This window comes from Spongiibacter sp., from assembly GCF_041602295.1.
Classification (GTDB): domain Bacteria; phylum Pseudomonadota; class Gammaproteobacteria; order Pseudomonadales; family Spongiibacteraceae; genus Spongiibacter.
This window is the reverse complement of the sequence record NZ_JBFIGO010000001.1, coordinates 1-55,687: the sequence shown is the minus strand read 5'-3', so window position 1 is coordinate 55,687 and position 55,687 is coordinate 1. Positions and strand designations below refer to the sequence as shown.

55 protein-coding genes, 1 tRNA gene, 1 other RNA gene and 1 pseudogene (1 of these 58 cut by a window edge) are annotated in these 55,687 nt (G+C 57.5%); 41 read left to right on the top strand and 17 right to left on the bottom strand.

Annotation, left to right across the window (positions count from 1 at the left end):
- The 3 genes in view from ABYM29_RS00290 to ABYM29_RS00280 are tightly spaced (at most 52 nt apart) and all read right to left on the bottom strand, a layout consistent with a single transcriptional unit that may run on beyond the window.
- Nucleotides 1–99 carry the beginning of a TadE/TadG family type IV pilus assembly protein gene (locus ABYM29_RS00290; RefSeq protein WP_372860751.1) on the bottom strand. 363 nt of this gene lie to the left of the window's left edge, so 99 of the gene's 462 nt are visible here — the first part of the coding sequence; it begins with the start codon at nt 97–99; the stop codon falls past the left edge of the window.
- Nucleotides 100–137: 38 nt separating this feature from the next.
- Nucleotides 138–596: a prepilin peptidase gene (locus ABYM29_RS00285; protein ID WP_372860661.1), complete on the bottom strand. Its 459-nt coding sequence runs from the start codon at nt 594–596 to the stop codon at nt 138–140.
- 52 nt (nt 597–648) lie between these two features.
- On the bottom strand, nt 649–837 hold the full coding sequence (locus ABYM29_RS00280) for a Flp family type IVb pilin (RefSeq protein ID WP_372860659.1): 189 nt from the start codon (nt 835–837) through the stop codon (nt 649–651).
- Nucleotides 838–1,003: 166 nt separating this feature from the next.
- Between ABYM29_RS00280 and ABYM29_RS00275 the strand changes: the two genes are divergently transcribed.
- Nucleotides 1,004–1,447, top strand: a complete 444-nt coding sequence (locus ABYM29_RS00275; RefSeq protein WP_372860657.1) for a regulatory protein RecX — start codon at nt 1,004–1,006, stop codon at nt 1,445–1,447.
- Nucleotides 1,448–1,474: 27 nt separating this feature from the next.
- The gene (locus tag ABYM29_RS00270; RefSeq protein WP_372860655.1) at nt 1,475–1,867 is read left to right on the top strand and encodes a Spy/CpxP family protein refolding chaperone; all 393 of its coding nucleotides are present in this window, start codon (nt 1,475–1,477) and stop codon (nt 1,865–1,867) included.
- Nucleotides 1,868–1,938: 71 nt separating this feature from the next.
- Here ABYM29_RS00270 and ABYM29_RS00265 read toward each other — a convergent pair whose 3' ends face one another.
- Both ABYM29_RS00265 and ABYM29_RS00260 read right to left on the bottom strand, forming a co-directional pair.
- A complete protein-coding gene (locus tag ABYM29_RS00265) occupies nt 1,939–4,875 on the bottom strand; it encodes an insulinase family protein (RefSeq protein ID WP_372860652.1) in 2,937 nt (978 codons plus the stop codon).
- Nucleotides 4,876–4,920: 45 nt separating this feature from the next.
- The gene (locus ABYM29_RS00260) at nt 4,921–5,763 is read right to left on the bottom strand and encodes a glutaminyl-peptide cyclotransferase (RefSeq protein WP_372860649.1); all 843 of its coding nucleotides are present in this window, start codon (nt 5,761–5,763) and stop codon (nt 4,921–4,923) included.
- Nucleotides 5,764–5,869: 106 nt separating this feature from the next.
- Here ABYM29_RS00260 and ABYM29_RS00255 point away from each other — a divergent pair, with 106 nt between their 5' ends.
- Nucleotides 5,870–6,394 (top strand): nuclear transport factor 2 family protein, encoded by a 525-nt coding sequence (locus ABYM29_RS00255; protein ID WP_372860647.1) that lies wholly within the window; start codon nt 5,870–5,872, stop codon nt 6,392–6,394.
- On the opposite strand, the gene ABYM29_RS00250 is transcribed toward ABYM29_RS00255, so the two are convergent.
- Complete coding sequence (locus ABYM29_RS00250) at nt 6,391–6,891, bottom strand: nuclear transport factor 2 family protein (protein ID WP_372860644.1); 501 nt, start codon at nt 6,889–6,891, stop codon at nt 6,391–6,393. The genes ABYM29_RS00255 and ABYM29_RS00250 overlap by 4 nt on opposite strands.
- Before the next feature lie 78 nt (nt 6,892–6,969).
- Nucleotides 6,970–9,009: a bifunctional tRNA (5-methylaminomethyl-2-thiouridine)(34)-methyltransferase MnmD/FAD-dependent 5-carboxymethylaminomethyl-2-thiouridine(34) oxidoreductase MnmC gene (gene mnmC, locus ABYM29_RS00245; RefSeq protein ID WP_372860641.1), complete on the bottom strand. Its 2,040-nt coding sequence runs from the start codon at nt 9,007–9,009 to the stop codon at nt 6,970–6,972.
- Nucleotides 9,010–9,077: 68 nt separating this feature from the next.
- Here mnmC and ABYM29_RS00240 point away from each other — a divergent pair, with 68 nt between their 5' ends.
- From ABYM29_RS00240 to ABYM29_RS00180, 13 genes are all read left to right on the top strand, one after another.
- Complete coding sequence (locus ABYM29_RS00240; protein ID WP_372860638.1) at nt 9,078–10,673, top strand: peptide ABC transporter substrate-binding protein; 1,596 nt, start codon at nt 9,078–9,080, stop codon at nt 10,671–10,673.
- Nucleotides 10,674–10,676: 3 nt separating this feature from the next.
- Nucleotides 10,677–11,621 (top strand): ABC transporter permease, encoded by a 945-nt coding sequence (locus ABYM29_RS00235; protein WP_372860635.1) that lies wholly within the window; start codon nt 10,677–10,679, stop codon nt 11,619–11,621.
- Complete coding sequence (locus tag ABYM29_RS00230; RefSeq protein ID WP_372860633.1) at nt 11,621–12,922, top strand: ABC transporter permease; 1,302 nt, start codon at nt 11,621–11,623, stop codon at nt 12,920–12,922. The genes ABYM29_RS00235 and ABYM29_RS00230 overlap by 1 nt, the downstream gene beginning before the upstream one ends.
- On the top strand, nt 12,919–13,893 hold the full coding sequence (locus ABYM29_RS00225; protein ID WP_372860630.1) for an ABC transporter ATP-binding protein: 975 nt from the start codon (nt 12,919–12,921) through the stop codon (nt 13,891–13,893). The genes ABYM29_RS00230 and ABYM29_RS00225 overlap by 4 nt, the downstream gene beginning before the upstream one ends.
- Entirely contained in the window at nt 13,845–14,867 is a 1,023-nt protein-coding gene (locus tag ABYM29_RS00220) for an ABC transporter ATP-binding protein (protein WP_372860628.1), read from the top strand. Before ABYM29_RS00225 ends, ABYM29_RS00220 begins: the two co-directional genes overlap by 49 nt.
- A 68-nt stretch (nt 14,868–14,935) precedes the next feature.
- Nucleotides 14,936–15,394: a hypothetical protein gene (locus tag ABYM29_RS00215; protein ID WP_372860627.1), complete on the top strand. Its 459-nt coding sequence runs from the start codon at nt 14,936–14,938 to the stop codon at nt 15,392–15,394.
- A gap of 127 nt (nt 15,395–15,521) precedes the next feature.
- Nucleotides 15,522–17,222: an AMP-binding protein gene (locus ABYM29_RS00210; protein WP_372860625.1), complete on the top strand. Its 1,701-nt coding sequence runs from the start codon at nt 15,522–15,524 to the stop codon at nt 17,220–17,222.
- Between the two features lie 57 nt (nt 17,223–17,279).
- On the top strand, nt 17,280–21,176 hold the full coding sequence (gene hrpA / locus ABYM29_RS00205; RefSeq protein WP_372860622.1) for an ATP-dependent RNA helicase HrpA: 3,897 nt from the start codon (nt 17,280–17,282) through the stop codon (nt 21,174–21,176).
- A gap of 44 nt (nt 21,177–21,220) precedes the next feature.
- Nucleotides 21,221–22,099, top strand: coding sequence for a DUF692 domain-containing protein (locus tag ABYM29_RS00200; protein WP_372860620.1), 879 nt, complete (start codon nt 21,221–21,223; stop codon nt 22,097–22,099).
- A complete protein-coding gene (locus ABYM29_RS00195) occupies nt 22,096–22,866 on the top strand; it encodes a DUF2063 domain-containing protein (protein ID WP_372860618.1) in 771 nt (256 codons plus the stop codon). Before ABYM29_RS00200 ends, ABYM29_RS00195 begins: the two co-directional genes overlap by 4 nt.
- 53 nt (nt 22,867–22,919) lie before the next feature.
- Nucleotides 22,920–23,636: a VacJ family lipoprotein gene (locus ABYM29_RS00190; RefSeq protein ID WP_372860616.1), complete on the top strand. Its 717-nt coding sequence runs from the start codon at nt 22,920–22,922 to the stop codon at nt 23,634–23,636.
- A 77-nt stretch (nt 23,637–23,713) separates the two neighbouring features.
- Nucleotides 23,714–24,895, top strand: a complete 1,182-nt coding sequence (locus ABYM29_RS00185; RefSeq protein ID WP_372860613.1) for a PP2C family protein-serine/threonine phosphatase — start codon at nt 23,714–23,716, stop codon at nt 24,893–24,895.
- Nucleotides 24,896–24,899: 4 nt separating this feature from the next.
- Nucleotides 24,900–25,388 carry an STAS domain-containing protein gene (locus ABYM29_RS00180; protein WP_372860611.1) on the top strand — a complete coding sequence of 163 codons (489 nt, stop codon included), beginning with the start codon at nt 24,900–24,902 and terminating at the stop codon, nt 25,386–25,388.
- Here ABYM29_RS00180 and ABYM29_RS00175 read toward each other — a convergent pair.
- From ABYM29_RS00175 to dusA, 3 genes are read right to left on the bottom strand one after another with little or no spacing between them, the layout of a single operon-like run.
- Nucleotides 25,382–25,840, bottom strand: a complete 459-nt coding sequence (locus ABYM29_RS00175) for a TerB family tellurite resistance protein (protein ID WP_372860608.1) — start codon at nt 25,838–25,840, stop codon at nt 25,382–25,384. The genes ABYM29_RS00180 and ABYM29_RS00175 overlap by 7 nt on opposite strands.
- Nucleotides 25,833–26,789: a transaldolase gene (tal, locus tag ABYM29_RS00170; protein WP_372860606.1), complete on the bottom strand. Its 957-nt coding sequence runs from the start codon at nt 26,787–26,789 to the stop codon at nt 25,833–25,835. The genes ABYM29_RS00175 and tal overlap by 8 nt, the downstream gene beginning before the upstream one ends.
- A gap of 13 nt (nt 26,790–26,802) precedes the next feature.
- A complete protein-coding gene (dusA, locus tag ABYM29_RS00165; protein WP_372860603.1) occupies nt 26,803–27,849 on the bottom strand; it encodes a tRNA dihydrouridine(20/20a) synthase DusA in 1,047 nt (348 codons plus the stop codon).
- A 125-nt stretch (nt 27,850–27,974) separates the two neighbouring features.
- Between dusA and gltX the strand changes: the two genes are divergently transcribed.
- The 14 genes from gltX to ABYM29_RS00095 all read left to right on the top strand — a co-directional run bounded on the left by gltX (nt 27,975) and on the right by ABYM29_RS00095 (nt 38,677).
- Entirely contained in the window at nt 27,975–29,459 is a 1,485-nt protein-coding gene (gene gltX / locus ABYM29_RS00160) for a glutamate--tRNA ligase (RefSeq protein WP_372860601.1), read from the top strand.
- A 129-nt stretch (nt 29,460–29,588) separates the two neighbouring features.
- A tRNA-Ala gene (locus ABYM29_RS00155) sits at nt 29,589–29,664 on the top strand.
- A 116-nt stretch (nt 29,665–29,780) separates the two neighbouring features.
- Nucleotides 29,781–30,059 (top strand): polyhydroxyalkanoic acid system family protein, encoded by a 279-nt coding sequence (locus tag ABYM29_RS00150; protein WP_372860598.1) that lies wholly within the window; start codon nt 29,781–29,783, stop codon nt 30,057–30,059.
- Nucleotides 30,060–30,166: 107 nt separating this feature from the next.
- Entirely contained in the window at nt 30,167–31,561 is a 1,395-nt protein-coding gene (locus tag ABYM29_RS00145; protein WP_372860596.1) for a DegQ family serine endoprotease, read from the top strand.
- A gap of 66 nt (nt 31,562–31,627) precedes the next feature.
- Complete coding sequence (locus ABYM29_RS00140) at nt 31,628–32,182, top strand: DUF4136 domain-containing protein (RefSeq protein ID WP_372860594.1); 555 nt, start codon at nt 31,628–31,630, stop codon at nt 32,180–32,182.
- 88 nt (nt 32,183–32,270) lie between these two features.
- Nucleotides 32,271–32,367, top strand: an RNA gene (ffs, locus tag ABYM29_RS00135) — signal recognition particle sRNA small type.
- A gap of 115 nt (nt 32,368–32,482) precedes the next feature.
- The gene (dnaX, locus tag ABYM29_RS00130) at nt 32,483–34,429 is read left to right on the top strand and encodes a DNA polymerase III subunit gamma/tau (RefSeq protein WP_372860591.1); all 1,947 of its coding nucleotides are present in this window, start codon (nt 32,483–32,485) and stop codon (nt 34,427–34,429) included.
- Nucleotides 34,426–34,749 carry a YbaB/EbfC family nucleoid-associated protein gene (locus ABYM29_RS00125; RefSeq protein ID WP_372860589.1) on the top strand — a complete coding sequence of 108 codons (324 nt, stop codon included), beginning with the start codon at nt 34,426–34,428 and terminating at the stop codon, nt 34,747–34,749. The genes dnaX and ABYM29_RS00125 overlap by 4 nt, the downstream gene beginning before the upstream one ends.
- Entirely contained in the window at nt 34,749–35,351 is a 603-nt protein-coding gene (recR, locus tag ABYM29_RS00120) for a recombination mediator RecR (RefSeq protein WP_372860586.1), read from the top strand. The genes ABYM29_RS00125 and recR overlap by 1 nt, the downstream gene beginning before the upstream one ends.
- Nucleotides 35,344–36,453, top strand: coding sequence for a ribonuclease D (gene rnd / locus ABYM29_RS00115; protein ID WP_372860583.1), 1,110 nt, complete (start codon nt 35,344–35,346; stop codon nt 36,451–36,453). Before recR ends, rnd begins: the two co-directional genes overlap by 8 nt.
- The gene (locus ABYM29_RS00110) at nt 36,450–36,719 is read left to right on the top strand and encodes a YcgL domain-containing protein (protein ID WP_372860581.1); all 270 of its coding nucleotides are present in this window, start codon (nt 36,450–36,452) and stop codon (nt 36,717–36,719) included. The genes rnd and ABYM29_RS00110 overlap by 4 nt, the downstream gene beginning before the upstream one ends.
- Nucleotides 36,716–37,168: a YcgN family cysteine cluster protein gene (locus tag ABYM29_RS00105; RefSeq protein WP_372860579.1), complete on the top strand. Its 453-nt coding sequence runs from the start codon at nt 36,716–36,718 to the stop codon at nt 37,166–37,168. The genes ABYM29_RS00110 and ABYM29_RS00105 overlap by 4 nt, the downstream gene beginning before the upstream one ends.
- Before the next feature lie 8 nt (nt 37,169–37,176).
- Nucleotides 37,177–37,578 carry a hypothetical protein gene (locus ABYM29_RS00100; RefSeq protein ID WP_372860576.1) on the top strand — a complete coding sequence of 134 codons (402 nt, stop codon included), beginning with the start codon at nt 37,177–37,179 and terminating at the stop codon, nt 37,576–37,578.
- A 217-nt stretch (nt 37,579–37,795) separates the two neighbouring features.
- Nucleotides 37,796–38,677, top strand: coding sequence for a serine/threonine-protein kinase (locus ABYM29_RS00095; protein WP_372860574.1), 882 nt, complete (start codon nt 37,796–37,798; stop codon nt 38,675–38,677).
- Here ABYM29_RS00095 and cysK read toward each other — a convergent pair.
- Nucleotides 38,674–39,636 carry a cysteine synthase A gene (gene cysK / locus ABYM29_RS00090; RefSeq protein ID WP_372860572.1) on the bottom strand — a complete coding sequence of 321 codons (963 nt, stop codon included), beginning with the start codon at nt 39,634–39,636 and terminating at the stop codon, nt 38,674–38,676. The two genes, ABYM29_RS00095 and cysK, sit on opposite strands and share 4 nt — an antisense overlap.
- Nucleotides 39,637–39,837: 201 nt before the next feature.
- On the opposite strand from cysK, the gene ABYM29_RS00085 reads away from it, so the two are divergent.
- Both ABYM29_RS00085 and ABYM29_RS00080 read left to right on the top strand, forming a co-directional pair.
- The gene (locus ABYM29_RS00085) at nt 39,838–40,683 is read left to right on the top strand and encodes an AAA family ATPase (RefSeq protein WP_372860570.1); all 846 of its coding nucleotides are present in this window, start codon (nt 39,838–39,840) and stop codon (nt 40,681–40,683) included.
- Nucleotides 40,684–40,686: 3 nt separating this feature from the next.
- Complete coding sequence (locus tag ABYM29_RS00080; protein WP_372860567.1) at nt 40,687–41,862, top strand: VWA domain-containing protein; 1,176 nt, start codon at nt 40,687–40,689, stop codon at nt 41,860–41,862.
- Nucleotides 41,863–41,886: 24 nt separating this feature from the next.
- Here ABYM29_RS00080 and ABYM29_RS00075 read toward each other — a convergent pair whose 3' ends face one another.
- Together ABYM29_RS00075 and ABYM29_RS00070 are read right to left on the bottom strand one after the other, a co-directional pair.
- A complete protein-coding gene (locus tag ABYM29_RS00075; RefSeq protein ID WP_372860565.1) occupies nt 41,887–42,672 on the bottom strand; it encodes a TrmH family RNA methyltransferase in 786 nt (261 codons plus the stop codon).
- Nucleotides 42,673–42,693: 21 nt separating this feature from the next.
- Nucleotides 42,694–43,596, bottom strand: coding sequence for an IclR family transcriptional regulator (locus tag ABYM29_RS00070; RefSeq protein ID WP_372860562.1), 903 nt, complete (start codon nt 43,594–43,596; stop codon nt 42,694–42,696).
- 373 nt (nt 43,597–43,969) lie between these two features.
- Between ABYM29_RS00070 and ABYM29_RS00065 the strand changes: the two genes are divergently transcribed.
- From ABYM29_RS00065 to ABYM29_RS00055, 3 genes are read left to right on the top strand one after another with little or no spacing between them, the layout of a single operon-like run.
- The gene (locus ABYM29_RS00065) at nt 43,970–45,271 is read left to right on the top strand and encodes an ammonium transporter (RefSeq protein WP_372860560.1); all 1,302 of its coding nucleotides are present in this window, start codon (nt 43,970–43,972) and stop codon (nt 45,269–45,271) included.
- 58 nt (nt 45,272–45,329) lie between these two features.
- Nucleotides 45,330–45,575, top strand: a complete 246-nt coding sequence (locus tag ABYM29_RS00060) for a glutaredoxin family protein (protein WP_372860557.1) — start codon at nt 45,330–45,332, stop codon at nt 45,573–45,575.
- The gene (locus tag ABYM29_RS00055) at nt 45,572–46,369 is read left to right on the top strand and encodes an MOSC domain-containing protein (RefSeq protein ID WP_372860555.1); all 798 of its coding nucleotides are present in this window, start codon (nt 45,572–45,574) and stop codon (nt 46,367–46,369) included. Before ABYM29_RS00060 ends, ABYM29_RS00055 begins: the two co-directional genes overlap by 4 nt.
- A 3-nt stretch (nt 46,370–46,372) precedes the next feature.
- On the opposite strand, the gene ABYM29_RS00050 is transcribed toward ABYM29_RS00055, so the two are convergent.
- Complete coding sequence (locus ABYM29_RS00050) at nt 46,373–48,313, bottom strand: transglycosylase SLT domain-containing protein (RefSeq protein ID WP_372860552.1); 1,941 nt, start codon at nt 48,311–48,313, stop codon at nt 46,373–46,375.
- Between the two features lie 72 nt (nt 48,314–48,385).
- On the opposite strand from ABYM29_RS00050, the gene ABYM29_RS00045 reads away from it, so the two are divergent.
- Nucleotides 48,386–50,293, top strand: a complete 1,908-nt coding sequence (locus tag ABYM29_RS00045) for an ATP-binding cassette domain-containing protein (RefSeq protein WP_372860550.1) — start codon at nt 48,386–48,388, stop codon at nt 50,291–50,293.
- 1 nt (nt 50,294) lies between these two features.
- On the opposite strand, the gene ABYM29_RS00040 is transcribed toward ABYM29_RS00045, so the two are convergent.
- On the bottom strand, nt 50,295–50,726 hold the full coding sequence (locus tag ABYM29_RS00040) for a universal stress protein (protein ID WP_372860548.1): 432 nt from the start codon (nt 50,724–50,726) through the stop codon (nt 50,295–50,297).
- An 88-nt stretch (nt 50,727–50,814) separates the two neighbouring features.
- On the opposite strand from ABYM29_RS00040, the gene ABYM29_RS00035 reads away from it, so the two are divergent.
- From ABYM29_RS00035 to ABYM29_RS00015, 5 genes are all read left to right on the top strand, one after another.
- On the top strand, nt 50,815–51,267 hold the full coding sequence (locus ABYM29_RS00035; protein WP_372860547.1) for a hypothetical protein: 453 nt from the start codon (nt 50,815–50,817) through the stop codon (nt 51,265–51,267).
- A 14-nt stretch (nt 51,268–51,281) separates the two neighbouring features.
- Nucleotides 51,282–51,533 carry a DUF1653 domain-containing protein gene (locus ABYM29_RS00030; protein ID WP_372860545.1) on the top strand — a complete coding sequence of 84 codons (252 nt, stop codon included), beginning with the start codon at nt 51,282–51,284 and terminating at the stop codon, nt 51,531–51,533.
- Nucleotides 51,534–51,636: 103 nt separating this feature from the next.
- Nucleotides 51,637–54,309 carry a type I DNA topoisomerase gene (gene topA, locus ABYM29_RS00025; protein WP_372860543.1) on the top strand — a complete coding sequence of 891 codons (2,673 nt, stop codon included), beginning with the start codon at nt 51,637–51,639 and terminating at the stop codon, nt 54,307–54,309.
- A gap of 11 nt (nt 54,310–54,320) precedes the next feature.
- On the top strand, nt 54,321–54,800 hold the full coding sequence (locus tag ABYM29_RS00020) for a DUF6586 family protein (RefSeq protein ID WP_372860541.1): 480 nt from the start codon (nt 54,321–54,323) through the stop codon (nt 54,798–54,800).
- Between the two features lie 79 nt (nt 54,801–54,879).
- Nucleotides 54,880–55,134, top strand: a complete 255-nt coding sequence (locus ABYM29_RS00015; RefSeq protein ID WP_372860538.1) for a hypothetical protein — start codon at nt 54,880–54,882, stop codon at nt 55,132–55,134.
- A 33-nt stretch (nt 55,135–55,167) separates the two neighbouring features.
- Here ABYM29_RS00015 and ABYM29_RS00010 read toward each other — a convergent pair whose 3' ends face one another.
- Both ABYM29_RS00010 and ABYM29_RS00005 read right to left on the bottom strand, forming a co-directional pair.
- Nucleotides 55,168–55,593: a hypothetical protein gene (locus ABYM29_RS00010; protein WP_372860537.1), complete on the bottom strand. Its 426-nt coding sequence runs from the start codon at nt 55,591–55,593 to the stop codon at nt 55,168–55,170.
- A gap of 4 nt (nt 55,594–55,597) precedes the next feature.
- A pseudogene (locus ABYM29_RS00005) lies at nt 55,598–55,687 on the bottom strand (LexA repressor); the annotation flags it as partial.

Below are 55,687 nucleotides of genomic sequence, written 5' to 3'. Positions count from 1 at the left end.
AAAAGCGGGGAAGATTAACGCAAACTCGATGGCTGTTGAGCCCGTTTGAGTGCGCTTTCCGGATACTGAGGGGCGTATCCCGGCTATTTTTAGTCTCATCACAGTGGTTCTCCTGCTGTGAGCGGCGTCTGTGTGGCTCATACAATCAGGCCAGCGGCGCTGATCATTGCGGTTAATATCATGCCGACAAATATCGCGGTACCAACCGGCAGCCCGCGCTGCAGCGGCGCTGCTGTCAGTAGCCTGCCGGTAACCGGGCGACGACAGCTACTTATCGCTTGAGCGGCTGCGAGGATGGTGAGTAATGTGCCAATGCCAACTGCGAAGACCAGCATAAAATGTACGGGGTTCCAGGCCGGCGATAATGCCAGTAACAGTTTGACATCGCCGCCGCCCATGGCGCCGCGCAAATAGCCGGGTAGGGTAATGCACAGGGCGAGAGCGGCATTGATTAGCCACGTTTGGTAACTGAGGCTATGCTCACTGAAAAACACGCACAGCGCCGCTAGCAGTATCACTAAATTGAGTGAGTTACTGATGCGGCGCAGGTACCAGTCGCTGAGCGCAACCGGTACCATGGCGATCATAAGGAGCATCGAGGTCAAAATACTGCTGCCATAGCTGCCTTATTGGTAAGGCCGACTTTTGTTAAGCTGCAGCGTCAATGGCGGTGTTGATGTCAGTAAATACGCCATCGAGGTCGAGTAACTGAATGGCCAGTATAATGACCGCAACCAAGACCGCAGCCATGACGGCATACTCTATCGCGCTTGCCCCTTTTTCATCCTTGCGGAGTGTGCGGGTTCCGTTTAACAGCATTTGCATTAGCATTAGCATTGGGTATTTCTCCATGGTGGTAAAGTCGGGTTGGCTCGATTTCGTGTCAATGCCCGTTTAGGGAGTACTGTGTTATTTACACAGAAAGAAAAGAATAAGTACTTGCCGTAGTTAGCGTAGCTAATTTCAGTGTTTTGGCTACGTACGAGAGTGCCGGGAGCATGAGGTGTCAGCGAAGGAAATTCGAAAAAAAGCCATGGATTTGTTGGCGCGTCGGGAGCACAGCCGGGTTGAATTGCAACGCAAGTTGGCACGCTGCTTTGACGATGGCGACAGCGAGATCAGTGTGCAATTGCAGCGCTTAGCTGAGGAGGGGCTGCAGTCCGATAGCCGCTTTGCCGAGAGTTACCTGCGTATGCGCGCCAACGCCGGGTTTGGTCCACTGCGTATCGGCCTGGAACTGCGTGAGCGCGGTATCGATGAACAGGGAGTTCAACATGCGCTGGCCGTTGCCGACATTGATTGGTGGCAGCGGCTAGAGAGTGTGTGTGAGAAGAAATTTGGCGGCGGCCCTCCCGCAGATCTGCGAGAGCTGGCTAAGCGTCAGCGCTTTTTACATTATCGCGGTTTTGACGCAGAGCAAATCCGCGAGCTTTGCCGTCTTGGCTAGCCGTTGTACGGTTGAGGACTGTTATCAATGATTCGTTTGTTATTACTCGTCAGCGTTTTTTATTGCGGTGGGCTGGAGCCGGCACGGGCCAGTGATCAGCTCAGTAGCGAGGGTATTGCTGCTTTGGTTGACGAGCTTGAGCTCAGTAGCGCGCAGCGTGAACAGGTTAATAAGCTGCTTGCACGCTATGTTCGCAAAGCTGCTGCGCTGAAACGGGCTGGTGATACGCTGCGCGAAGACATGAGACAGCAGCCGCTAGCGGATATCAGTCGCACAACCATTGCCGCGATGAGTCAGCGCGCGGGTTCGGTGGCGGCCCGCCACACGGGGGTCGTGTTGCAGACGCAGTTGGACTTCTATCGCCTGCTCACGCCGGCGCAGCAGGCAGAGTATAGTCGTTTGCGCGAGGCGGGCCGCTAGCGCGGCGGCTCGCCGAGGGCGAGGGTTGGCGGCGCCTGCCGCCAAGTCCTCCGGCAATACCGCCGTTGCGACTACAGCTGGCGCTGAACAAACTGCTGAGCGTTCAGCCAGTCTTGCAGTTGTTCACCTATGGCACTGTTGCTGAGTACGGCGATACTGGGTTCAACGTCCTTTAGGTATTGCTGAGTGACTCTCAGCAGGTCTTCAGCGCGCACGGCGAGTACGCGGCTGCGGAAGCGCCGGCGGTCGTCAAGGGCCCGGCCGAACAGGCGGTTGTGGAAATCTTGTTTGGCCTCGCCGGCCGGTGAACCGGGTTTGTCGATGCTGCCCACCACCCCGAGAATGGCCTGTTCCAGTGCGTCGTCGCTCACCGGGGTGTTGAGCATCCAGTCAATGGCCTTGCGGAAGTCCTCCAGGGTTTCCTGCAGACGAGGGTCGCGGTAGGAGTAAAAGCGAAAGGCAGCGATATTAGAGTCCTGCGAGGCGCCGCCGCCATAAGCGCCGCCTTGTTCGCGAATGCTGCGATGCAAGATGCCGTTGCGCAGGTATACCGCCAACACGCTGAGTACGGCGGCATCCGGATGGTTGGATGCGACCGTTGGGTAGGCACTGGCGCAGAAGTTGACTTGGGAATTGGCAACCCAAAACTCCCGCCGTGGCTCGCGTATCGCCGGGCTATTTAGCGCCTGTGTGCCGTCGCTCTGGAAGTCTGTCCACACCTCGGCCAGTGCCTGGCGCTGCTCTTCAAGGCCCTGTTGTTCAGCGATAAGTAATAACTGGCGCTTGGCGGTGATTATTTTTTGGTGAATGTCTTGCAAGGTGTTGGCCAGTGCAGCTTTGCCGTCGCCGGTCAGTCCGTCGCTTAGGGCCTTTAGCGCCACAATTCCGTCTAGTCCGGATAGGCGTTGAGTGAGGTGTGCGACCGGGCTCATGCCTGCGCAGGCTGCGGTCATGGCAAGGCCGTGGCCGTTGCCGGTAATCGACGACTCGCGGCGTGCGCGCAGTTGGGCAAGGAGTTCGGCAATGCGATCGTGCTCGTCAAAACGCAGCGCTTCCAGCGTGTCGCGCATTAATTTGGCTTGCGCAACGGCATTGCGCAGTAGCGCCTTGGAAGACAGCACTAAATAGGCTTTTGTCTGCTGCTCGTCGTCGATGTCGCCGCGCATACTGGTGTAGGCCGATATGCCGCCGCATACCGCGGCCTGGTGAGCTTGTACTTGCAGATAGTCCTGGTCGCCGAGGCCTAGCTCGGTGATGGTTTGGGTGTACAGCGGCAGCAGCGATAATTCCTCATCGCTCAATGTCGGCAATTCGATCAGCAGCTGCTGGTAGATCAGGCCGTTGGTGCCGCGCTCGTAAATACAGCAGGGCAGACTACCTAGGGCCTCGTTCCGGTAGGGCAATTCGGGTGTCTCTAGGGCGACATCATCTAGGCCTACGCGGGGCAGAATACTTTCGTCCTCGGTTGCCGTTTGGCGTTCGGCAAGGGCCGCAGCTTGGTCGATGATTTGCTGTTTTTGTGTGCTGTCCAGGTTGGCCTTGATGGCGGCGAGGCGCTGCTGTTCAGCCTGTTCGGCTCGCTGTTGGTATTGTTGGTCGGGACTGAAGACCAGCGTGACGCGGTGGGGGTTGTCCAGCAAATTGGCCAGCAGACCGGGAATATAGTCGGCTTGGGCAATTTTCTCGCGCAGTCGCCTGAGCGCCGGGTCTAAATTCAGGGCGTCGATGGGATTACCGCGGTGCGTGGCTGCGCCCAGGCCGTTGAGAATCAGCTGCAGCCCGTAGGGATAGCCGTCGCCACTGATCTCGCGCTGGTGCAGCTCCAGCTGGTGCAGTACGGATTCGACCTTGTCTGGATCGACACCATCGTCTATTAATTGCTGCAAGGTGCCGAGTATCAGCTGTTCGACGGCTGACATATGTTCCACCTCGCTACCTTCGAGGCCACAAGCCAACACCATTTCGCGCATTGAGTCTTCCAGGCCGCACATTGGCGATGGCGAGCTGCCAAGCTTGCTGGTTTCCAGGGCATGCATCAGTGGACTGGCACTGTTGTCGAGCAGAATTCCGGCCAGCAATTGTGCCTCTAGTAGGCTGTCCAGGTCACTGCTGTTGCCCAGCAGCCAAGACACCACGATGTGGGTTTTGCCACTGGGGTCGTCGCCGGCCGGCAGTGGATAGGCCTCGTGGGCGCGAATCGGTGCGTGGTAGCGTTTTTCATCGGGCACGCTGATGCTATTGTCGAGGGCCTCAAAACGCGACAGTGCCAGCTCCTCAAAGCGCGCTTGATGCTCGGCGGCAGTGATGTCGCCATAGCTCATAAAGATGGCGTTACTGGGGTGGTAGTGGGTGTTGTAAAACGCTTTGAGTTCATCGTAACTCAGGTCGGGAATGGCTTCGGGGTCGCCACCGCTGTTGTGGTGATAGGTGACAGTCGGGAACAGATATTTGCACAGCGTGTGCCACAGTCGGCTGGGCACTGAGCTCATAGCGCCTTTCATTTCATTGAACACCACGCCTTTGAACTGCAGTGCAGAGTCGGGGTTGTCGCGCTCAGTAAATTCCAGGCGATGGCCTTCCTGGGCAAAGTCTAGTGGATGTAGTCGCGCGAAAAACACGGCGTCCAGGTATACCTGCAGCAAGTTGTCGAAATCTTTACGGTTGCTGCTGGCAAAGGGGTAGGCGGTCCAGTCAGAGCTGGTAAAGGCATTCATAAAGCTGTTCAGGGAGCGCCGAATCATCATGAAGAAAGGGTCGCGAACCGGGTATTTTTCGCTGCCGCACAGTGCGGTGTGTTCGAGAATGTGGGCCACGCCCTTGGAGTCATTGGGCACGGTGCGCAGGGCGACAAGGAATACGTTTTCCGGGTTGTCGGCGGCGATATGGTAATGGCTGGCGCCGGTTTTGCGGTGACGGTATTCGCTCAGCGTCACGCCCAGGGCGTCGATGGTTTCGCTGTGCAGTAATTCAAATGCGGGGTGGGCAGCGGTGGTCGCGATTGCGGTCATATCATCCTGTCTTGTTAAGGGTAGTAGGGGAGCAGCCTAGCATTTTTACTGGGCACTTGTGGTGGTCCCGGTCGCTAATGTAGCGGGTAGGGTAATGCGTATGCGATAGATATGGGGCCAGAGTTTGCCCGTTACAAGCCAGCTGTCGTCTCTGGCGTCGTAGGCGATGCCGTTGAGCACGGCTTCTTCATGCAGGCCCGGGGGTTGCAACACGCTGAGATCCAGGGTGCCTAGCACTTGGCCACTGCTGGCCTGTATCACGACGATTTCATTGGTTTTCCAGCGATTGGCCAACACATAGTCACTGTGGCACTCCAGTTCGTTGAGCCGCTGATAATCGCCGCTGCCCCGCAGGGCCTGGCGCTCAACTAGACTAAAGTCGCTGGCGAGGCGCCATTGCAGCTGGTCGCTGCCATCGCTCATGGCAAACATCTTTCTCTGGCGGTGGTAGCACAGTCCCCAGCCCTGCCCTTCAAAGGGGTGACGCCGCAACAAGGTAAAGCGCTCGGGGTCGATTTCCAGTAATTGGCCCGCGCGCCAAGTCAGCACATACAGGCGGCCGTGATGAAAGCTTAAACCTTCGGCAAATAGCTGCTTGTCCAGGGTGACGCCGCGCAGTGTTGGCGACGGGGGGGGGGGCGGTGGCGGAAAGGGGCGGGCGACAAGCTTGGACTGGCCATAGAGGCCGCTACTTTCGTAGAGTTCACCATGGAATAACTCCAGCCCTTGGGTGAACAGGTTACTGGAGTGGGGGTAGCGTGCAAGGATTTCGAAGGGAAGTTGGGGTTCGGCGCCGGCAGAGCGCTGTTCGGCGTATGTGCTGGGAATAAGCAGCGCAGCGATCGTAGTCAGCAGGTACAGATAGCGGTGAAGGAAATATTTACACACGGCTAGTAGGTAGTCTAGGCATTGGTCTGTGGCCTTACTATGCCAGTTCTCGGCGGCTTGCGCACCTTTGGCCGGGCGTTGATCACATATGGGAGATAGTGGGTAGATGCATAACGAGCATAGTTTGGAGTCGTTACTCGCCAAACAGGCGATTCAGGAATTGGTGTTGCGGTACTGTCGGGCGGTGGATCGCAAAGACTACGACGCGCTGCCGGCGCTATATCACAGCGATGCCACGGAGGACCACGGGGCGATGTTTCAGGGCAGCGCAGCTGACTATATTCGCTGGCTGCCCAGTCAGCTCGACAATATGTTGCTAACGGTACATTCGGTGAGCAATCATTTAATTGCGTTGCAGGGCGAGTGCGCGGTGGGTGAAGTTTACTGTCAGGCCTACCACCGTTATCGCGGCCCCCAGGGGGAAGAGGAATTGCTGGTCGGAGGCCGCTATCTCGACCGCTATCGCCGCTGCAACGGTGAATGGCGATTCAGTAATCGGCAGATCGTCACCGACTGGAATGAGCGCCGGCCGAGTCGCAGTGAATTTAGGTCTGCACTATTTGCCGGAACCGCAGTGGGCGCGGCGCTGCCCGACGATGTGTCGGCGCAGCTATTCCGCGGCCTTGACTAACGTTGGGGCATGCAATTGCCAACATAGGTGACGACGCTTTGCCCGCCTGAAAAGTCTGTCATTTCCACCGCGGTGACGTTGAAACAGCTGGCAGTGATACGCCATTGATTGTCGATGCGCTGATATTGGTCACGGTAGTGCCCCCCCATCTGTAAGCGGGTCTTATCGCGGGTGTTAATGCTTTGAAAATGCAGGCCGATATTGCCGCTGGCGAGGTTGGGGCCGTCGATGTGGATCAGCGGATTTTGGGCGTGGTGCAGGTCGACGATATGGGGATGGCAGCCCAGTTCGGTAAAAACCTCTACAAAGGCCTCGCGACTGTCGAATCGACCGATATGACCGAAATCGATATTGATGGGCCCTGCGGCGAAGCAGGCCAACACTTGCTCGGGCTGCTTGGCGTCACAGGCGTTGAGATAGCGGTATTTCAGCGCGGTGATGGCCGCGATGTCTTCCAATTGTTGCAGGCGCTGCGCCAATGCGTCGATGTTGTCCATTCAAGCCTCCAAGGGGCCGCCCCCGGTTGTTGTTATACGCCAGCTCAGTATGTAGGTGACATTTATGATGATGCCCGGTTAGCGGCGGTTGCGCATCAGATCGCGAATTAAAAATCGTGCAGGCGATACACTTTCACAGAGTGTCCGCGGCAGTGGCCGGCTCTCGCCACAGAGATAGGCGGCGAGAAGCTCGGCTGCCAGCGGGGTGGATGTCAGTCCGCGAGAGCCGTGGGCAACGTTGACATAGAGATTGCGTTGATAGCGGCCAGTGCGGTTGATCGACTGGCGGGCGTCTTTGCGCAGTGCGGCGTAATCCTGGTCAAAGGCCCCGATATCGGGCAGCGCGCCGACTATGGGCAGGTAGTCTGGGCTGGCGCAGCGCAGGCCGGCGCGGCCGCCGCTGGGCCAGCTGCCGCTGATCAGAAGCTGGGGGTTAAGTTTTGCCAGGGTGTCGATATTGAACTGATGATCATCGTCGCGCACCTCGGTGTCGGCTTGTTTGAGATTAAAACTGGCGCCAATGCAGAACTGGTCGCGGAGGGCGGGAGCGAAATAACCTTCGTGACAAACGACGCAGCGCGGGGGATGGGTGATGGCGGCGCTGTCGAAATAGCTGAGCTGGCCACGGATTTTGCGCAGTGGCAGGTAGTGGCTTTGACTGAACTGGCCGGCGTCGTGACTGTTGGCAATGACCACCGCCTCGGCCTGGGCAATCACTTCGCCGCCAGCATTGATTACCTGCCATTGCTCGCCGTCATCGCTCAGTTCGATGGCTTCGCAGTGATTGACCACAGTGATGCCCGGGTGATTGCAGCGCTCGCGGCAGACCGCCGGTGGCGATAGCCAGCCGGCGTCGGGGTAGAAAATACCGGGTCGGTCAATGGGGATGCCGCTGAGTGCAGAAGCCTGTTGCGGTGATACAAATTCCAGCCAGTCGTGGTTGCCCAGTTGCGATTGCAAGCGCTCGAGGAGTTGCTTCTCGCGCGGGCTATTGGCCAGCTGCAGTACGCCGCAAAATTCGCCCTCTAATGGGCCTGCCGCTGCGATGCGCCGATAGTGGTGCTGGGCGTAAAGGAAACTGCTGAGGGTAAACAGGTTGAGCGCGCCGGGTTCGGGAGACAGTTTGGTGTACAGCACGCCCTGGGGATTGCCCGAGGCGGCGCTGGCGATTGCCGCCGAGCGTTCTATTACGGTTACCTGTACACCGCGTTCGGCCAGCGCACGGGCTGTACTGCAGCCGGCTAGTCCGCCACCGATAACAATGGCGGTCGCCGGTCTGTGGCGGGCGGCGGGTTGATGCCAGGGTAAATGACTGGGCGTTAGGCCATCGTCGGGCGCCGCAGCAGGCGCCGCGGCGAAATAGCCGGCGAGCATATCGCGCTTGCGGCCAAACCCCTTGACCTTGTTAACCACAAAGCCGCGGTTGCGCAGGCCGCGCTTGACGATACCGGCGGCAGTGAAGGTGGCAAAACTGCTGCCTTGGTGGCTGAGTCGAGCCATGGCGTCAAACAGCGCCGGTTGCCACATTCCGGGATTGCTGGCTGGGGCAAAGCCGTCTAAAAACCAGGCGTCGACAGGCCCGCTGCCCGCCTGCGTGCCGCTATCGGGGCTCACGCTGTCCAGTAATTGCGGCAGGGTGTCGGCGATATCGCCCCACAACAAATCTAGGCAAACTTGTGAATTGTGTAATAGTCTGCGGTGTTGACCCGGTATCAGCGGCGGATAATTGTCCTGTAGAATTGAGGACAGCGGTTCGAGACTGGGCCAGGCGTTCAGTGCCCGGTTCAGGTCGGCCGCCTGCAGCGGATGTTTTTCGCAGGAGATGTAGTGCAGTGTCCAACCGGCTGGAGCACAGTCGCGCCACAGCTGCCAGGTCAATAAAAAATTCAGACCGGTGCCAAAGCCGGTTTCGCACACAGTAAAGCGACCGCTGGTGTCGGGCGGCAGTTTTCGCCAGCGCGCTTCGAGTTGATTGTGGTCGAGAAATACATAGCGGCTTTCCGCTAGGCCGTCATCGCGGGAAAAATACACATCGCCGTAGTCGCTGGCACTGGGTATGCCTTCCTGCCACTGTAGGCGGGCACATTCGATAGAGTAGGGATTGTCGCGGTCGTCCAATGAGAGGCCTGCAAAAAGCTATGGGAAAGGCGGGGCGTATTGTAACAGTGAAAGTCGTGCAATCTGTAATGCTGAGGTGTTGGGTCGCGGTGTTGTTGTGTTTAAACAGCGGCGCAATACAGGCGCAGGCAGTGGATGCGGACGCGCGCCGCGTGAGCCTGGCGCTTGCCACGGAGCCGCCAACCCTGCATTCGGCTCGGGCAACAGACACGATTGCCAGCTTTGTCCTGTCCCATATTATGGAAGGCCTGCTGCGCTATGGTGCCGACGGTGAGTTGTTGGGCGGGGTCGCTGAACGCTGGCAGCTTAGCGAGAATGGTGCGCGGTTTTGGCTGCGTGAAGATGCGCGCTGGAGTGATGGCAAGGCGGTGACCGCCGAGGATTTTGTGTTTGCCTGGCAGTATGCACTGCGGCCGGATACCGCCTCGCAATACGCGTTTATTTTTTTCCCTATCAAGAATGCGAGAGCAATTAACGAAGGCCAGTTGTCACCCTCTGCATTGGGTGTCCGCGCGGTCTCGCCAGGTGAATTGCACGTGGAGTTCGAGCAGCCCTGTCCGTATTTTCTAAGCCTGACCGCATTTATGAGTTATATGCCCTTGCGCAGTGATGCGGTCGCCCAGTGGGGGCGGCGTTACGCGGCCGATGCGGACAAATTGCTGTTCAACGGGCCGTTTGTTCTCGATAAGTGGGTGCATGGTGCCGCGCTGCGGCTGCGTCGCAACCCACAGTACTGGGACAGCGCCGCGCTGCGCATTGAACAGATCGATATGCCGTATATCACTGCCGACCCGGGGGCGCAATTTAATCTCTTTCGTGACGGCCAGATTGCGCTGGCCAGCCTCGATACGGGCTTGCTGGATGAGGCGGTCAAGCGCGGTTACGAGATACGTCACTTCCACAGCGGCTCGTTATTTTTTTTGGAGTTTAATTTCCGCGCCGGGCGCATTAGCGCCAATCGCCATTTCCGCAAGGCTATTCAGTACGTGCTCGACCCCGATGCTCTGGTCAATAAAATCATCGGTTTACCCGGTGTGTTGCCGGCGTATTCGCTGTTTCCGGTAACCGTGCGCGGCCGCCAGCAGTCGTTTCGGCAAGAGTATCCGGTGTCGCGTATTCGTCCCAATTTGGCGGTGGCGAGGCGCCACCTCGAGCGCGCCAGACAGGAGCTGGGGCTGACGGATTTCCCGCCGCTGATGTTGCTGGCCGGCGACAGCCCCAGAGCGCTGCAGGAGGCGGAGTATTATCAGTACTTACTAAAACGCGGTTTGGGGCTGGATCTGCGCATTGATCAGCAGGTGTTTAAACAACGGCTTGAAAAAATGCGGCGCGGGGACTTTGATATTGCGGCGGCGGCTTGGGGGCCTGACTACGATGATATTATGACGTTCGCGGACCTGTTTGCGTCGTGGAACGATAATAATCGCGGCCGCTACCACAACCCAGAGTATGACCGGCTGGTGAGCGAGGCGCAGCACAGCGCAGATCCGCAGCGCCGCTTTGCGGCAATGGCAAGGCTGCAAGACCTGGTGGTGGACGATGTGCCGATACTGCCCACCTATGAAAATGCCATGCTCTACGTACAGCATCCCAAGTTGCGCGGTGTGCGCCGCTCGGTGTTTGGTGGCGATCCCAATTTTCGCGATGCCTGGATAGAGCCCTAAGCAATGTTGAATTTTATTGTTCGCCGGCTGTTGTCGGGAATGCTGACGATTTGGTTTATCGCCACGGCGACGTTCTTTGCCATGCACGCGGTGCCCGGCGATCCACTGACGCAGGACAAGGCGATGTCGCCGGCGGTACGCGCGCAGTTGGAGGCGCGCTATGGTCTCGATCAGCCTTTGGGGCAGCAGTACCTGTTGTTTTTAGGCAATATGCTGCGCGGCGATTTCGGTATTTCTTTTACCCAGGAAAACCGCCGGGTCAACGATATTATCCGCGAGCACTTCCCCGTGTCGGCGCTGCTTGGCTTGACGGCTATCGCCATCGCCCTGGTAGGTGGGGTTGCAGCGGGCAGTGTGGCGGCGCATTACCGCAATCGCTGGCCGGATCGACTATTGATCTTTGCCGTGATTGCCGCCATTTCAGTTCCCGGCTTTGTGATCGCCGGGCTTGCTCAATTGCTAATCGTAAGGCTTAACCAGGCCGCCGGTGCTACGGTGTTGCCGGTGGCCGGTTGGGGCGGTTTGAGCCATATTTGGGTGCCGGCTTTGGTGCTGGGGCTGGGAACTATGGCCTATTTAAGCCGGCTCAGTCGCGCCGCAATGCTGGAGGTGTTGAGTAGTGACTATATTCTCGCGGCGCGGTCGCGGGGGATCAGCGGCGGTCGTCTTTTTTGGCGCCATCAGTTGCGCAACGCGCTGGTGCCAGTGGTGACGGAGCTGGGGCCGTCCATTGCGGCCATCACCACCGGTGGGTTTGTTGTTGAATTGATCTTCGCTATTCCCGGTCTGGGCCGTTATTTTGTACAGGCGGTGCAGCAGTTGGATTACACGGTGATTATGGGAACCACGGTGTTTTACGGCGCCTTCCTGGTGTTGGTGGTGGTCTTGGTTGATATTAGTTATGGGCTGATCGACCCGCGTATCCGTCTGGTTCGGGGGCGTAGCTGATGGCTATTCCGGTTTTTCGTTTTGCGCCCTGGCAGCCGCCAGAAGTCCTTGCGCCGGCGCCGGCGGTCGCGCCGGTCGCCCGCCCGCGCACGGCCTTGCTGCTGGCGGCGGTGACCGCGCTGGCTATGGTGATGTTTGTTGTCCTGGGACCATTGCTGTGGTCTCAGGACCCCAGCCAGCAATGGCTTTCACAAATCTCTCGGGGGCCGACACCGGCGCTGGCTGCGCGTTTGGTTGACGGTGAGCGGGCCGCGCCGCTGCCGGCAATACCGCCGCGGCGACTGCAGGTGCTGGAGAGTAATACTGAACGGGTTCAGTTGCGCTGGCCGGCGCCGGCTGGTGTTAAACGCTATCGCCTGTACCGCGCCGATGCCCGGCAGCCGGGTTTAGGTTTGCCGCTGTGGCAGGGACGCGCGCGCGCTTATGAAGATCACCTGCAACTGCGCCGCAAGGTGTACCGCTATACCCTGGTCGATGCCGATACCAACCTTCAGCTGTTTTCGGTCGAAACCCGTCCCGAGCCGGCGATCTCCTTGTTTGAAGCTCAATTACAGGGCCTGGTCGGTGCGGATGATGGGCGGCTCCCCGAGTTTGTGATGTTGCCGGCTCACCCCATGGGTACTGACGCCCTGGGGCGAGATTTGCTCGCGCGCTTGATGGCTGGCGGCCGCAGTTCGCTGTTTGTCGGCATTGTCGCGCCGCTGCTGTTTATCGGTTTTGGCAGTGTGTTTGGCGGCCTGGCTGGCTATGTCGGCGGCAGTTTCGACCAGTTTGCCATGCGCCTGGCGGATTTCGTGGTGGCGCTGCCGTTCTTGCTGTTTATGATCCTGCTGCGTATTGCCTTTGGTATAGGCCCGGGAGAAAACGGCATTTTACCGCTGATTTTGGCTATGTTATTGCTCAGTTGGCCGAGCAGTGCACGGCTGATTCGCGGCCAGGTATTGGCGCTGCGCAGTCAGGCCTTCATCGATTCAGCGCGTTTGTCGGGGGTCGGCAGCGCGCGCTTGCTGTGGCGGCATATTTTGCCCAATGTGCTGCCGATGCTGCTGGTCGCCTTTAGTTTTGCCATCCCGCAGGCGATTTTTACTGAAGCTTTTTTGTCGTTTATTGGTATGGGGGTGTCGCCGCCGAGCACATCCTGGGGGGCGATGTGCAACGACGGAATCAAAACCCTGTTGTCGCAACCCAGGCAATTATTGTGGCCGGCGGCAATGATTAGTATTGCGGTGCTGTCTTTCAATATTCTCGGTGATGCACTGCGCGATGTCAGTGATAAGCGCAGCGGAGGCTTGGCGCAATGAGTTTGTTGCGGGTAGAACAGTTGGCGCTGCGTATCGGCGACACCGCGGCACTGCGCGAGGTTTCTTTCAGTCTGCAAGACGGTGAGTGCCGGGCGCTGGTGGGGGAGTCGGGCAGTGGTAAGTCGCTGACGGCAATGTGTCTGTTGGGCTTGGCGCCGGCTAATTCGCTGCTGACTGCCGGCGGGCTGGAGCTTGCGGGACAGGCCCTGCCGCCGCAGGGCCACGGTGATTGGCGACACTGGCGAGGGCGCCGGATCGCGATGATTTTTCAAAATCCGATGACGGCCCTCAATCCCACGCAAAGTGTAGGCAGTCAGCTGTGCGAGTCCTTTCAGTTGCACCGCAATATGTCTCGCCATCAGGCGCGTCGCGCGGCGATTGCTCTGCTCGAGCGCCTATCCATTGCCCGCGCAGAGCAGCGAATGGGGCAGTATCCCTTTGAGTTTTCTGGAGGCATGTTGCAGCGGGTGATGATCGCTCTGGCGGTGGCCTGCCGGCCGCAATTATTGATTGCCGACGAGCCGACTACCGCACTCGATGTCACCGTGCAGGCGGAAGTGCTGGCTCTTCTGAGAGAGTTGCAGCGCGAGCAGGGCACGAGCTTGCTGTTTATCAGCCACGATCTCGGTGTGGTGGCGAATATCGCCGATACGGTGTCGGTGATGTACGCCGGTGAGACAGTGGAGTCGGCTACTCGCCAGGCCCTGTTTAGCGCTGCGGCTCACCCTTACACCGAAGCGCTGCGCGCGGCGGTGCCGAAGTTGCACAGCCGCGAGCCGATGCGGGCGATTCCCGGCAGTCCGCCGGATCTGAGTCGACCGTTATCGGGTTGTGCGTTTGCGCCGCGCTGTACGCAGCGCATGGCAATTTGTGAGGAGGCGCCGCCAACGCTGTTGACGCCGGATGGCAGCGCGGTGCGCTGTTGGCGCTGGCATGCGGAGCACCCTTTGCGCTGGCGGTGGCGGCGATGACGGAACTGCTGCGTGTGGAACTGCTCAGCTGTCATTTTGCCCAAGGTGATGAATATCTGGCGGCGGTGGACGGTGTGAGTCTCTCGCTGGCGGCCGGCGAAGTATTGGGCCTGGTGGGCGAGAGCGGTTCGGGCAAGTCGACCTTGGGGCGGTTGATTGCCGGGCTGGAAACACCGTCTAGTGGCGATATCTATTTTGCTGGCCAGCGCTTATCGCGGCGCCGCAGCGGCAGCGCCCTGCGCGCGCAAGGTGGCGATATTCAAATGGTGTTTCAAGACAGTTACGCCAGCCTGAACCCCCGTATGACGATTGCCGCTAGCCTCGCCGAGCCCCTGCAGCAGCGTGGTTGCCGCGGCGCGGCCTTGCGATCGCGGGTTGATGAGTGGTTGGAGCGGGTCGGTTTGGGCCAGCGTTTCGCGGGCCGCTATCCCCATCAACTGTCTGGCGGTCAGCGCCAACGCGTGGGCATCGCCCGGGCTTTTATCACCGAGCCGCAACTGGTGATCTGTGATGAGGCGGTGTCGGCACTGGATGTGTCTGTACAGGCCCAGATTCTGCAGCTGCTGCGCGAGATTCAACGCGACAGTGCGACAGCGATGATCTTCATTACCCACGACTTGGCGGTGTTGGGCAGCTTGGCGGATCGTATCGCCGTGATGTACCTCGGCGAGCTATTGGAATTAGCCCCCTGTTGGCAGCTCCTCGAACAGCCCTTGCACCCCTATACCCGGCAGTTGCTGGCCGCCCATCCCGAGCCGGTACTGGCGCCGTCGCCACTGGCGGTGGTGGCGCGAGACCAGGCGTCTGAACTGCCCACGCCCCTGAGTAGCGACATGGGCTGCCGCTTTGCCGGGCGCTGCCCCTATGCCCAGCCGGAATGTCTATTGCAGCCGCCGTGGCTGCGCCGCGCCACTAGCGGAGCCGCGGTAGCCTGCCACCGCTTGGATTGGCTAGAAGCGGGAGCAAGTGACTGATACTGGTACCCTTGGAGGCCTTGCTTTAGCATGCCTGGCCCGATTAACGATGGATTGGAATATCGATAATGAATGTGAATATTGAGATACCGGCACTGATGTTATTGGCGTCGTCGCTACTGAAGAACTGTATCGTCGATGCTCAACGCAGTGATGCGAAGCGCTTTTTTCGGGCCTTGGCGGACGGTAAAGCGGTACTGCTCAATGATGTGAAAATGGAAGATGGCTCGCTGCTGCGCGTGAGCCTTGATATGAACTATGATGAGTTTCGCGGCCAGCTCAACTTCACCGCATTTCGCAATCAACTATTGATGCTGGTCGACAGTTATGCCCGTTTTCTTAAAACAGGTAATACGCCGCAGCTCATGAGCGACCAAGAGGGCGCTGAGCATGTGATTTTTGTACCGGTGATCAGTCAAACTAAAGGCGAAATCAATGCCTTAGTGCTGGGTATTGACCAGCGACAGCCGGCGAATCTGCGTTTGCGGCTGATGTTTGTGGACCCGGACCAGTTTCGCGACAGCTAGGGCCTGCTTGTTGACAGTGAACACAAATGCCGTTAGCTTGCCCGGCTTAGTGAATTAGCGCCCAGGCCCTGTGTCTTTGGCGCCTACGACGATATGGCCATAACAAAAATACACCGAGGGGGCGACCTTGTCTGATCACCAACAGCATATTGCAGAAGTTATTAACGCCGCGAGATCACGGATTGGTCTATCCAACGACGTTGATTTAACGCAATTTCCAAATTTAGTTGGCATGTTTGACCACTGTGTCAGTGAATACGCCGCAAACCCCGCTGTGAGCTGCCTTGGCCACACGCTGAGTTATGCCGACCTGGACCGTTTGTCGGCACAGTTTGCCAGCTATCTGCAGCAGCACAGCGGCCTGCAGGCGGGTGACCGCATTGCCATTCAAATGCCCAATATTTTGCAGTACCCGGTAGTGCTGTTTGGCGCATTGCGCGCCGGCATGATCGTCGTGAATACCAACCCGCTGTATAGCGAACGAGAACTGAAGCACCAACTCAATGACTCCGGCGCCAAGGCGATTGTGGTACTGGCAAATATTGCCGAGACCGCGGCCGCGGTGGTGGCCGATAGTGGTGTTGAGACGGTTATCGTCACTGAGGTGGGCGACTTGCACCCGCCGCTTAAGCGCACGCTGATCAACGCGGCCTTGAAGTATGTGAAAAAAGCCGTACCGCCGTTTAAATTTAAGAAGTCCATCAGCCTGCGTAAAGCGCTGGCAAAGGGCAGCAGCCAACAGTACCGAAAGGCCGCGCCGGACCAGGAAGCGCTGGCACTGCTGCAATACACCGGTGGAACCACTGGTGTTTCCAAGGGGGCGATGATTAGTCACCGCAATCTGATGGCCAATGTGTTGCAGAGCCGCGAAAACTTTTCCAGCTACGGTTTGGTCAGCGGCGCTGAGACCTTTATCGCCCCGCTGCCGCTGTACCATATCTACTCATTTATGCTGACTTTTGTGGTGATGTTGCAGGGCAACCACTCGGTGCTGATCCCTAATCCGCGTGAGCTGGATAGTGTGATTAAGGAAATGAAGCGTTATCAGTGGACGGGGATGAGTGGCATCAACACCCTGTTTGTGCAGCTTTGTAAACACCCAGAATTTGCCGGCCTGGATTTTTCCAAGCTCAAGGTGACGCTGTCGGGCGGCATGGCGCTGACTGCGGGCGCGGCCAAAACCTGGAAGGAAATGACCGGAACTGAGGTGTTTGAAGGTTATGGTCTAACCGAGACGTCGCCAGTGGTGTCGATAAACCCAGGCGGTGCCAATCAAGTTGGCACGATCGGCCTGCCGCTGCCCGGTACCGAGGTTCGCTTGGTAGATGACGAGGGCAATGATGTGGGCATCGGTGAGCGCGGTGAGCTGTGTATCCGCGGTCCCCAGGTGATGATGGGATATTGGCAGCGCCCTGACGAGACGGAAAAAACCATCAAAGATGGCTGGCTGTACACCGGCGACGTGGCCGTGGTGCAGGAAGACGGCTATCTGAAAATTGTCGATCGCAAGAAAGACATGATTCTGGTGTCGGGGTTTAACGTCTATCCCAATGAGATTGAAGATGTGCTGAGCTCGCACCCGAATATTGCCGAGTGCGCGGCTATCGGCGTGCCCGATGAAAAGTCAGGCGAGGCGGTGAAAATCTTTGTCGCCCCCAAGCAGGGCGAGATTGACGAAAAAGAACTCAAGGACTTTTTGCGTGAGCGCCTCACCGGCTATAAAATGCCGCGCTATATTGAGGTTCGCGATGAGCTGCCTAAGACCAATGTCGGCAAAGTGCTGCGTCGCACGCTTCGCGATGAGGAAATGGCCAAGCGCGCTAGCTAGATCGCGCAACAGCTTAGCAGGGCGCCTATGTGGCGCCCTTTTTATTTTTAGGGTGCTATGTCTGCCACTGACTGGAAAGAATTGAGAGCACTGCTGGGACAGTGTTATATGCCGGAACAGTTCCGCCTTCGCCGTCGCTTACAGCAATTGCAAGGCAGGCAACAGGGCGGTGAGGACGTGGCGGCTGCGGCTGAGCAGCTCAGTCGCGATTTGGCGGCGTCGGTGGCGTTGCTGCAGCGTCGCCGAGCGGCGGTGCCGGCATTGCATTTTCCGGAGCAGTTGCCGGTCAGTCAGCGCCTTGAGGATATTCGCAGGGCGATAGACAGCCATCAAGTGGTGGTCGTGGCCGGTGAAACCGGCTCGGGTAAAACTACGCAGTTGCCCAAGCTGTGCCTGCAAATGGGGCGCGGTATTAACGGCATGATCGCTCACACCCAGCCGCGGCGTCTGGCGGCACGCACGGTCGCCCAGCGCATTGCCGACGAGCTGGCGTCACCGCTGGGCGAGGCCGTGGGCTACCAGGTGCGCTTTCAGGAGCAGACTTCTGCGGGCAGTTATATCAAGCTGATGACCGATGGTATTTTGCTGGCGGCAATCAGTCACGACCGTTTTCTCAGTCACTATGACACCATCATCATCGATGAAGCTCACGAGCACAGCCTGAACATCGACTTTTTGCTCGGTTACCTGAAAACCCTGTTGCCGAAACGGCCCGATTTGAAGCTGATTATTACTTCGGCGACCATCGATGTTGAGCGATTTTCTCGCCATTTCGACAATGCCCCGGTCGTTGAGGTATCGGGGCGTAGCTACCCTGTGGAATACCGCTACCGGCCGCTGGAGGAGTTGAGTGGCGAGCAGGATCTCGGTGAAGCCGTGGCAGCGGTGCTGCGTGAGCTGATGGCCGAGGGCGCGCAACACCGCGGTGACACGCTGGTGTTTCTCAGTGGCGAGCGGGATATCCGCGAGGTTGCCAAGCACCTGCGCGACGCGCAGTTGCCGGGTGCCGAGGTCTTGCCGCTTTACGCCCGGCTGAGTGCTCGCGAGCAGCAACGTATCTTCGACAGTGGCGGGCGGCGGGGCTGGCGGGTCGTGTTGGCGACCAATGTGGCGGAGACGTCGCTGACTGTGCCCGGTATTCGCTATGTGATCGATGCCGGTACTGCCCGCATTAGCCGCTACAGCGTGCGCAGTAAGGTGCAGCGCTTGCCCATTGAGGCCATTTCTCAGGCCAGTGCCAATCAGCGCGCGGGCCGTTGTGGCCGGGTGGCAGAGGGCATCGCTTACCGGCTCTACAGTCGCGAGGACTACGAGCGCCGGCCCGCATTTACTGAACCGGAAATTCAACGCACCAACCTCGCGGCGGTCATTTTGCAAATGCTGCAGTTGGGGCTGGGCGATATTCGCAAGTTTCCCTTTGTCGACGCTCCTGACAGCCGGCTGATTCGCGATGGCTTCTCGCTGTTGAGCGAGCTGGGAGCTGTCGATGGCGAGCGCATGACCGAGCTGGGTAGGTCGCTGGCGCGCTTCCCAGTAGACCCGCGTATTGCTCGGCTGATTATGGCTGCTGCCGAACAGCACTGCTTGCGCGAGATGTTGGTTATCGCCAGTGCGCTCAGCATCCAGGATCCTCGCGAACGGCCTGCCGATAAACAACAGGCGGCGGATGAGCAGCACCGACGTTTCTGGCAGGAGGGCTCGGATTTTTTGGCCTACGTGGCGCTGTGGGAGTATGCCGAAGAGCAGCGCCAGGCGCTGAGCGCTAGTCAGTGGCGGCGGCTGTGCAAAAAAGAATTTTTGAGTTGGACGCGCATGCGCGAGTGGCGCGAGGTACATCATCAGCTGCTGTTGATGTGTCGCCAGTTACAGTTGCGCTTAAACGATGAGCCGGCAGACTATCAGCGGCTGCATCGCGCCTTATTGCCGGGCTTCTTGGGCCAGATCGCCAATAAGTCCGAGGAGCGTGAGTACCTGGGCGCGCGTAATCGCAAGCTGCGCATTTTCCCCGGGTCGTCATTGCGCAAGAAAAACCCGAAGTGGATCGTTGCCGCAGAACTGGCTGAAACCAGTCAACTTTTTGCGCGTTGTGTGGCCAAGATTGAGCCGGAATGGGTGTTGGGAGTTAACGACAGTCTGCTCAAGCGCAATTATGCCGAGCCTCATTGGCATGCCAAAAGTGGCCGCGTAATGGCTTATGAGCAGACACTGCTCTACGGCCTGTGCCTGCGTGATCGCCATCGCGTACATTACGGCCCCATCGATCCGCGGGTTTCCCGCCAGATCTTGATTCGCCAGGCCTTGGTTGAAGGGCGCTACCGGGGAAATGCCGGTTTCTTTCAGCACAACCAAGGCTTGCGCCGGGAAATCCTCGACCTGGAGGACAAGGCGCGTCGCCGCGATATCTTGGTGTCGGATGAAGAGATTTATGCCTTTTACGACGAGCGCATCGCCGACGGCATTAGCACTGCCAGGCAGCTGGAGTCATGGCTGAAAAAAACCGGTGCCGATGCGCAGCTCAGAATGAGTCGCGCGCAGATGATGCGCAGTGAGGGCGGGGTCGATGTTGCACAATTTCCGGCGCAGTTGCATGCCGGTGACTTTCAATTGGCGCTGAGCTACCACTTTGAACCGGGCCATGTTGACGATGGCGTCAGTGTCTCGCTACCGCTGGCGATGTTGCACAAGGTGCCAGAGGGGCGCTTTGACTGGCTGGTGCCGGGGCTGTTGCGAGAAAAGTGCATTGCCTTGGTCAAGGCTCTGCCCAAGGCCCAGCGCAAGCAACTGGTGCCCGTGCCGGACTATGTTGACCGCGCCTTGAGCCGTCTCGCTGTCGGTGACGAGCCGTTATTACCGGCGTTGGCGGCGCGCCTCGAGCAGTTGAGTGAGGCAAGGATCGATTTGCCGGCCTGGTCGGCAGCCAGTATCGATGATTATTACCGCATGAATATCATTGTATTGGATGACGAGGGCAAGCGACTGGCCTCGGGGCGAGATATCCAGGCACTGCGCGAGCAGCTGGCCGCTGATGTGCAAAAAAGCATCGCGGAGGAGAGTGAGGCCGGCTTTGAGCGGCGGCGCTATCAAGGCTGGGAGTTTGGTGAATTGCCCAGTGAGCATCGTTTTAAACAGGCGGGGGCAACGTTGACGGCCTATCCCTGCTTAAGAGATGACGGCCAAGAAGTTGAGCTGGGCTTGGCGGAGACCGCAGAGGAGGCGGCCCTGCAGAGTGAGCGGGGGATCTTACGCTTACTGCTGCTGCGTCTACCGGCGCAGTGTAAGACGCTGCGCGCGACGCTGTTTAAAGGTAATGCGCAACAGTTGGAGTTTGCCGCCTGTGGCCAGCAGCGAAAGGCCTGGTTGGAGTCCTGCTTGTTGATGGCTGCGCGGCAGGCGTTTATGGCAGAGGAAGCAGCCCTACCGCGTCATCGCGATGATTTTGACGCGCTTTGGGAAAGTGGCCGCGGGCAGTTTGTCGAGCAAGCGGAGCGCAGTGCGAAATTGTTGAGTGAGATCCTGGCGGCGTATGCACGCATTCGCCGCCAGCTAAAAAAACTCAATAGCCTGAGCTGGATACACAGTATCAATGATATTCAGCGACAGCTTAGTGGCCTGTTCTTTGAGGACTTTATCTACACTGTGTCGCCACCAGCGCTGCACCATTACCCGCGGTACTTGGCGGCCATAGAAGAGCGCCTCGCCAAACTTGATGGTCACTATCAGCGGGATAGGCAGTGCACACTGGTGATCGCGCCACTGCAAGAGCAGTTGGATGATTTGCTGGCGTCGACGCCGCGACTCTGGCGCCAGTCGCCAGCCCTGCGCGAGTACCGCTGGTTGTTGGAGGAACTGCGCGTGTCGTTGTTTGCCCAGCGCTTGGGAACCGCGCAGAGCGTGTCGGAAAAACGGCTGAAGCAATTGTGGAAGGCCTTGAAGAACGATGTAACAATCAGTTGAACGGCGCGTCTTTGCCTGACAAACGGTCGTTAGGGAGTTTTGCTTTGAGTGCAGGGCCATCACTACATACAGCGATAGCGCCGCCGCTAGCGGCACAGGCGGCGGGTTTGGGGCTGCGGCGCGCCTTACTGGGTGAATTTGCCGATTTGCAGCTCGACGATGTTGATTTTCTGGAAGTGGCGCCGGAAAACTGGATTGGTTTGGGCGGCCGCTTCGGTCGTGCCTTTCGCGAGCTGGCCGAGCGCTTCCCCGTCACACTGCACGGCCTCAGTCTCAATATTGGTGGCTTTGCCCCCTTGGATTGGCAGCTGATCGACGCCATTGGCGAATTTATCGAGCGCTTTGACTGCCGCTTGTACAGTGAGCATTTGACCTATTGCGGCGACGATGGCCACCTGTACGATTTGATGCCGATACCGTTTACTGAAGATGCTGTCAGTCATGTCGCCGAGCGTGTAGTGCAGGTGCAGCAGCGCTTGGGGCGCAAAATATTGCTGGAAAATGCCTCCTACTACGCGGCCCCTGGCCAACAGATGAGCGAGTCACAGTTTATTTCTGCGGTGTTGCACGAGGCCGACTGCGGCTTGTTGCTGGATGTAAACAATATCTACGTGAACAGCGTTAACCATGGTTATGATCCGCGAGTATTTTTACGGGAGCTGCCGCTGGATCGCGCAAAGTATATGCATATTGCCGGGCACTTCGACGAGGCTGCGGATCTTAAGGTCGATACCCATGGGGCGGCGGTGATCGATCCCGTATGGCAGTTGTTGGATGAGGCCTATGCGCTGTGTGGGCCATTGCCAACGCTGTTAGAGCGGGACTTTAATTTTCCGCCGATGGCTGAGCTGCTCGCGGAGCTCGGGCAGATTCGCCTCGCACAACAGCGGGCGGCACTGATGCCGGCGGCGGGTGTGCGATGAAGTCTTTTCAGCAGAGACAGCGGCAGTTAACCGACTATCTGCGCGACCCCGAGGCACACCGGGGCCCGGAGGATGTGGAGTCGCGGCGCCTGGCGATCTATCGAGAGTTGTTTTACAAAAATATCGAGGGCTTTATCAGCGGTGGCTTCCCGGTGTGCCGCAGCCTGTTTGACGGGGCTGCTTGGCAGTGCTTGGTGCGGGATTTTATGCGTGTCCACCGATGCAAAAGCCCCTATTTTTTGCAGATCGCCGAGGAGTTTCTGCACTATCTGTGCAACGAGCGACAGGCCGAGGACGACCCGGTGTTTTTAGCGGCGCTGGCGCACTATGAGTGGGTCGAGCTGGCTTTGGATGTCGCTGAGCAGCAACTTCCGCCGCCGTCGCGCTTACCTGAGTCGTTGTTGGAGGCCTATTTGCAGCGCTCGCCGCTGGCCTGGTCGCTGGCTTACCCATTTGCGGTGCAGCGTATCAGCGCCGACTATCAGCCGCAGGCGCCCGATGCTCAGCCCACGTATTTGTTGGTCTACCGCAATCGCCGCGATGAGGTGGAGTTTATGGAGATCAATGCGGTGACCGCACGCCTGCTTGAATTGCTTGATAATCCGGCTCGCCCTCGAGATGTTCTGGCCGTGTTGGCGGCGGAACTGGGCATGGCTGAAAAGGCGCTTACTGAGTTTGCCGAGCCGTTGTTGACGCAGCTCTACAACGCTGATGTGCTCTACCTTTCCGGCGATTCTGACGGCGCAGTTGAACATGGGTGTTATTAATATGGGCTTTAGGTATAGTGTGCGCAAGATCACCATTGGGAAACGATATTCGTATGTTCCTGCATAGACTGCTTAGTGCAGTGCTTTGTCTGCTAGCACCGCTGGCTTTTGCCGGCGATTATGGCAATGATCTCCGTGATCCTTGGGAGGGCTTCAATCGTCATGTTTTTGCCTTCAATGAGGGGGCGGATCGCTACGTTGCCAAGCCGGTGGCTAAAGCCTATAAGAAAATAACGCCGAGCTTTATCGATCAGGGGATTGGCAATGTGTTTAACAATATTGGCGAGATTAAGAATTTAGCCAATGATGTTTTGCAGGGCGAGGGCGTGGACGCGCTGGTGGACGCCAGTCGTTTTTTTATCAACACCACGGTGGGCGTGTTGGGGTTTTTTGATGTTGCTAGTCACCTTGGCCTGGAGCGTGAGTCCGAAGACTTCGGTCAAACCCTAGCGGTGTGGGGGGTGGGTAATGGCCCCTATTTGATGTTGCCGTTGCTCGGTCCGAGTACCCTGCGCGATGGTAGCGGCCGGGTCGTGGATAGCTATACCTCGCCCTTGGTTGACGTTAACCCGCTGAGTGCGGAGCTGGGTTTACTGGCCCTTGACCTGGTGCAGGTTCGTGCGAAATTGCTGGGTTCGGACGAGTTGGTCAGCGGTGATAAATACACCTTTATCAAGGATGCCTATCTGCAGCGGCGGCAGTTTTTAATTAATGATGGGCAATTTCAGGATAGCTTTGGCGATGAGGATTTTGAGTCCTTTGATTTTTAGCTATTGGGAACAGCAGTTGTGAATCCTACACAGGCTCAGTGCTTGCCACCGGGGTGGCAGATGGGTAAAACAGCGCAATGACTAGATCTCTTCACCATCGGTTGTTGCTGATTCAGCAGCGAGATACCTTGCATCGGCAACTACTGAGTGCTTTGGAAGCGCTGGGTGTAGACGTATTGTGCACTGATGACAAAGTCCGGGCGCTGAACTGTTTTCGCGAAGATGATATCGATATTGTGATGATTGATATCGACTTGCCGGGCGGTTGGGGAATCGACTTACTTGACGAAATGGCTGCCGACCCGCGAGAACTGCCGCTGATCGGGGTGTCGCGTCGCGAGAGCCTCGCTGATGTACTGTCGGCGGTGCGCCACGGTGCCACTGATTATTTGATGCTGCCGCCGGATAGCAGCGATGTGATTCGCCACGCGATTGACCGCGCGGTAGAGCGTTGTGAACTCAAGCGTGAGAATCTTGCCTATCGCCACAAGCTCGAGGCGGCCAATCGGGACCTGTTGGAAAGCCTGACGCATCTGCAGCAGGATCAGCAGGCGGGTAAACATGTACAGCAGTTGTTATTGCCCGACACGCCCAAGGAAGTCGAAGGTTACCGATTCTGCCATTTTATTTTGCCGTCACTGTATCTCAGTGGCGATTTTGTAGACTACTTCCTGGTCGGTGAAGATCACGCGGTGTTTTTTGTTGCTGATGTCTCCGGTCACGGCGCCAGCTCTGCATTCGTAACGGTGTTTTTAAAGAACTTGTTTGCCCGTAAGCGCAGTGATTTTTTGCATCGCGGTTCAACCGCGATCCTGTCGCCGGCGAAGATGTTGGCGATTGCCAATCGCGAGCTGCTGGAAATGGGTATCGGCAAGCATGTGACAATGTGTGTTGGGGTGTTTGATCTCAAATACGAGCAATTGTGTTATGCGGTGGCAGGTCACTTGCCTGCACCGGTGTTGGCGTGTCACGGGCGGGCTGAATTTTTGTCCGAGCACGATATGCCCGTGGGCTTGTTTGCCGATGCGGCTTATACCGACCATATGATCAGTTTTCCTCCGGGGGCCGTGCTGACACTGTTTTCCGATGGTATATTGGAGGTGTTGGAACAGGATAGCCTTCAACAAAAGGAGCAGGCCTTATTGGACTTGCTCAGCGCTGGACAATGTTCTTCCAGTGAATTGGTTGAGGCCTTTGGTTTGAATGAAATTGACGAGGCCCCGGACGATATTGCCATTTTAGTGGCGTGCAGGTTATAAGCTGATGCAACCGGGTAAGATTTTGGTCGCCGAGCAAGACGGCGCCTTTGTGATTAAGTTGGTGGGCGATGTACGGTTGACGCTGTGCACCACCATGGATGAATTTTTTGATGAGATGCTGTCCAGTGCTGGCTTTGCCAGTGTCGTGGTGGATCTTATTGACGCCAGCAACATCGACAGCACTACCCTGGGTTTGCTGGCTAAACTGGCCATTAAAGCCAAGCAGCGCTTTGGTTATGTCCCGGTGATCCTGTCTACTAACCCTGATATCACTCGGGTGTTGGACAGTATGGGCTTTGATCGGGTGTTCAGCATTCGTGAAGAGCCGCTGCTTGACGACGAGGATTTGGGCGAACTGCCTGTTCTGCCCGACAGCGAGGAGGGGGTGCGCGGCCGCGTACTGGAAGCCCATCGTATCTTGATGGGTATGAATGACAGCAATCGCGCTAAATTTCGCGAGCTGGTGTCACTGCTGGAAGGCCAGTGTTACTGAGACTGGTCGCTGTCTAATGAGCTGCAAACCTGCAGCTTCGCGCGGATGAAATCGCGGTGTGGCAGGTAGATGAGATCGGCAATTTTGCGGATTAGGTGCTCTTCGTATTTATCTATCTCGCCATCTTCTGCGGCGACTTCCCACAGTGCTTTGACTAGTCGAAATTTTTCCTCATTGTTACAGTTGTCATTGATGTAGCGGGTAAAGGGGTACAGCGATGTGCTGTCCTGGTTTTGCCGGTGGGCGCGCGCCATAAAGTTGTCGATATCATCGTCGCTAAGGTGAAAGTGCTGTATCAACAGGTGGTGAATTTTTTCCACCTCGGCGGGTTCCTGTTTGTAGTCTGATTTGCTGACCTCGATCAGCAGTGATGCACAGGCCAGTTCCAGCGACATCGTTTCACTGTTTTCCGCTTGCTCGTCGCCGAGTAATTTCTTGAGAAAATCAAACACGGGGCCAATCCTTTAATAGTGCTTCAAGCTTTTGTTGGTCGGCGGCAAAGGCACGGATACCCTCGGCCAGCTTTTCAGTGGCCATGGCATCTTCGTTCATCGCCCAGCGAAATGCCGCTTCGCTGCAGTCGAGTTTAGCTTGCTCGGAAAATTTGCCGTCACTGCTCAGTCGTTGTGGTAGCTCGCCGTTGTCACTGGCTAATTCTTCTAGCAATGCCGGGCTGATGGTCAATCGGTCGCAGCCGGCCAGTTCGGCAATCTCACCGATGTTGCGGAAACTGGCACCCATCACAATGGTGCGGTAGCCGTGTTGTTTGTAGTAGGCGTAAATGGCAGCGACTGATTGGACGCCTGGATCGTCGGCGGCGCTGGCCGGGGTGTTGCCGTGGGCCAGGTGCCAGTCCAGGATGCGGCCGACAAAGGGGGATATTAAGGTGGCGTTGGCTTCTGCGCAGGCGGCGGCCTGGGTGAGGCTAAATAGCAGGGTAAGATTGCATTCGATGCCGGCTGCCTCCAGTTCGGCGGCGGCCTGGATACCCTCCCAGGTAGCGGCGATTTTAATTAACAGTTTGTCGCGGCCGATACCGGCCTGCTCATAAAGCTGAACAATATGTTTGGCCTCGTTTACAGTGGCCTGGCGATCAAAAGACAGGCGTGCGTCAACTTCGGTAGAGACCTTGCCTGGTACCAGCTGGGCAATTTCACTGCCGATGGCCACTGCCAGCTGGGTGCTGGCGCGCTTCAAGCTCGGGGCATCGCTGGCGTTGCGTAGGTGAGTGGCGACGACTTGATCGATTAGCTGGCGATATTGCGGTAACTGTGCGGCCTTAAGAATTAGCGAAGGGTTGGTGGTGGCATCCTGCGGAGTAAAGCGTTTAATGGCTTCGATGTCGCCGGTGTCGGCAACCACATCGGTCATGGTCTTGAGTTGTTCCAGTTTACTGCTCATTACATGCATCCTGTTAGCTGTTCGCCTGTCCATTGTGCGGGCGTTCGGCGCTGCGCTGCTCGTGTTCGAGGTTGCGCTGTTGAGCGCTGGCCGTGAGTGCCAGTGCCTGTTGCAATATTTCCAAGCCGGCATCGCTGCGGTGGGCATGCTGGCTGAGGTGGCGGCGAAACTGCCGCGCCCCGGGCAGGCCATTAAATAGCCCGAGTATATGTCGAGTTATATGATGAAGACGGGCGCCATCACTGAGTTGCTGTTCGATATAGGGGAACAGGGATTCCACGATGGCCTGTCGCGTGACGGGCCTGTCCGCATCGCCGTATATACGCTGATCGACCTCGGCCAACTGGTAGGGGTTTTGGTAGATGCTGCGCCCCAACATACTGCCATCGACATATGACAAATGCGATAGCGCATCGTCGATGCTTGCTATACCGCCGTTGATGATGACTTCGAGGTCGTTAAACTCTCGCTTCAGTTGGTAGACCATTGGGTAATTTAGTGGCGGAATTTCGCGGTTTTCCTTGGGGCTAAGGCCCTGTAGCCAGGCTTTCCGGGCATGGACTATGACCGTGTTGCAGCCGGCACGTTGAACCTCACCAACAAAGTCGCGCAGCGGTCCATAGCCTTCTTGGTCGTCGATGCCGATACGGTGCTTAACGGTAACCGGCAAGCTACTGGCATCACACATGGCTTTTACACAGTCGGCTACCAAGCTGGGGCGAGCCATGAGGCAGGCGCCGAAGAAGCCGTTTTGTACACGGTCGGAGGGGCAGCCGCAGTTGAGGTTGACCTCGTTGTAGCCCCATTGCTCGGCCAGTGCCGCTGAGGCAGCCAGCGCGCCGGGGTCGCTGCCGCCGAGTTGCAGGGCCAGCGGCTGTTCCTCGTCACTAAATTGCAAGTGGCGGTGTTGATCGCCGTGCAGCAGCGCGCCGGTGGTGACCATCTCGGTGTAGAGCACGGCGCGTCGACTCAGTTGTCGCCAAAATACGCGGCAGTGTCGGTCTGACCAGTCCAGCATTGGCGCCACGCAAAAGCGGCGGTCGAGCGTACTATCGGACATTGGCGAGGAAAACCTCCGGGGGTAGGTGAATCTTGTTGCCGCAGGGCCGTATAATGGCGCTTTCTGCGCTGCCGGCACTGCCTGTGGTAAAACGCTAATTGTATTGAAATGGTGAAAAACTCTCCATGACTGTTCGCACTCGAATTGCCCCGTCGCCAACCGGTGATCCGCACGTTGGTACCGCCTATATTGCCCTGTTTAACTACTGCTTTGCGAAGAGTCAGGGTGGGCAGTTTTTGCTGCGTATTGAAGATACTGATCAGCAGCGCTCTACACCGGCTTCGGAAAAGGCGATTCTCGACTCGCTGCGGTGGCTGGGCCTAGACTGGGACGAGGGCCCCGATGTGGGCGGCAATAACGGCCCTTATCGGCAAAGTGAGCGCAGTGAAATTTATCGTCAGCACTGCGAGCAGCTGGTCGAGAAAGGCTTGGCATTTCGCTGCTATCGCAGCCCTGAAGAACTGGACGAGCTTCGCGAGTCGCGTCGTGAAGCCGGGCAGCACACGGCGCTAAAGCCCTCCGATCTGAAGTTGAGTGATGCGGAGCAGCAGCGTCGCGAGGCGGAAGGCGCGCCTTATGTTATTCGCATGGTCGTGCCTGAAGACGACGGTCGCTGTGAAATTGACGACATGCTGCGCGGTAAAATTGAGTTGGATTGGGCACAGGTGGATGCGCAGATCCTTCTCAAGTCTGACGGCATGCCCACCTACCATCTGGCCAATGTTGTCGACGATCACCTGATGGGTATCACCCACGTGTTGCGGGGGGAGGAGTGGATTAATTCGGCCCCTAAGCACAAGCTGTTGTACGAATATTTTGGTTGGGAAATGCCACAGTTGTGCCACCTGCCGCTGTTGCGCAACCCCGACAAGAGCAAGCTCAGCAAGCGCAAGAACCCCACGAGTATTCTCTACTACCAGCGCATGGGTTTCCTGCCGGAAGCACTGTTAAATTACTTGGGCCGTATGGGCTGGAGCATGCCCGATGAGCGGGAAAAATTCAGTCTGCAAACGATGATCGAACACTTTGATATTCAGCGCGTCAGCCTCGGTGGTCCGATTTTTGATGTGGAAAAGCTGCGCTGGCTGAATGGCTTGTGGATGCGCGAAGATTTTGATGACGAACAGCTAATCGAGCGTTTGCAGCAGTGGGCGTTGAATAAAGACACTCTGCAGAAATTGTTGCCGCAGCTAAAACCGCGTATTGAAGTGTTCACCGATATCGCGCCGTTGGCGGGTTTTTTCCTCGCGGGCATGCTGCCGATTACTAAAGAGAGTTTCGCGCCCTGCAGTTTGAGTGATGAGGATTTGGTGGAGGTGTTGCAGTGCTGCCTGTGGCGGCTTGAGGCGGAGCAGGACTGGCAGCGGGATACCTTGTTTGCGGCCATTAAGGCCTTGGCCGATGGCTTGGGATTGCGTATGAAAGACGTGATGCCGCCATTATTTATCGCCATTGCCGGTACCACGGCATCGATTTCGGTGGTGGACTCTATGGAGATCCTCGGTCCGGAAATCAGTCGCGCGCGGCTGCGCTTTGCCATTGATGCACTCGGTGGTGTTGGCAAAAAGAAACTGAAGAAGCTGGAAAAGCGCTACCAGCAATTGGTATAGCTAGGCTGGCTTAGGATGCGTCGCGGTCTGGCGACGCAGTATTTGGCGAGACGACAGAAGATTTTTCATTATTTTTAAAAAGCGTGTTGACAAGGTCGGGGACGGACCTTAATATGCGCAGCCTCTTTCGGGGCTATAGCTCAGCTGGGAGAGCGCTTGCATGGCATGCAAGAGGTCGGCGGTTCGATCCCGCCTAGCTCCACCAAATTAAAAAAACCGCCGCTAGGCGGTTTTTTTATGCCCGAAATTTGTCGCGCTAAGCTCTGCTAAAATAAACAGTACAGCGCATATTTTGGCTGCGGCTTTTTATGGAGTACTAACGTGTCGACGATCTCTCTTAGTCAGCGTCATTCGAAAAGTGAAGCCGATGTGCGTGAAATGCTCGAGGCACTGGCCAAAAAGCTCGATGAGCGTTACCAACTGAAGGCTCGCTGGTTGAGCGAGCGCGAACTTGAGCTCAAGCGCTCGGGTATACAGGGGGTTTTGCAGCTGCTCGAGGGTGAAGTTAAAGTGGATATTCGCCTGGGGATGGTGATGAAGCCATTTAAGTCCAAAATTCGCGATGAGCTGTCGCGGGCGATGGCGGAAAAACTGGCCTGAGTATCGCCGTCGGGCTCCAATCTTGAAGATTCCTTGCTAATAGGGAAATATTTCCGAATTCTGCACTCTAACACTGGCATCAACGTTTTGAGGAGATCGGAGAAGTCATGGCGCGTTTTCAGCGATTCGTTAACCCACTGTTCCCCCTGCCTGCGCTGCTCGTCGCGGCGATACTGATATTTAGTCAATCCAGCTATGCGCTATTGCCCAAATTCGCTGGCGACGGCGAGGCGCTGCCTAGCCTCGCGCCGATGCTGAAAGGGGTCAATCCGGCGGTGGTTAATATCTCTACCTACACCACTCAGCGCGTGCAACAGAATCCCCTGCTTAACGATCCCTTCTTTCGCCATTTCTTCAATATGCCGCGCCAGCAGTTACAGCCCCGCGAGCGACGTACGCAGAGTGCCGGCTCCGGGGTCATTATCAATGCCAAGGCCGGCACAGTGCTTACTAATCACCATGTAATTGCCGGTGCCGACGAGATTACGGTGTCGCTGGAGGACGGCCGCAGTTTTACCGCCGAGCTGGTCGGTTCGGACCCCGATGTCGATATAGCTGTACTTAAAATTCCCAGCGACAGGCTGACGGCGGTGCGGCTGGCTGACTCGGACAAACTGCAGGTCGGCGACTTTGTGGTGGCGATTGGCAACCCCTTCGGTCTGGGGCAGACGGTGACAACCGGAATTGTCAGTGCCCTGGGGCGCACCGGTCTGGGTATTGAAGGCTATGAAAATTTTATTCAGACCGATGCCTCGATAAATCCCGGAAATTCTGGCGGCGCCCTGGTCAATTTGCGCGGTGAGTTGATCGGGGTGAATACTGCCATTTTGGCGCCCTCTGGCGGTAATGTGGGAATCGGCTTTGCGATTCCCGCCAATATGGCAATGGCCAGTATTGAGCAGATTCTCCAGCATGGCGAGGTCCGTCGTGGCCAGCTTGGCGTGATTATTCAAGATCTTACTACGGAGCTTGCCGAGGCCTTTGATATTAAAGGCCGGCAGCGTGGCGCGGTGGTGGCGCAGGTGCAGGACGGCTCGGCGGCTGACAAGGCCGGTATAAAAACCGGCGACGTGGTGATTGCGGTCGATGGCAAGCCGATAGCGAGTTCTGCGCAGTTGCGCAATGCCATTGGCCTGCGCAGGGTGGGTGATGAGTTGAGTATTACACTGCTGCGTGACGGCGATGAGCGGCGCGTTAGGGCCGTGCTGGGTTCTGCAGAAACGGCGGTGGCGGCGACGGCGGTTAAAGCGCTACATCCATTGTTGGCCGGTGTCGGTTTGAAGGACGCGGACGATAATAAGGGTGTGTTGGTCACCGAGGTCAAGCCCGATGCCTTGGCCGCGGCGAAGCTGCGACCGGGAGACTTGTTGGTGTCAGCTAATCAGCGCCGGGTGCGCAGTCTTGCCGAGTTGGACGCGGCGCTGTCAAGCCGGGATGAGGTGGTGCTGCTAAGGGTGATTCGCGGTCGCTTCGCCAATTGGGTTGTGTTGAAGAAAGGCTAGCAGCAAGCGCTGCCGGGAGGAATGATGGGTGGGTATCGGCTTGGTAGAAGTGCGGTGGCGCTACTTATGCTTGCATTGCTGCAAGCGTGTAACGGTATCCCGGTCAGTCACGACTATGCGCTGGACTACGATTTCTCGTCGGTAACGAGCTACGCTTGGCTGCCTGCGCCGGCGGTGGTGGATCCCGCCTATGACGCTTTGATGCATCAGCGTTATCGCGAGGCAATTGAGGCGCAGCTGCAAGGCCGCGGCTTGCGCAAGGTCGATGCGGCGCAGGCGGCGGTATTGCTGAGCTACCATGTTGGCGCGGTCGACAAGGCGCGGATAGAGAGTGTGGGTGGTTGGTACAGTCACTTTGGTTATTACCCCTGCTATCACTGTGAGTTTCGTCCGGGCTTTGGGCATATGCATTTCCATGATAGTGACCTGTGGATTCGCGAGTACACTGAGGACAGGGTATTGATCGATATGGTTGAGCCCGGCAGTCGCCGTTTGCTGTGGCGGGGCAGTGCCCGTCGTGTGCAGCCGGCGCTAGCCGACCCGGTGGCGCGGCGCGCGTATATTGAGGAAACTGTGGGCAGCATCCTGCAGCAGTTCCCTCCGGGTCGGGCCGTGCAATAAGGCCGATTTCCCCTTGCATGTGTGCGACCTTTCCATGACAATAGCGCCCCGCGATCGGGGCTATCCGGTCGCGGTGTTATGGTGGCCCTTCCGGTCCCCTCGCAACGATAGATAGCAAACCCCGCCAGGCCCGGAAGGGAGCAACGGTAGTTATCGACTCGTGTGCCGGGGTGTGGCTGGTTGGGCTGCCACCTGTCTGTTCTATGTTCGTGATTCCCCACATTTTTTCCTACTTCTGGCGTTATTTATGTCGGCGCGGCGCTAGTGTATCCTTGGCGCTTGATTTCGAGAGATACAGCGATGACCTACCAGGTTCTGGCGAGAAAATGGCGCCCTAAAAGCTTTCGGGAAATGGCCGGTCAGAGCCATGTTCTCAAGGCCTTGATTAATGCTCTGGATCACGACCGACTGCATCACGCTTATTTGTTTACGGGTACCCGCGGTGTCGGCAAAACCACCATCGCGCGAATCTTGGCGCGTTGCCTTAACTGTGAGCAGGGCGTTAGTTCTGAGCCCTGTGGCCAATGCCAATCCTGTGTGGCGATTAACGAAGGCCGTTTTGTCGATTTGATCGAGGTCGACGCCGCCTCGCGAACCAAGGTCGAAGACACTCGCGAGCTACTCGACAATGTGCAGTACACGCCTACCCAGGGGCGCTATAAGGTCTACCTTATCGATGAAGTGCACATGCTCAGTGCCAGCAGCTTTAACGCGCTGCTCAAGACCCTGGAAGAGCCGCCGCCTCATGTTAAATTTTTGTTGGCGACCACCGATCCACAGAAAATTCCCGCGACGATTTTGTCGCGCTGCCTGCAATTCAGCTTAAAAAATCTCAGCCCGGAACGGGTCGTAGACTATCTCAAGCAGGTTCTCGACAAGGAGATGGTCAGCTACGATGAGCCCGCCTTGTGGCTGCTGGGACGAGCGGCCGACGGCAGTATGCGCGATGCCCTGAGCCTTACCGACCAGGCGATTGCCTTTGGTTCGGGCAAGCTCGGTGAGCACGATGTGCGGCAGATGCTCGGTACGATAGATCACGGCGCGGTGTATCGCCTGATTCGCGGACTGTCGCAGCGCGACGGCGCAGGCTTGTTGGCGATTGTCGGGGAGCTGGCTGAACTCGGTGTCGATTTTGCCGGTGTCGCCAATGAATTACTGGTGGTGCTGCACCGCTTGGCCATTGCGCAGACGGTGCCCGAAGGCTTAGATAATAGCCTGGGAGACCGCCAGACGGTCATGGAGTTAGCGGCGTGTCTGAGCGCCGAAGATGTGCAGTTCTACTATCAGCTAGCGCTGCAGGGACGGCGCGATTTGGGGCTTGCGCCGGAACCGCGTTCGGGGCTGGAAATGCTACTGTTGCGCATGTTGGCGTTTGCGCCCGAAGGTATTGCGGCGCCGCCCGTGCAGCCCTTAACCCCCCCCGTTCAGTCTGCCCCGGTGGAGGCCGACGACCCCGTAAAAAAGCCGCCAACCGCGCCCCCTGAGGCGCAGTCAGAGGCGCCGCCAGTGGTCGCGGCACTCGAGCCTGAGGCGGTTGCCCAGGCGACTGCCGAACAAACTGCTGCAGCCGATCTCGCCAGGTCGCTACCCACGTTAGCAGAATCGGCTGATACGGCCTCGGCGATGAATCAAAACTGGGCGGACTATGAAAGCCAACAGGTCGAGACTGCCGCGACGCATTCACCCGCTGCCAGCGCGCCACCGTCAAATATTACAGAGGCGCTGTCTCGGTCGGTTGATGCTCCGTTAGCCCCGGCGGCAGAGGCTGCGAGCGGGGGGGCGGCGGAGCAAGGCCAGGAGCTTGTCGCACCTGTTCGCGCGCAGCAGCACTTGCAGCTCGCGGAGTTGGACAGTCGTTGCTGGCGAGAGCGCTTCGATGCGTTTGCTTTGCCGGGCATGCTGGGCAGCATTGCTTCTCACTGTCAGATTGCAGACTGCCGAGAGGATCGTTTGCGGTTTGTGATTAGTCAGGCCAATGCCACGTTGCTGAACGAAAGGCATGTGGAGCGTTTGCAGGAGTCACTGAGTGACTATTTTTCGCAGCCGCTCAAGGTCAGTATTGATATCGCGGAAGTGGCTGAGGAAACGCCTGCACAATACCGTGCGCGCCGCCTGCAGGAACAACTTGCCGACGCGCTGGCTGCCATTGAGGCGGATCCACTGGTGCAGGAGATTGTTGCTGAATTTGGCGCTGAACTTGAGCCTGAGTCACTGTGTTTGCCGGGCCAAAAGAGGAGAGAGTCGTGAAGGCTGATTTGAATGAATTGATGAAAAAAGCTGCAGAGATGCAGCAGAAAATGCAACAGGCCCAGCAAGAGCTGGCGAATAAAGAAGTCAGAGGTGAAGCGGGCGCTGGCTTGGTCAAGGTGACGATGACCGGGCGCCACGACGTGCGCCGGGTTGAAATTGACGACAGCCTGTTGAGTGAAGACAAAGAGGTGCTGGAAGACCTGCTGGCCGCGGCGGTGAACGATGCGGTGCGCAAGGTCGAGGAGAATAACAAGGGACAAATGGGCGATATGCTGTCGGGCATGGGGATGCCAGGCGACTTTAAGATGCCATTCTGATGAGTAACTTCAGTCCCCTTATTGACGAGCTGATCGATGCACTGCGCTGCTTGCCGGGCGTGGGCCCCAAGTCGGCGCAGCGTATCAGCTTTCAGTTGCTGGAACGCAATCGCGGTGGTGCGCAGCGCCTCTCTGAGGCATTGCAGAAAGCCGTTGATCAAGTGGGGCATTGCCGCAGTTGTCGCACGCTGACGGAAGCCGCCGAGTGCCGTATTTGCAGCGATGCGCGCCGCGATCGGCGCACCATTTGTGTCGTCGAGTCACCCGCTGATGTGCTGGCCTTCGAACAGAGCGGCGACTACCGCGGCTTGTATTTTGTGCTCATGGGACGGTTGTCGCCCATTGATGGCATTGGCCCAGAGGAAATCGGGGTTGACCGCCTGTTAGAGCGAGTGCAGGCGCTGCAGGTCAGTGAATTGATTTTGGCCACCAACCCCACGGTTGAGGGCGAGGCTACCGCGTTTTACATCGCCGAAGAAATGCGGCGCTTGGGGGTAGCGGTTAGCCGTATTGCCCACGGTGTCCCTCTGGGGGGAGAATTGGAGTATGTCGACAGCGGCACGCTGTCTCACGCGCTAAAGGGGCGTCAGCGTTTTGAATGAAGAGTACCACTACATAGATAGCCCGCAGGCTTTGGCCGAGGCTTGTCAGCACTGGCAGGGGGCTGACTTTCTGGCCTTGGATACCGAATTTATTCGTCGCGATACCTTTTATCCCATTGCCGGCCTAATTCAAGTCGGCGCCTTTGGTGAGTGCTGGTTGATCGATCCATTGGTGATTGAGGACTGGACGGATTTTAAAGCTCTGCTTTGTAACGCGGCGATTATTAAGGTATTGCACTCCTGCAGCGAAGACCTGGAAGTGTTTGACCGGCTCTGTGGAGCGCTGCCAGCGCCGCTGCTAGATACCCAGGTTGGCGCGGGATTGGCCGGTATCGGCGAGGGCCTGAGTTATCAAAAATTGGTGGCGGAGTGTCTGCAGCTGCATGTTGAAAAAGGCGAAACGCGCTCCGACTGGCTGCGACGGCCGTTGACGGCCAGCCAGTGTCACTACGCGGCTTTAGATGTTGCCTACCTGCAGCGAGTCTATCCGATGATACGCCAGCGTTTGGAAGAGCAGGGCCGCTTGAGTTGGTGGCAGGAGGACTGTCAGCAAATTACCGACCAGGCTGAGCAGCCTGCGGCAGCAGACCAATATTATTTGCGCAATAAATCTCTGTGGAAGCTCAATGGTCCCCAGCGCCTGGTATTGCAGCAGTTGTGCAGTTGGCGCGAGCAGCAGGCCCGTCAGCGCGATATGCCCAGAGGACGAATTTTAAAAGACCCGGTGTGTTTTGATATAGCCCGGCGCCTACCGCGCACTCACGCGGAGTTAGCGAGCGTTAAGGATCTGGCCCCTGGGGCGTTGCGTCGCTACGGTGAGCAAATCATTGCAATTGTTGAGGAGGCCCGCTGTGCCGACGCCAGTCGTCACCCGGAACCGGGTGTTCGGCCGCTCTCGGGGGAGCAGAGTAAGCGGCTCAGTCGCCTGCGCCAATGCGCTGAGCGCTGCGCTGAAAAATTGAACATCCCAGCGGGCTTGCTGTGCCGCAAGCGGGATTTGGAAGTACTGATCCGCCAGCGGAGTCTGCCAGACAGTTTTGGGCAGTGGCGCAGCCAGCTGCTGGGTGAGGCATTACTGAGCGCTCTCGAGGAGCAAGTATGAAGCGTATCTGCACAATTTATCGCAGCGCTAAACACGACGGCATGTATCTGTACGTCGACAAGGCAGAGGATATCGCGCGGGTGCCGGAGGCGCTGATGCAGCGTTTTGGCAAGCCCGAGCGCGCGATGACACTGCTGTTGCAGGCGGGCCGCAAGCTTGCTAGAGCAAATGTTGAAGATGTTTTGCAACAGATTGAAAGTAATGGATTTTATCTTCAGCTTCCGCCCCAGCCCGAAGCGCCGCTGCGGCCGCGTGAAGATCGATGATTGCCGCGGCGCAGCAGCCATTTTGGCAGACTAAATCGCTGGCCGAAATGAGTGACCAGGAGTGGGAAGCGCTGTGCGATGGCTGCGGCCGCTGCTGCCTGCACAAGCTTGAGGATGAGGATAGCGGCGAGGTGTATTACACCGATGTCGCCTGTCGGCTGTTGGATGAGCAGCGCTGTCGCTGCCGCGATTATGAGCGGCGCCTAGAGCGTGTGCCCGGTTGCCTGCAGTTGCGCAAGTCACTGGCTGAGTTTGCTTACAGTTTACCGCTTAGTTGCGCGTATCGGCGCTTGCACGAGGGCAGGGGACTGGCCGCCTGGCACCCGCTTATCGCCGGTGACGAGCGCGCCATGCGTCAGCTGGGGGTGATGGTGGCGGGGCGCTGTGTGAGCGAGCTTGAGGTCGCGGAGGAAGAGTTTGAAGACCATATTATTCACTGGGTTGATTAGGACAAGCGATGATTGATGCAAATGACTACGCGCTCGCCTGGCAGGTGTATCTCGGCACCGGTCTGGCGGCCAGCCTGTTCTGGGTCTTGCTGATTCGCGCCTATCGTCTTACGGCGCTGAAGTTGTGGGCGTCATTGGCGGTAATCAGTTTGCTGCTGTTACCCTGCCGCCACCCGGAAGCGATGGAATTGTGGATGCCTGCGACCATTGGCGCCGCGTTGAGTTTGATGACCGGCGGCCTGGAGTCCGCGATGGAGGCGATGATTATTGTTGCTGCCGGGCAGATAATGGCCGTGGTGATTGCGCTTACCTGGCGGCTAACGCGCCCACGTCGCCGGGCCGGGGCTGAGCAGCCTCAAGCTCAAGCGCCTAGCGACAAGCGCATTGAACCCAAATTTGGCGGTCAGTGAGCTAGGGGCTGCGCTGAGGGCCGGTGTTCCAAGCCTACCCTTATGTGATCAGCAAGGCGGTTTGTCCTCTAAGTGGCATCGCCCTGAGTGGGCGGGGCTGCGATCCTTTCCAGTAGTTGTTGTGGCAGCAGTGATGCGGGTCTGCCCTCGCGTTGTTCAGCCGGCGTTTTGACACTGTTCTATACTTAGCCTCTACTGTGTCTTAGTGGGGTGGATTATGCTCAATGTCGGGCAGCCTTCCTTACTCTATCCAGCTGCTGTCGGCGAACATGATTATCAGCTGTTGGAGCAGTCGCTGCGGCGCCCCCGGCGGCCGGCGCTAATCGAGCCGCCGCCATTGTTGGCGGGCCGTTTTAAATTGTTGCGCCACCTGGGTACCGGGGCACTGGCAACGGTCTACCGCGCACTCGATACTTGCGGTGGTCAGGGCGGCAGTGGCGGGGGCGTGCTAGCCATCAAGCTGGTTCGCAGTTCTCAGTTGATGGATCACCGTGTGCTGCTGTCGTTTGAGAACGAGGCGGGGCTGCTGGCCAGTTTGGAACATCCCCATATCGTTCGCGCCTACCGTTTTTATCATCATCCGCCCTGGTATTTTGTCAGTATGGAATTACTGACAGGGGGTAGCTTGGCGGTATTGGCCTGCCACCCTCTGCGCAGTCGAACACGCTGCCTGCACCATATTCGCTGCCTGGCCGCGGCGCTGGCCTATCTCCATCAGCGCGGTGTGGTACACGGTGATATCAAGCCGGAGAACGTGCTGCTCGATGCCGGCGGGCGCGTGAGGTTAGTGGACTTTGCCAGACTGCCGGGGGTTGATGCCTGGACCGCGCCTTACGCCAGTCCGCGGCGTTTAGCAGGGAAGGCTCCCGGTGCCGCCGATGACGTTTACTCGCTGGCGGTGATGGCCTGCGAGTTGCTGGGGGGAGGGCACCCCTACCGCGGCCTGCCGGCCGACCAGGCTCGGCGACGGGACATGTTGCCGCAGCGGCCACCGGGACTCAGTCGTCGCCAGTGGCGCGCGCTTGCTGGTGGCCTGTGCCTGGAGGATGAGCGGCGTTGGCAGTGGGGCGGGGAGTTTGCTGCGGCGCTCGGTGACTAGGCGTCGATTTCGCTAAATGCGCCCTCGAACAGTGCCGTGCTGAGATAGCGTTCCGCGGAATCCGGCAGGATTGCGACGATGGTTTTGCCGGCGTTGCCAGTTTCGTTGGCAAGACGTTCGGCGACGGCCATTGCTGCGCCGCTGGAAATGCCGGCGAGAATGCCCTCTTCCTTCATGAGTCGATGCGCCCAGCGTATCGCTTCTTCGTCGGAAACTGCTTCAACGCGGTCGACCATTGACAGGTCTAGCGTACTGGGCAGAAAGCCGGCACCAATACCCTGTATTTTGTGCGGGGCGTGGCGTAGCTCTTCGCCGTTTAGTGCGTGGCGGATCAGTGTCGAACTCTCCGGTTCTATTGCCACCGAGCAGATCGCCTTATTGCACTGCTGTTTGATATAGCGCGATACGCCGCTGATGGTGCCGCCGGTGCCGACGCCACTGACTAAGATATCGATGGCGCCGTCGGTGTCGCGCCAAATTTCCGGGCCGGTGGTCTGTTCGTGGATCGCGGGGTTGGCGGGGTTTTCAAACTGTTGGGGCATAAAGTAGCGCTGTGGGTCGCGTGCGCAAATTTCTTCGGCGGCGGCGATGGCGCCCTTCATGCCCTTGGCGCCGTCGCTGAGTTGCAGCTTGGCGCCCAGCGCAATCAACACCTTGCGGCGCTCGACGCTCATGGTATTGGGCATTGTTAAGGTAATGGGGTAGCCGCGAGCGGCGGCGACAAAGGCCAAGGCAATGCCGGTGTTGCCGCTGGTGGGCTCGACGATTTCCATGCCGGGGCGCAGTGCGCCACTCTGTTCGGCCTGCCAGATCATATTGGCGCCGATTCGGCATTTGACGCTGTTGGCGGGGTTGCGCGATTCCTGCTTGAGCAAGATGCGGTGCTGGCTAATACGCTTGACTTCGATAAGCGGGGTGTTGCCAATACTGCGGCTGATATCGTCAAAAACGGTGGGCATAGCGATGTTCCTTGTTGTGTAATACCGAGGCTACAGAGGCGCTGGCCTAGCTTTGCTAATATAGCCGAGCCTTGCAAGGCTTGCCGTCTGCCGTGCAGCCAAGTAGGCTTCGCGGTGGATAATGATTGGGCAGCGTATGGTCTGCCAAGTGTAATGATCGCCCGGTGATATGAAAACCGGGCGCCCCAGCAGGATGAAGCAATGAAATTTACCGGTACCGACTCCTATGTATCCACCGATGAGCTGAGTATGGCAGTGAACGCCGCCGTGACCCTGCAGCGACCACTGTTGATTAAGGGGGAGCCCGGCACAGGCAAAACCTTGCTCGCCGAGCAAGTGGCTGCGGCAATGGGCAAGACTTTGATCCAGTGGCATATTAAATCCACAACCAAGGCTCAGCAGGGCTTGTATGAGTACGATGCGGTATCGCGCCTGCGTGATTCTCAGCTGGGTGATGACAAGGTACACGACATCGCCAACTATATTAAGCGCGGTAAGCTCTGGGAGGCGTTTGCGGCCGACGAGCAGGTGGTGTTGTTGATCGACGAGATCGATAAGGCCGATATCGAATTTCCCAATGACTTGTTGGTGGAACTCGATCGCATGGAATTTTTTGTCTACGAGACTGGTGAAACGGTGCGGGCAAAGCAGCGGCCGATCATTATTATTACCAGTAACAATGAAAAAGAGTTGCCCGACGCCTTTTTGCGCCGCTGCTTCTTCCATTTCATTAATTTCCCCGACCGGGACACCATGGAGCAGATTGTTGATGTGCACTATCCGGATATTTCCAAAACGCTCGTACAGGACGCGCTGGAAGTATTTTTCGATGTGCGCAAAATTCCCGGTTTAAAGAAAAAGCCCTCTACCTCGGAACTCATTGACTGGCTTAAGCTGTTGATGGCCGACGAGATTCCAGAGGAAATTCTTAAAAACCGCGATGCCAGCAAGGCGATTCCGCCGCTCTACGGGGCGCTGTTGAAAAACGAGCAGGATGTCCATCTATTGGAGCGCCTGGCCTTTATGCATCGTCGCGAGAGCCGATAGTTCATGCTAGTTCAGTTTTTTTTCGGGCTTCGCAATGCCGGGGTACCGGTCAGTATTCGCGAATTGCTCGATTTGATGGCCGGGCTGGAAGCGCGCTTAGCCTGTATGGATGTCGATGAGTTTTACCAGCTCGCGCGGGTGTGCATGGTCAAGGACGAGAAATACTACGACCGTTTCGACACGGCCTTTGCGCGCTATTTTAATGACCTGGCCAGCCTCGATGATGTGATCGAGGCGATGATCCCCGATGACTGGTTGCGCAGTGAGTTTCTCAAGCAGCTCAGCGATGAAGAAAAGGCCAAGATCGAATCCCTGGGTGGTCTCGACAAGCTGATCGAGGAGTTTAAAAAACGCCTCGAAGAGCAAAAAGAGCGTCATCAGGGGGGTAATAAATGGATTGGTACCGGTGGGACATCACCCTTTGGTCACAGCGGTTTTCATCCCGAGGGGATTCGTGTCGGCGGTGAGGGCCGGAATAAAAAAGCGGTGAAGGTTTGGGAGCGCCGCGATTTTCGCGACCTGGACGACTCGGTCGAATTGGGCACCCGCAATATCAAGATCGCCCTGCGGCGCTTGCGCAAGTTTGCCCGCAGTGGTGCCGCGGATGAGCTGGATATCGACGACACGATTTCCTCGACCGCCCGCAATGCCGGCTTGCTGGACCTCAAAATGGTGCCCGAGCGCCACAACGCGGTGAAGGTGCTGTTGTTTTTCGATGTCGGGGGCTCTATGGACCCGCATATCCGCGTCTGTGAGGAGCTGTTCTCGGCGGCGCGCAGCGAGTTCAAGCATATGGAGTATTTCTACTTCCATAACTTCCTTTACGAATCGGTGTGGGACAGCAATATTCGCCGCCACAGTGAGCGCATCCAGCTGTTGGATGTGATGCACAAATTTAGTGCGGACTACAAAATTATCTTTGTTGGCGACGCCTCGATGTCGCCCTATGAAATTGTCCAGCCCGGCGGCAGTGTCGAGCATTGGAATGACGAGTCGGGAGACCGCTGGATGCAGCGCCTGCGCGAGACCTTCGACAAGGTCGCCTGGCTCAACCCGGTGCCGCCCGAAGACTGGAGTTGGACGCAGTCGATTGGCATGGTTGAGCAGCTGATGGAAGGCCATATGTACCCGATGACGCTGGGCGGCCTCGAAGAGGCCATGGCCTATTTGGCGAAGTAAGTCTGTGCTTACGTAGTACGACTGTTAGTCGCCGCTCATACTGCTGGCGAAAGCCAGTAGGGCGGCGGTGACAGCCACATTGAGTGATTCGATGCCATTGGCCATCGGGATCTTGAATTGGCGGTCACTCAAGGCCAGCGTGTCGCGGCCCACCCCCTCGGTTTCATTGCCGAGCACATACACTCGACTGCGGCTGGCGGGCTGCTCAAACAGCGATTGTCTGGCGTGCGAAGACAGGCAGGCGATTTCGGCGCCAGCTGCCTGCAGGCGGCGCAGCTCGGGCAGTAATTGCTCGCAATGGTACATTGGGCAGTTAAACAGCGCGCCGGCGCTGGCCTTGATCACCAGCGGCGATAGCGCCGCGCAGCCCTTGCGTGGAATGATCAGGCCGGCGATGCCGCTGGCGGCCACCGAGCGCACGATCATGCCGAGATTCTGCGGATTGCTGACGCCGTCGAGTGCGATAAAGCTCTGTGGCTGTTGGCGCAGGGCGCCGCTGTCGATATCGCTGCAGGGGCGGTAGGCCCGCAGTTGCAGATCGGCGGCCACCCCCTGGTCCTGTTTGCCGTTTTTGGATATTCGCGACAGCGCACGGCGCTCGTGCCACGCAATTTCCACGCCCTTTGCCTCGGCGGCGGCAATAATCTGATCGACAATACCGTCGCGGCGATTGCTGTCTGCCAAGTGCACTTTATAGAGGCTGACCTGCGGATTATGTAAGGCTTCCAGTACGGGTTTGCGGCCGTAGATCGTGAGCAGCTGCTGGAAAAATTGCTTCTTGTCGAGGTAGTGTTGGCTGTCTTCGCTCATGGCGATGGGAATTCCTGCTATCTATTGGCTATAGCCAAGGGTTGCGCGTGCGGCGTCACTAATTTGTGCGGCGGCTAGCTGCAGACGTTTGGCGATGGCGAGTATATCTTGCGCGGACACCGGGCGGCGAATACTGCCGGCAGAAATAACCAGCTCGGGTTCATCGTCACCAGAGAAGATCGGCACGGCGATATTGGCAACGTGGTATTGCGGCCCGTCTTCGATGCGATCGAGGTGGTATTGATTGCTGCACAAGGCTTCGCGGTAACGTTGGGCGTGGCTGGCCACTTCTTCAAGATTCCAGTTTTCCTTGGGCTTGGCCAGTTCGCGCTCCCACTGCCGTTCGGCCTCGGTAATCAGCGTGACTTCGAAGCCGCGGGCGCGAATGCCAATAACGGAAATTCGCAAGCGTTTGTCCAGGGCCTCATCCCACTCGGGCAGATGCTGCTGGGCGCGGTTTAGCCATTGCTGGAGTTTCCCGGCTGCGGACCAAGCAATAAATGCGGCGCCCAGAGGAGCGGCATTGGGTAGGCGCAGGCCTTGGTGAAAGGGGAAATCCAGCGGTTCGGGAATGCCGTAGTTAGCCAGTAACACCAACTGCTCTCCGCTGCGGCCCACCAGTCCACAGCCCAATTGTAATTCCTGGCTCAGTTCCTCCAGTCGCGGCCGTGCAAACTCCAAAGCCGGAAATTGGGCAAACGCCGAAATACCGGCAGCGGCGATGCTGGGGCCGAGGCGATAGGCTTTACTACGGCCGTCTTGGGCGAGGAAACCATAGCGGGTCATTGTGCTGAGGATGGCGTGGCAGGTCGCTTTATTCAGGCCCAAAATTCGCGTTAGCTCGGTTAGCCCATAGGCCTTACTGGGGTGGCTCATAAACAGATCAAGTATGGCCAGCACTCTGGCGGTTGGCTTGGAAAACACGCTGCGCTCTCTTGTTATCGTTGTCGGCGACCTATTCTACGTGATATTTCCCATAATGCTGCAGAATCCCTTATGGTGCACAAGTGCATAAAAATGGTGCGGTATTTTGGCTTTGGGCATGAATATTGCTTTTTAAGGGTGCAAATTTATTCGCGCGCATCATAAGAGTGCGTCAGGGATGGCGGCATTAGCGAGCTACTTTCCTTAATACCTTTAATTTTAACGAGTTTATGGGTGTTGGGGGCGGCGGTGGGGAAGCGCTACTGCAACAGTTGGGGAGTTTTTTGAAGCTGCGTATGCATTTTTATGGTGCGTATTTTGTTTTTTATGCATGAAATCGGTGCGTGCTGCGCGCCGGATTGGGGAGGTTTTAATGAAAAATCCTGTACGAAGGGCGCGTATGCCCATTTTTGTGGCGCTGGCGCTGCTGTTGCCACAGCTGAGTTTGGCAGACGAGATCAGTGGGGCAAATACCGCGTGGATTCTCACTTCGACAGCTCTGGTGTTGTTTATGACCTTGCCGGGTTTGGCGCTGTTTTACGGCGGCCTGGTGCGCAGCAAAAATATCCTCAGTGTGTTGATGCAGTGCTTTAGTATCACCTGTGTGGCGTCACTGCTGTGGTTTGCCGTGGGCTATAGCATGGCCTTCGCTGATGGCAATGGTTTTGTCGGTGGCTTGGGTAAGGCTCTGCTCAATGGTGTGACGAAGGGCAGTCTCAGCGGAGACATTCCTGAAACGGTATTTGTCATGTTTCAGATGACCTTTGCGATTATCACGCCGGCACTGATTATTGGCGGCTTTGCTGAGCGCATCCGCTTTTCTGCGGTGATGTTGTTCTCTGCGCTGTGGCTGCTGGTTGTCTACGCGCCCATTACCCACTGGGTGTGGGGCGGTGGCTGGCTGGCCGAAATGGGGCTGCTCGATTTTGCGGGTGGTACGGTGGTGCACATCACCGCTGGCGTCGCCGCACTGGTTGCGGCTATGGTGTTGGGGCCGCGCAACGGTTTTGGGCAAATAGCCTTGCCGCCACATAATTTGACGATGACATTTACTGGCGCGGGCATGCTCTGGGTGGGCTGGTTTGGCTTTAATGCCGGCAGTGCGCTGGCGGCTAATGGCGATGCGGGCATGGCGATGTTGGTAACCCATTTGTCGGCGGCTACCGGCTGCTTGACCTGGTCTTTGGTCGAGTGGTGGCGCTATGGCAAGCCCAGTGCGCTGGGCGCCGTCACCGGCATGGTCGCGGGCCTGGGCACCATTACCCCGGCGTCGGGCTACGTCGGCCCCGCTGGCGCTGTGGTAATCGGTTTGAGCGCAGGGGTCGTGTGTTTTTACTGTACCTTGTGGATCAAGCAAGTACTGAAGATAGACGATTCGCTGGACGTGTTCCCGGTACACGGTGTGGGCGGCATACTCGGTACGTTTTTGGCGGGTATTTTTGCTAGTAGCGAATTGGGAGTGTTCAGCGGCCAGGGCCTGGCAGAGGGGGTGTCGATCGCTGGGCAGCTTAAAGTGCAGTTGATCGGTATTGGCGCGACGTTTGTTTACACCGCGGCGGTGAGTTACGCGCTGTTCAAGCTGGTAGACGGGTTAATCGGACTGAGAGTTTCCGCCGACGAGGAATCCGAAGGCCTCGATATTACCGGTCACAACGAGGTGGGTTACGATTTATAATGTTCTTTAGTTGACCGTTAGCCCGGCTCGATGCCGGGCTTTTTTTTGGAATGGATTTATGCGCGAATTGATCCTGTATGGCACCTCGGCCTGTCATCTGTGCGAACGTGCGGAGCAGTTGCTGGCCAACTTGTTGGCTGAGCATTCCGACTGGCAGGTGGAGTTGGTGGATATCGCCGACAGCGACACTCTGATTGAGCGTTACGGCACACGCATCCCGGTGCTGGCGGGGTCCGCCGGAGAGTTGGCGTGGCCCTTTGATCGCGAGGCGGTATCTACCTTTGTCGACGGGGAGGGGGGATGATGGTTGTCAGTGGTTTGTGGCGCTACCCGGTGAAGTCACTGGTTGGTGCAGCTTGTGAGACATTACAGGTAAACGACTGGGGGCCGGCCGGAGATCGGCGCTGGATGCTGGTGGATGACAGTGGGCGTTTTCTCAGTCAGCGACAACTGCCGATGATGTGTCGCTTGCAGGCGCGGGAAACGCCGTCAGGTATTGCGATTGTGGATCTCGATAGTGCGGCCAGCATCGAGGTGGCTACTCCTGGGTCAGCGGCGCCGGCGCGCAGTGTAGTTGTGTGGGGGGATGATTGCCGCGGGCTCGATGCTGGCGATGCCGTCGCCCAGTGGTTGGCGGCGCGTTTGGGCAGGGTGCTGCGGCTATGTTATATGCCGGACGAGGAGCATCGTCAGGTAGACCTCAATTATGCCCAGCCTGGCGACCGGGTGAGTTTCGCCGACGGTTTTCCTTTTTTGCTATGCCACCAGCGCAGTGTTGACTGGCTGTCTGAAAAGTTGGGTAGAACACTGGAGATGTCGCGATTTCGGCCTAATCTTGTGGTTGATGGTGGCGAGGCCTTTGCTGAGCGACAGTGGCGTAGACTGGCTGTGGGCAATATCGAGTTTGACGTGGTAAAGCCCTGTAGTCGCTGTGTTATTCCCAGTATTGCACCCCACAGTGGCGAGCGGGAAACGGAGGTCTTTGCATTGCTGCGCGAGCACTGCAGTGATGGCGCTGAGGTGGTGTTCGGGCAGAACCTGATTCAGCGGGGCACCGGCAGCATCGCGCTGGGCGATGTGGTTAGGCCGCTGGCCTAACCACTAATTGCCGATGTCAGTCGGCTCAATGCGGCGCTCGTGTTGGGCCAATATCGGTTTACTGAGCTTGAGTTTTTCACCGTATACGACGCTGAAGGCGAGTACGTTTTTGATGTATTCGCGGGTTTCGCCGTAGGGTAGGTTTTCGATCCAAATGTCGGCGGGCATATTGCTATTCTGCCGCATCAGTACCCGTTCAACTCGGGTCGGCCCGGCGTTATAGGCCGCGGTGGCCAGAATTCGGTTGCCGTTAAAGCGTTTGAGCAATTGGCCCAGGTAATAACCGCCCATGGCAATGTTTGTGTCGGGCTCCAGTAGCTCGCTGCCGGCCGGTGCCGGGCGGCCCATTTGTCGCGCCAGCGTGCGGGCCGTGCCCGGCATTATTTGCATGACGCCACGGGCGCCCACAGGCGAGCGGGCGTCGGCGGCAAAGGCGCTTTCCTGGCGGGCAATGGCGTAAATCCATTTCAAGTCTATTTGTTCGCGGGCCGCCGTGCGCTCAAATAGTGTTTGGTAGGCCATTGGAAAGCGCAGTTCAAGGTCGTCCCATTCGCCGGCGTGAATCGCGGTCATGATGGCTTGGTGAGACCACTGCCAGTCCAGCGCCAGCTGTGCGGCGGCAATTTGTTCGGCTGTGTTTAAACTGCGCATGCCCTGGCGCCACTCCATACGGGCGCTATGTAAGTCTCCGTGCCAGTAAAGTTCGCGGGCGCGCAGTATGCTGCTGTGTTGGCGGACTTCGTCGATCAGTGCCGGCTCCAGGCGGCGTTGGGCGCCGAGGCGGTATTCCTGATTGAGAAGGTCTGCGGCCATAAAGCTGTAATAGCCGCGCGCTGTGGCCATTTCTCGCAGTCGTTGCTCGGCCTGCTCGGTAAAGCGCTGATTTTTTTCAATGTCTGCGCGCGCCCACCAGTACTGCCAATCTGCTTGCTTGCGCTGATCTTCGGGAAGCAGTGATATATAGCGGTGTACGGCTTCCCAGTCGCTATTTTTTAATGCCAGGCGCACTCGCCATTCGGTGAGGTAGGGGTCTTCAAAGGCCGGGTCGTTGGCGTTAATCCAATCGCTGGCATAGCCCGCATCACTGGCAATGATTTGTCGGGCCAGGGCATCGCGAAGGGCGTAGTTTTGCGCTCGGCTAAAGTTGAGTTGGCGATCCAGTTGGTGCCATAGGGTATTGGCTTTTTCAAAGTCTCGGGCGGCGAGGCGACGAAGGCTTAGCAGTACCAGTGCGCGGTTGTTGTCATTTGCCGCCAGGGTGAAACCGCGGTTGTAGAGCAGTTCCGGGCGCTCTAGCAAGGCGATGTCGGCGTCACTGCCGGGGACTTTGCGCAGTAGGTAAATGGCGAGGCGGTGATTACCTGCGGCGATGGCCAGGCGCGCGCGCTGGTCGTGCTGACGCTGGTATTCAGCCGGTGGCAGTGTGCTCAGCCACTGTCGCAGCGCGTTATCACAGGCCTTTGAGAGCGAGTGGCCGGTTTGCCAGAGGTCGGCTGTTTCTCGATTTGCGGGGGCGTTTTCAGCACTGTTGTAGAGCGCATCTATATAGCTGCAGTGCAAGCTGCGGACCGGCTGTTGCCGGTAGTAACGGATAAACTGTGACCAGTCCCGGTTGCGCCGCAGCTGGTGTAACCAGGCAATGCGAATGCGCTGGCCGACAACCGTGTCGCGATATTGTTGCAAGTAGACGTCGATGGTGCCGCTGGATAAGTCGCGCATTTGCGCCTTGAGCAGTTCGAGTTCCAGGTAGGGCAGCAGGGCGTAGTTTGCGAGGGCGGGCAGGGCTCGCTCTGCCGTTTCGCTGTGGCCGCGGCTGATTTCTTGCAGCGCTTCGCGATATACTTGCCGCTGTTCGTCAAGGCTGCTGCTATTTGCCCATGCTGAAGTGACTGCACACAGGCAGAGCAGCGCCGAGAAAATCGCGTGAGAAGCCCTTTTTGTCATCCTTGTTCGCCTATATCCTCGGCCGTTTAAGCGGCCCTGGTGGTCAACTCTAGTCTCCATGGAAGCCACTATATGCCTTTAATTCGCGGCACTCAATTGCAGCACAGTATTGGTCAGCAGACCGTGCTCGATAATGCCGAACTACAGCTGGACGCGGGAGACAGGGTCTGTCTGTTGGGTCGTAATGGCAGTGGTAAGTCGACACTACTGCGCATGGTGGAGGGGTCATTACAGGCCGATGCCGGTGATATGTGGCGCCAGCCTGGGGTGGTTATCACGCGCATGGAGCAAAATTTAGATTTTGCTGCCGAGGATGACAGTGTTTACGACGTGGTGGCGGGTGGATTGGCGGAATTGGGCGGAATGCTTCGTCGTTACCACAGCCTGACCCACGGCGATATGGATGAGCCCGCCCTCAAGCAGCTTGAGGTCTTGCAGCGGCAGATTGAAGCCGCCGATGGCTGGCGGTTTCAGCAGCGTATTGAATCGACACTGAGCCGTTTGGACTTGGACCCAGAGGCGGCGGTATCGGCCTTGTCGGGGGGATGGTTGCGCCGTGTATCGCTGGCGCGGGCACTGGTGGCCGAGCCCGATGTGTTGTTGCTCGACGAGCCGACCAACCACCTCGATGTCGAGGGGATTCTGTGGTTAGAGCAGTGTGTGAAGAGTTTTCCCGGTTGCGTGTTGTTTGTCACCCACGACCGGGCGCTGATCGAATCCTTGGCCAACCGTATTATTGAGTTGGATCGCGGCGTGTTGAAAAGCTATGAGGGCAATTATCAGCGTTACCTGGCACGCCGGGAACATGACTTGGACGTTGAGGCCGAGCACAATGCGCTCTTTGACAAGCGTTTAGCTCAGGAAGAAACCTGGATTCGTCAGGGGATTAAAGCGCGCCGTACGCGCAATGAGGGGCGCGTGCGCGCTTTGGAGGCAATGCGTCGCGAGCGCGCTCAGCGCACGGCGCAGCAGGGGGTGGCGCGTCTCAATGTCAACGAGGGGGCGAAGACCGGCAAAATTGTCGCCGAACTCAAGGGCGTTTGCTACAGCGTGCCGGGGCGGGACTTGGTCAAGAATTTTGATTTGCTGCTCAGCCGTGGCGATAAGTTGGCGCTAATCGGCCCCAATGGAGCGGGCAAGACAACTTTGCTGCGCTTGATACTGGGTGAGTTGGCGCCGCAGAGTGGTGAGGTCAAACAGGGCAGCAATCTACAGGTTGCGTATTTTGATCAGTTGCGCGACCGCCTCGACCCCAATCAGCGCGTGGTGGATATTGTCGGTCAGGGCCGAGAATCGGTAAGCATTAACGGTAATGACCGCCATATCATGTCCTATTTGGGCGACTTTCTGTTTACGCCCGAGCGGGCGCGCAGTCATTTTGGTGTGTTGTCTGGCGGTGAGCGCGCGCGGGTACAACTCGCCTGCTTGTTCACCCAGCCGGCCAATGTGTTGGTGATGGATGAGCCCACCAACGATCTAGACATGGAAACCTTGGAACTACTGGAAAGTCTGCTGGTGGATTTTAAGGGCACGGTGTTACTGGTTAGTCACGACCGGGCCTTTGTTGATAGCGTTGCCAGTAGTTGCCTGCTGTTCGAGGGCAATGGCCATATTTCTGAACATATTGGCGGTTATCGTGAGGTTGCGGCGTATCGGGCGCGCAGCGTTGGCGCCGCGGCGAGTCAGCAAAAGGCGGTGCCGGCCGAAACCGCAATGCCGCCGGCGTCGCAGGTGAGCGCCAAGGCATCGCGGAAAAAACTGAGCTACAAGGACCAGCGTGAGTTGGACGGCCTGCCCGCGCGAATTGAACAGCTGGAGGAAGAGCTGGCACAGCTCGCCGCCCTGAGTTCGAGTGCCGAGTTCTACCAGGGCGATGCCGCCACCATTGCCGAAACGCTGGAGAAACTCAGCGCGCTGCAGCAGACATTGGATGCCTGCATGGAGCGCTGGATGGTGTTGTCGGAGGCGGCTGGCGACTGATCTAGCCGACACGCACCGCCAGGACATCGCATTTGGCGCCATGCAGTACGGCGTTGGCGGTGGAACCGAGCAACAGGGCCAAGCCCTTGCGGCCGTGGCTGCCGACCACAATCAAGTCGCACTCCAGTTCTTCGCAGAGTTCGTGAATCTGCGCTTCGGGGCGCCCCATCTGCAGGTGGCGGTGGTTGTCGGCGATTTTATAGCGGTCAGCGTATTTTTTGAGGCTGTCCTGAGCTTGTTGCTGTAACTCTTCCTGTATGCCTGAGAAGTCCATGGGAATATCGCCGCCATAGGCTAAGCTCAGCGGTTCGACGACGTGCAGTAGGTGCAGTTCGGCCTGGTGTTGGCGGGCCATGGCAGCAGCTCTTTGTAACACGGGGATGGCTTCATCGGAGAGGTCGATAGCCGTGAGGATGCGCTGGTAATTCGCCATGTTGCCTCCTTGCCCAAATCGGGCTTTGTTTCTTGTTGTTTATAGCATGTGCTCAGCAATGAGTGTGCACCAAAAATCGAGGATTACCATGTTCTGGGTCATAGCAACGGCGGTTTTGGCGTTTATGTTAGCGCCGATATTGTGGATTATCCCGAGCCCTAGGCAGCGCCGACAGGTGCAGCTTCGCGAGCGTGCCAGAGAACTCGGGGTGGCGGTACAGATTATGGTGTTGCCCCAGAACCGCCGGCAGCGTGTGCGTCGTGAGGCCGAACAAAATGGTCTTGCTTACAGTATGAATCTGCCGAAATCGCGGGCGGGAGAGCGCTGGCGCTGGTGGTTAGATGGCGCTGAGGACGATGTGCCGGCGCCACCCCTAGAGCGCGAGCGCCAACTGGCCGCATTGCGTGATCGCCTGCCGACCGATGCCATTGTCGTTGAGGCGGGGGAGAGGAGGATTCGTATTTTTTGGCGAGAAGCCAATGCCGATGTCGCTGCGGTCGATAATTTGGCGGCGATTCTTGCGGAACTGGTTGCTGAATAACAGGAGTGAAGGTTGTGGTTGAAGAACGCGCACTGGCGCCGGGTCGTTATCGACACTATAAAGGAGGGGAGTATCAGGTTTACGGTGTGGCTCGCCACAGTGAAACCGAAGAGTATCTGGTGGTCTATCGCCCGCTATACGGCGCCGGTGAACTGTGGGTGCGACCGCTGTCAATGTTTACCGAGAGTGTGGTTAGTCAGGGCCTTGTGCAGCCGCGCTTTGTGTTGGTCGACGCCGCAGGCGATGACTCGGCAGCGGATATTTAGGCTGTCATTGTTGAGTCCAGCCTTGACCCCCGGGGATTGAACACTTATATATGTCGCCTCGTCGTTCACGCGTCATACATTCGCATTTTGTACAAAGGGTAATATGGGTAAATCTCTGGTAATCGTGGAGTCGCCGGCCAAGGCCAAGACGATCAACAAGTATCTGGGTTCGGATTTTGTTGTGAAGTCCAGTGTCGGCCATATCCGGGACCTTCCCACTAGCGGTAGCAGTAAAAGCACTGCCGCTGATCCCAAGGAACGCGCCAAAGCGGCGGCCTTGACCCGCAAAATGTCGCCGGATGAAAAAGCCCGGCACAAAAAGAAAAAGGCCCGCGAGCAGCTCGTTGCGCGAATGGGTGTGGATCCCGAGAAGGGCTGGAAAGCCCGCTATGAGATTTTACCCGGCAAGGAAAAAGTGGTCAGTGAGCTGAAAAAGCTGGCCGCCGATGCCGATACCATTTATCTCGCAACGGACCTTGACCGCGAGGGAGAGGCGATCGCCTGGCATCTACGCGAGGCGATTGGCGGTGATCAGTCTCGATATCGGCGCGTGGTATTTAATGAAATTACCAAAAAGGCGATCAAAGAGGCCTTCTCCGATCCGACCGAGTTGGATATCAATCGCGTCAATGCCCAGCAGGCGAGGCGCTTCCTCGACCGTGTAGTGGGCTATATGGTGTCCCCACTGCTGTGGGCAAAGATTGCTCGAGGCCTCAGTGCCGGTCGGGTGCAGTCGGTAGCGGTGCGCTTGATTGTGGAACGCGAGAAGGAAATTCGCGCTTTTGTGCCAGAGGAGTACTGGCAGATTCACACCGATAACAAGGCGAAGGCCGGCAGCTTGCGCCTTGAGGTGAAAAAGCAAGGCGGCGAGAATTTCCGTCCCGATAATGAAAAAACCGCGATGGCGGCGGTAGCGGCGTTACAGGCGGCCGCTTTCAGGGTTGCCGCGCGGGAAGATAAGCCGACCACTAGCAAGCCCGGCGCCCCCTATATCACGTCGACATTGCAGCAGGCGGCCAGTACACGCCTCGGCTTTGGTGTGAAGAAGACCATGATGCTGGCCCAGCGCCTCTCCGAGGCGGGTTATATCACCTATATGCGTACAGACTCGACCAATCTGAGCAACGATGCCGTTGAGGCCTGTCGGAGCTATATTGGCGAGCGGTTTGCCGCCAAGTATCTTCCCGATACACCGCTGCGCTATTCGAGCAAAGATGGTGCCCAGGAGGCCCACGAGGCGATTCGCCCCTCGGATGTCAATGTTGAGCCGACGCAATTGTCGGGTATGGAGCGCGATGCCGAAAGGCTGTATACGCTGATTTGGCGGCAGTTTGTCGCCTGTCAAATGGCGCCAGCCGAATTCACCAGCACCTCGATTACCGTTAAGGCCGGAGAGTTTGAACTGCGTACCCGCGGCCGTGTCGTGCGCTTCGATGGCTTTATGAAGATCCAGCCGCCAGCGAGCAGTAAGAAAGAAGAGGATCAGGAATTACCCGATGTCAAAGTGGGTGATGAGTTAACACTGGTCAAAGTTGATCCCAGTCAGCACTTCACTAAGCCGGCGCCACGCTACAGCGAGGCGGCCCTGGTAAAAGAATTGGAAAAACGCGGTATTGGCAGGCCCTCTACCTATGCTTCCATTATTTCGACCATTCAAGACCGCGGTTATGTGAAGGTTGAAAACCGGCGCTTTTACGCTGAAAAAATGGGTGACATTGTCACTGACCGACTGGTGGAAAGTTTTAGTAATTTGTTGGACTACAGCTTTACCGCGCGCATGGAAGAGTCGCTGGACAGCGTGGCGTCTGGCGATAAAAACTGGACATCGCTACTCGATGACTTTTACGCCAACTTCCGCGCCACGCTGGAAAAAGCCGAGGCCGCAGACGGCGGTATGCGCAATAATCAGCCCACGGAAACCGATATTCCCTGTCCGAAATGCGGCCGGAATATGCAAATTCGAACGGCGAGTACCGGGGTCTTTTTGGGGTGTTCGGGGTATGCACTCCCTCCCAAGGAACGCTGCAAGCAGACCATTAACCTCGTGCCCGGCGAAGAGTTCATCAGTATTGACGCCGAGGACGACGAGGCGGAGTCAAGGGTGTTGCGCAGCATGCACCGCTGCAAACTGTGCAATACCGCGATGGAAAGTTACCTGATCGACGAAAGTCGCAAACTGCATATTTGCGGTAACAATCCGGACTGCAGTGGATATGAGATCGAGCAGGGCGCTTTCAAGGTTAAGGGCTACGATGGTCCGTTGATCGAATGCGACAAGTGCGGTGCCGATATGCAACTGAAGACCGGTCGTTTCGGCAAGTACTTTGGCTGCACCAGTGAGAGTTGTAAAAATACCCGGAAACTGCTGCGCAGTGGCGAGGCGGCGCCGCCAAAAATGGATCCGGTGCCGATGCCAGAGCTGCGCTGCGATAAGGTTGACGACCATTATGTGCTGCGTGATGGCGCTTCCGGGCTCTTTTTGGCCGCCAGTGGTTTTCCCAAGAATCGCGAAACTCGGGCACCTAAAGTCAAAGAAATACTGCCTCACCAGCAGGAAGTCGATCCCAAGTATGGCTTTCTGTTTTCCGCGCCGGCTGAGGATGACGAAGGTCGGGATACGGTGATCCGCTACAGTCGAAAAACCAAGGAGCAGTACGTGCAGTCCGAGGTCGAAGGCAAGCCTAGTGGCTGGTCGGCGTTCTACGAAGGTGGCAAATGGGTGGCTAGGGTCAAGGCAAAGAAGGCTGTTAAAAAAGCCACAGCGAAGAAGTCTTAAGGGGCTGGGCTATGTCTGAGAGCTATCGCGGCCAGTGTAATTTGCACCTGTACTTTGCCGATCAATACCTGCAGCAGGCGCGTGACGGTGATGAACAGCAGTGGGGCGGGCATTTTCGACGGGCAAATGTCGAGTCAGCGCTGTGGCAACTGCGTCTGGCGTATGAGGCCCATCTGGCCGATCTGTTGTTTCAGCAGCCGCGCTTTAGTCAACCGCTTTCCTCCGGGCGACTCAGTGCGGGGGGCTTGGCTAAGGTTGAGCACCCGCCTGAAATTGCCGAACTGGCCGATCGCGAAATTCACGATCGCCACCTGCAATGGCTGATGGATTACACCTTTATTAAGCCGCCGGCCGCGGCGCGAGAGTACAATCCCGCTCTGATAAGCAGTGTCTCAGCCGACGCAGACGACGATTGGCAGCGCGCTGAAGATTGCCGGCAGTTCCTCAATGAGACGGTGACTCGTCATCGCAGCACCTTGCAGGAATACTGAGCATATTGGCTTAGTGACAGCGGGGTTTGGTACACTTGCGTAAACGTCGATGTTTGGCGATGTAAACAAGGGAAACTCTGTGCTGTCTTATTTAGAACTGGTTGAATTGGCAAATGGTGATATCGTGCTGCAGCGCTCTGAGGGCGATGAGCAGCCTTTGGTGATGATCCGCTTCTCAGGCAAGGCGCGCGAGCAGATTTCCGGCTCCTGTTTGGAAATCGCTAGGGCGATGGTACAGGCCGGCCTGGAAGCGGCTCAAGTGGTCAGCGAAGAGCTTGTCGATGATGAGGACGAGCTCAGCGAGCTAGTGCCCCAGTCCAGAACGGTACATTAATCTCTTCTCCGCTCTGCCATCGTGGGGCGGCTTTCAGTCCTGTAGGCGAATCAGCAAGCACTCGGCATTACCGGCTTGGGCGGCATCTTCCAGCAGTTGCTGTTCTGCGGGGCTGAGCGCCTGGTTCAGCAAGATAGCGACAGTATGACTTTTCCCTCTCTCCAGTGCTCTGGCAGCGATCCTGCACAGGCTGCCGCCATTGGCGACAACCTGCAAAATGCGTTGACCGCGATATTGGCTGTTGGCATCGAGCAGGGGTTTCAGTGGTCGGTCAGCTACCCAGCATAGCCAGCGCTGATCCGAGTGGTTGCTGAGTTGCATGAGCATTGCTGCCAGCAAGGTGCGTGACAGATGCGCTTGGCTGCTGAGGCAGATTTCGGTGATGCAGCCCGACGCCGTGGGTTTGGTCAATGATTCGTCAGGGCTGTCGAACAGAGAGCTTTGCTCAATAAGTGCCATTTCTTTAACTCCCGCGCCGTAATACGCCAACACTGAGGCCTTCGATGGCGAAATCTTGTTCGCGTAGATCTACCTCAATAGGGGGGTAATCAGG

Bases quoted from the DNA above. Each gene is read 5' to 3' on its own strand.
- ABYM29_RS00285 (WP_372860661.1), bottom strand. From the start codon at position 596: ATGCTCCTTATGATCGCCATGGTACCGGTTGCGCTCAGCGACTGGTAC.
- ABYM29_RS00280 (WP_372860659.1), bottom strand. From the start codon at position 837: ATGCTAATGCTAATGCAAATGCTGTTAAACGGAACCCGCACACTCCGC.
- ABYM29_RS00270 (WP_372860655.1), top strand. From the start codon at position 1,475: ATGATTCGTTTGTTATTACTCGTCAGCGTTTTTTATTGCGGTGGGCTG.
- ABYM29_RS00265 (WP_372860652.1), bottom strand. From the start codon at position 4,875: ATGACCGCAATCGCGACCACCGCTGCCCACCCCGCATTTGAATTACTG.
- ABYM29_RS00255 (WP_372860647.1), top strand. From the start codon at position 5,870: ATGCATAACGAGCATAGTTTGGAGTCGTTACTCGCCAAACAGGCGATT.
- ABYM29_RS00250 (WP_372860644.1), bottom strand. From the start codon at position 6,891: ATGGACAACATCGACGCATTGGCGCAGCGCCTGCAACAATTGGAAGAC.
- ABYM29_RS00240 (WP_372860638.1), top strand. From the start codon at position 9,078: ATGCTGAGGTGTTGGGTCGCGGTGTTGTTGTGTTTAAACAGCGGCGCA.
- ABYM29_RS00235 (WP_372860635.1), top strand. From the start codon at position 10,677: ATGTTGAATTTTATTGTTCGCCGGCTGTTGTCGGGAATGCTGACGATT.
- ABYM29_RS00230 (WP_372860633.1), top strand. From the start codon at position 11,621: ATGGCTATTCCGGTTTTTCGTTTTGCGCCCTGGCAGCCGCCAGAAGTC.
- ABYM29_RS00225 (WP_372860630.1), top strand. From the start codon at position 12,919: ATGAGTTTGTTGCGGGTAGAACAGTTGGCGCTGCGTATCGGCGACACC.
- ABYM29_RS00215 (WP_372860627.1), top strand. From the start codon at position 14,936: ATGAATGTGAATATTGAGATACCGGCACTGATGTTATTGGCGTCGTCG.
- hrpA (WP_372860622.1), top strand. From the start codon at position 17,280: ATGTCTGCCACTGACTGGAAAGAATTGAGAGCACTGCTGGGACAGTGT.
- ABYM29_RS00195 (WP_372860618.1), top strand. From the start codon at position 22,096: ATGAAGTCTTTTCAGCAGAGACAGCGGCAGTTAACCGACTATCTGCGC.
- ABYM29_RS00190 (WP_372860616.1), top strand. From the start codon at position 22,920: ATGTTCCTGCATAGACTGCTTAGTGCAGTGCTTTGTCTGCTAGCACCG.
- ABYM29_RS00185 (WP_372860613.1), top strand. From the start codon at position 23,714: ATGACTAGATCTCTTCACCATCGGTTGTTGCTGATTCAGCAGCGAGAT.
- ABYM29_RS00180 (WP_372860611.1), top strand. From the start codon at position 24,900: ATGCAACCGGGTAAGATTTTGGTCGCCGAGCAAGACGGCGCCTTTGTG.
- tal (WP_372860606.1), bottom strand. From the start codon at position 26,789: ATGAGCAGTAAACTGGAACAACTCAAGACCATGACCGATGTGGTTGCC.
- dusA (WP_372860603.1), bottom strand. From the start codon at position 27,849: ATGTCCGATAGTACGCTCGACCGCCGCTTTTGCGTGGCGCCAATGCTG.
- gltX (WP_372860601.1), top strand. From the start codon at position 27,975: ATGACTGTTCGCACTCGAATTGCCCCGTCGCCAACCGGTGATCCGCAC.
- ABYM29_RS00145 (WP_372860596.1), top strand. From the start codon at position 30,167: ATGGCGCGTTTTCAGCGATTCGTTAACCCACTGTTCCCCCTGCCTGCG.
- ABYM29_RS00140 (WP_372860594.1), top strand. From the start codon at position 31,628: ATGCTTGCATTGCTGCAAGCGTGTAACGGTATCCCGGTCAGTCACGAC.
- dnaX (WP_372860591.1), top strand. From the start codon at position 32,483: ATGACCTACCAGGTTCTGGCGAGAAAATGGCGCCCTAAAAGCTTTCGG.
- recR (WP_372860586.1), top strand. From the start codon at position 34,749: ATGAGTAACTTCAGTCCCCTTATTGACGAGCTGATCGATGCACTGCGC.
- ABYM29_RS00110 (WP_372860581.1), top strand. From the start codon at position 36,450: ATGAAGCGTATCTGCACAATTTATCGCAGCGCTAAACACGACGGCATG.
- ABYM29_RS00105 (WP_372860579.1), top strand. From the start codon at position 36,716: ATGATTGCCGCGGCGCAGCAGCCATTTTGGCAGACTAAATCGCTGGCC.
- ABYM29_RS00100 (WP_372860576.1), top strand. From the start codon at position 37,177: ATGATTGATGCAAATGACTACGCGCTCGCCTGGCAGGTGTATCTCGGC.
- ABYM29_RS00095 (WP_372860574.1), top strand. From the start codon at position 37,796: ATGCTCAATGTCGGGCAGCCTTCCTTACTCTATCCAGCTGCTGTCGGC.
- cysK (WP_372860572.1), bottom strand. From the start codon at position 39,636: ATGCCCACCGTTTTTGACGATATCAGCCGCAGTATTGGCAACACCCCG.
- ABYM29_RS00085 (WP_372860570.1), top strand. From the start codon at position 39,838: ATGAAATTTACCGGTACCGACTCCTATGTATCCACCGATGAGCTGAGT.
- ABYM29_RS00080 (WP_372860567.1), top strand. From the start codon at position 40,687: ATGCTAGTTCAGTTTTTTTTCGGGCTTCGCAATGCCGGGGTACCGGTC.
- ABYM29_RS00075 (WP_372860565.1), bottom strand. From the start codon at position 42,672: ATGAGCGAAGACAGCCAACACTACCTCGACAAGAAGCAATTTTTCCAG.
- ABYM29_RS00065 (WP_372860560.1), top strand. From the start codon at position 43,970: ATGAAAAATCCTGTACGAAGGGCGCGTATGCCCATTTTTGTGGCGCTG.
- ABYM29_RS00060 (WP_372860557.1), top strand. From the start codon at position 45,330: ATGCGCGAATTGATCCTGTATGGCACCTCGGCCTGTCATCTGTGCGAA.
- ABYM29_RS00055 (WP_372860555.1), top strand. From the start codon at position 45,572: ATGATGGTTGTCAGTGGTTTGTGGCGCTACCCGGTGAAGTCACTGGTT.
- ABYM29_RS00050 (WP_372860552.1), bottom strand. From the start codon at position 48,313: ATGACAAAAAGGGCTTCTCACGCGATTTTCTCGGCGCTGCTCTGCCTG.
- ABYM29_RS00045 (WP_372860550.1), top strand. From the start codon at position 48,386: ATGCCTTTAATTCGCGGCACTCAATTGCAGCACAGTATTGGTCAGCAG.
- ABYM29_RS00040 (WP_372860548.1), bottom strand. From the start codon at position 50,726: ATGGCGAATTACCAGCGCATCCTCACGGCTATCGACCTCTCCGATGAA.
- ABYM29_RS00035 (WP_372860547.1), top strand. From the start codon at position 50,815: ATGTTCTGGGTCATAGCAACGGCGGTTTTGGCGTTTATGTTAGCGCCG.
- topA (WP_372860543.1), top strand. From the start codon at position 51,637: ATGGGTAAATCTCTGGTAATCGTGGAGTCGCCGGCCAAGGCCAAGACG.
- ABYM29_RS00020 (WP_372860541.1), top strand. From the start codon at position 54,321: ATGTCTGAGAGCTATCGCGGCCAGTGTAATTTGCACCTGTACTTTGCC.
- ABYM29_RS00010 (WP_372860537.1), bottom strand. From the start codon at position 55,593: ATGGCACTTATTGAGCAAAGCTCTCTGTTCGACAGCCCTGACGAATCA.